Here is a 57,671-nt window from a genome sequence, read left to right on the forward strand (position 1 = left end):
TGGGCATGGAGCCCTCGATCATCAGCATTCTCGTGCTGATCATTGGTTTGATGCTGTTGTACTCGGCGATCCGCGCCTTCATGCGCGCCTCGATCATCGCCGGGATTATCTGGCTGGTGCTCGGGTTGTGGGTGTTGAGCTGGGTTGTTCACTAACACCGTGATCCCATGTGGGAGCGAGCCTGCTCCGGGCGGCGATCCGACGATGACGGCTTCAGACTCAACTAACAGGTTGCCTGAAAGACCGCTATCGCGAGCAGGCTCGCTCCCACAATTCAGCTTGCGCTGCGGCTAACGCCCCTTGATCACCATCTCCGGCACGGTTTCGCCCACGGCCTGCCAGTTCGGCCGGTACATCGACTCCACTTGCGGCGGCGGTATACGGTAGGTGCCGGGGGTTACGGCCCGCGCCAGGTACAACAAGTGCGTGGTGCCGTAGCCGTCCAGGTTCAGCGCCGCAACGTAACGATCATCGCGGAACTCCTGATGCTTGAGGCTGGCGTTGCGCATTGAGTCGCGCCACTCCTTGACCTTGCTGCTGGCGTTTTCCAGGCTCGCGGCGCTTTGCGCCAGGTTCTGGTTTTCCAACTCCAGGCCCGCCGGCAGTAAATCCACCACCAACGCATCCGGTACCCGCTGCTTGGCGCCGACCGCAATGTGCACCAGCACCAGATCGCCACTGGCCAGGTCCTTGAGATTCAACGGCTGGCCGTTCATGCCCAGGTACTCACGGCGAATGCTCAGGTTCTCACCACCAGGAACCGGCGCCTGCTGTGGATAACCGGAAATGGTCAGTTGCTGAAAGACCGGTTCGCTGCCTTCATTGCGCAGCGACAGTGGCGCGGCCAGCAACGGCCCTTGCAGCTTGAGCCCCGGCTGATTATTGCTCAGCTCGCGGGTTTCATTGCCAACGCTCAGTTGCGCCGCCCAGTTGGCTTCCGGTTTACCCAGCAGGCCTCGGCCTGCAAGGAACAGCGAATTACGCTCCTGGGTCGACAAGTATCGGCTGGCGGCCAGTTGATCGGACAGTTCGAACAACCGCTCGTCACGCTTGCCCTTGTCCAGATCGTTCTCTTCCAGCAACGCCAGTATCAGCGCCTGATCGCGCAACGGACTGCCGTAATCGGCCAGCCAGTCATTCGGTTTGCGTGAGGCGGCAAGACCCGCGAGCAAGGCTTGGTCCGCGCGTGGTTGATCGCCCATTTTCTGCAAGGCAATCGACAGCTGTACCAGCGGCAGACCGGAACGGGCATCGGTGCGGCGATCGAACAGGCTGCGCAGCGCCCCCAGTGGCGCCTGTTGGCTACGGGCCAACACCAGACCGGCGTAGGCCTGCACGGCAAAGCGGGTGTGCTCGGCGTTTTCGCTGTAGTTCACCTCGATCAGGTTGCGCTCTTGCAGGTAACGCAGCAGTCGCTCGCTGGCCTTTTTCAGCGCCTCGGGCGGTACGGCAAAACCCTGGTCGCGAGCGCGCAGCAGGAAGTCGGTGACATAGGCGGTCAGCCAGTATTCTTCTTCGCCATCGGCGCCCCACAGCCCAAAGCTGCCGTTGTAGCGCTGCATGCCCAGCAGGCGCTCGATACCGAGTTCGATCTTGCGCTTGCGGTCCGCGTCCGGCTCGCCTTCCAGGCCAAGCCGTTTCAGGCTCGCGGCGTCGGCATAGAGCGATGGATACAGACCGCTGGCGGTTTGTTCCAGACAACCATAAGGGTAAGCCTTGAGTGCACGAATCTGCTCGCCAAGGTTCAGCGGCGGCCGGCTCGACAGGCTGAGCAAGGCTTCACGCCCGGCTGGTTCGAACAGCGACAACTCACCTTCCGGCAAGCTCCACGGTTGATCCTTGAGCACCGCACGATAGTGCTTGAGCAACGCCGGATACGCTGGGCGCACGCCCAGGGTCCACTCGCGGGTGAAGGGCGGCAGGTTCTCGCCCGGCAGGTCGAGACCGTTGACCAGCACCTTGACCTTGCCCTGACCGAAACCGCCGAGGGCACGCACCGCAATCCGCAGCGTGGTGCGCTGGCCCTGGTTCAGTTGCACGCTTTGAGACGACTCGTCGACCAGGGCCAATTGCCCCTCGGCACTCAGTTGCACATCGAGTTTCTGTGCCTTGCCCGACAGGTTCGACAGGTCCAGCGCCAACGTGGTCTGGTCGCCACCGGCGAGGAAGCGTGGTGCCGACAGTTCGGCAATCAGCGGCGCGGCGATCACTGTTTTGCCTTCGGCCATGCCGTAGCGATCATCGGTCCAGGCCTGGGCCATCAAACGCAGTTCGCCGTTGAAGTCAGGGATGTTGACGCTGACTTCGCCTTCGCCCTGTTCGTTCAGGGTCACCGGTGCGCTTTGCAGGGCGACGATGGTCACGCTGGTGTCCGGGCGTTTGCCGCCCTTGGCCAGTGCCGCGTCACCACCGAAGGCCAGACTGGCCAAACGCCCCTGGCCGGCCTCGATCAGTTGCCCATAAACGTCGAGTTGGTCGGCACTGTAGGCCTTGCGGCCAAACAGGCTGGAGTACGGGTCCGGCGTCGGGTACTCGGTGATGTTGAGGATGCCGACGTCGACCGCCGCCAGCAGCACATGCACCTGTTGCGGCACGCTGCCATCGGCGTTTTTCGCTTGAACCTTCACCGTCAGTGGTTGTTTCGGGCGCATTTTTTCCGGTGCCGTCAGGCCCAGAGCGAGTTTGCGCTGAGTCCGGTCAAGCGGCAGATGCAGCACGCCGACCGCACGTTTTGGGGTGACGTTGGCTTTGCGCTCGCCGGGACGAATCACCAGTGCACTGACGTACAGATCGTGGCGCGACCACTTCGGATCGAGCTTCACCGCGAAGCTTTTGCCTTCGGCCGGCACATCGATTGCCTGCCACCACAACGGGCCATCTGCCGATTCCACCAGCAGATAACCCTTGCCGGCAGCCGGTGGCGTCACGGTGACATTGGCCGTATCGCCATCGCCGTAGGCCGGTTTATCCAGTGCCAGTTTGACCTGGTCGGGACGCACCGCACCGCCTCCGGCGTTGTCCTGAGCACGGTAGCCGGCCCAGAAGCGCAGGCTGCTGACGATGCCGGTTTGTGGGTCTTCGACTTCGACGCGGTACGGGCCCCACTCCACCGGGAAGCTGACCTTCGCCGTGTCGCCCGCCTTGATGCTGAGGGTTTCTTCGTCGAGGTTGAGGAATTTTTCGTTGAAGTGATAGCTCCAGCCATCGTTCTGCGAGTAGTTCCAGTAGTAGTCGCGGCGCTCACGGATCAGCCGCACCTTGAGGTTGTCGGCGGCCAGCTTCTGACCTTCGTTGTTGGCCATCAACAGTTCGAACTCGACCGGACCATCGCCGTTGGTTTCTTCACCCTTGAATAACGCACGCAGGCCCGGCAAACGATCTGCCGGCCACACCGGTTGCACCACGCGGCGGGTAATCGGCCGGCCACCGGACTCGTGCAGGCTGGCCTGAACGATCAGTTGCAGCGGCGACTTGGCCGCGGCCCATTTGCTCTCAAGGGAAATCACCGCCTCGCCATTGGCGTCCAGCACCGTTTCATCCAGCTCCAGGTCCTGGCTCAGCTCTACTTCAGTGACCGAGCCAAATTGATAACCCGGTAAACCTTTGACCGCCTCACGCAAGGGCCGCACGTAAACCTGACCACTCAAGCGATTGCCCGACGCCGGCGCGCCGTAGAGGTAACGACCGTTGACGCTGATTTCAGCGGTGTCAGCCGGTTTGATCGGCACATCGCTGCCCTTGAGTTCCAGGGCCAGGCGTTCAGGCAGGAAATCTTCGACCAGGAATTCGTAGAGCTGCGGCTTGCCGTCGCCCAGGTCGAACACCAATTGCCAGCGCCCGGTCGGCGCTTCGCCGGCCAGTTGCAGTTGATATTGATAGAGCCCCGAGGCATCAGCGTCCCAGACGAACTTGCGGCTGACTTGCGCATCCGGCCGGCGCACTTCGACGCTGACCGGCTGCGGTTTGACCGCGTTGCCGTCCTTGTCTCGCAGCAAGGCATTGAGCAGTACGGTTTCGCCGGGGCGGTAGAGATCGCGCGGGCCGAACACGAAGAACTGCAGCGGATGGGCTTGCGGCCCGGCAATGTTGAACTCGGCCAGGTCCAGCGCCGCACTGTTGAGACGCAGCATGCTGGTTTGTTCGCCCTGATGGGCCAGCAGCACCTCGGCCTTTTTCGGCAGCGGCAACTCAGCGTGGCCGCCCTTCTCGGTTTTGCCCTGGCCGAGCACACGGCCATCGGCGTCGAGCAGTTCAAGGTTGACGTCGTCCAGCGCTTTGCCGCCTTCGAGGGCTTGGGTGAACACGTCCAGACGGTTCTGGTAACGGTGCACCGACAAGCCGATGTCACTGAGGGTGAACAAGGTCGCCGGTTGCGAGTAGCTGTAAGTACCAGAGGCACGCATCACCGCTAGATAGACGCCCGGCTGCTGCAACGGCTTGAGGCCGGCGATCGGCAGCAGCAAGGTTTCGCGGGTGTTGCGCGCCGGGTTCAGGTCGAAGCGGCCGCCGTAGACCAGATCGGCCATCGGCAGCAGTTCACGGGATTCATAACTTTGCAGACTGCTGTTGCGCCCCCATTGGGTGAGGAACGCCGGCAGCGATTCGGGTTTGATACGGAAGAATTCGACGTCGATCTTGTCGACGTTCAGCGCGATCACCGGCAAGCCTTCCGCCAGACGAGTCGGCAGCAAGGTGCCACGACTGGCGAAACCCACGGTCGGTTGCAGGTCACGGGTTTCCAGACGGCTGACGTATTCGGCGGCCAGTTTGGCATCGTTCACCCCCAACAGTCCGGCATCGACGGTCAGCACCAGTTTGCGCTGCGGCTCAAGATGGCGCAGGCGCAGTTCCATCAGGTTGTCCGAGAGTTCCCAGGCGCCATCGACCTTGCCGGTCTTGCTGTCCACCAGGTGCAGTTTGTCGGCAAACTTCTGTTGCGGGTCCAGCGGCACCGAAAAACTCACCGACAGCGTGCTGGCGCCGTCGAGCTGGATTTCCGAGACATCCACCACGCTCAGCTCACGGCCGGCGTAACGCTGCTTCAACGCAGCGACATCCTGAACGGCCTTGGGCGTCGTGGCCGCAGCCGCTGGCGGTGCGGAACTGGCCGGAGCCTTGCTGGAGGTCGATGAATCGCAGGCGCTGAGCAGCGTCAGCGCGCAGGCCAGAAACAATCCTTTGTTAAACATGGGGCACTCGTTGGCTGGTGTATCGAAGGGTTGAACTATAGCCCAAGCGCTTGCCGGGCTGGTCGGATTGACCGACGGCGTACAAACCTGTGGCGAGGGAGCTTGCTCCCGCTTGAGGGCATAAGTATCTGTACATATTTTCGTTCTGCCCCCCTGTAGCAGCTGCCGAGCCTGAGAGGTTGCGTTCGAGGACGAAGTCCTCGCAAATCCTGTGCACGCGGTTTGCCTGAAAGAACGTATTGCCTGATTTTACGACCGCTGCGTCCGGATGCGGCCCAGACCGAACGCAGCCTCGCAGGCTCGGCAGCTGCTACGAGTCATGCGTTGCCCCGGAATCTCTTAACTGTCTGGTAAGTAGGACAAGCCCCCTAGCCACAAGAGCACTCAACGTCGGTTCTGCCGCTACAATGCCTGCTCTCGCAAGGAGCCTGAATGTCTACGCTGATTACCGACTGGCGCGATCGCTCGACCCATCGCCGTGTCTGGGCGCTTGCCGCGCCGATGATTCTTTCGAACATTTCCGTGCCGCTGGTGGCGCTGGTCGACAGCACGGTGATCGGTCACCTGCCCCACGCCCATCAGCTTGGCGCCGTCGCAGTGGGCGCCAGCCTGTACACGTTTCTGGCCTGGGCCATGGGTTTCCTGCGCATGGGCTCCACCGGGTTCGCGGCGCAGGCGGCCGGGCGCGGTGACGGCGCGGCGTTGCGGCAGATCCTGCTGCAAGGCTTGCTATTGGCGATGGGCTTGTCGCTGCTGCTCGGAATGCTTGGCGTTCCGCTGAGCGGTGTGGCGCTGCACTTCATGCAGCCATCTGCCGAACTCGATCAACTGACCCGGGAGTTTTTCCACACCCGGCTGTTTGGCCTACCGGCGGCGCTGGCCAGTTATGCGTTGGTCGGCTGGTTTCTCGGCACCCAGAACGCCCGTGCCCCGCTGGCGATTCTGTTGACCACCAATCTGGTGAACATCGCCCTCAACCTGTGGTTCGTCATTGGTCTGCAATGGGGTGTGGTCGGGGCGGCCCACGCTTCCGTGATCGCCGAATGGACCGGCGCCCTGCTCGGCCTGGCCATGACGCGTAGCGCCCTGCGCGCCTACCCAGGGCATATCGCCTGGGCGGCACTGGCGTTGTGGCAAAGCTGGCGGCCGCTGCTGACAGTCAACCGCGACATTTTCATTCGCAGCCTGGCGCTGCAATCGGTGTTTTTCATGGTCACCGTGCAAGGCGCACGGCTCGGCGATGCGACGGTGGCGGCCAATGCCCTGCTATTAAATGGTTTGCTGTTGACGGCCCACGCCCTGGATGGCCTGGCCCATGCGGTGGAGGCGTTGTGCGGTCACGCCATCGGCGCTCGCGACCGCCAGGCTTTACGCCGATCCCTGGTGGTGGCCTGCGGCTGGTCATTGATTGCCAGCCTGGGGTTTGCGCTGCTGTTCCTGTGCGCCGGTCATCTGTTCATCAAGATGCAAACCAACATCCAGAGCGTGCGCGACACCGCGTTCATCTACCTGCCGTATCTCGCCGCACTGCCGCTGATCGCTGTCTGGAGCTACTTGCTCGATGGCCTGTTCATCGGCGCCACCCGTGCCCGGGAAATGCGCAACGGCATGCTGCTGACGGTGTTGGTGTTGTTGCCATTTGCCTGGGCCTTGCAAGACTTCGGCAACCACGGACTGTGGCTGACCTTTCTGCTGTTCATGTTGCTGCGCAGCCTGACACTTGGAGCGATCGCCTGGAACCTGCGCAAGAACGATGGCTGGTTCACAGGTTTAGCTCACTGAACCGGCGCGGTCTGGAGTAGCAACTGCCGAGCCTGCGAGGCTGCGTTCGGTCTGGGCCGCATCCGGACGCAGCGGTCGTAAAATCAGGCACCGCGCTCTTTCAGGCCAACCGCGTACTCAGGATTTGCGAGGACTGCGTCCTCGAACGCAGCCTCGCAGGCTCGGCAGCTGCTACGAGTGCAGTTCTTCATCGTCATTTGCCCATACGAGCGCGGTGATGTCAGGATCGATCGTTCTGCCAACGATTGCGCAAGCTGTCGAGCCGTTCTTGCTGAGTCCGCCCCGGCAGATGTTCTTCAGGCGTGGCTGACGGGTACTGCAAGCGTAGCCGCAACCAGCCATCGAGGACTGCGCTTTCGCTGAAACCCTGTTCGAGTCCTTCCTGCACACAGGACCAGATCGCGTCAAAGTCGTGGCCCGTCGAGCGACTCCAGTGCCAGGCATGCCGCTCCAGCAGGCACGCCTGCAACTTACCCTGCTGGTGAAGGCTGAGGTTGTCTTCGATGGCCAGTTCGCTGACAGCCAATCGCGGGTTGACCAAATACTGCCAACCCAAACTGCCGATCGCCCGGTCTGCCCAGGTCCCGCCATACCAGTACACCTTATCGATCGGCCCCAGCCAGCGGCTCAGTTCGCGGGCATCACAGGCATCAAAAAAATAACTGGCGATAAAGGGGTTGTAGTAGCTCAGCAGGCCTCTGTAATGAAGCCCGAACGTGACCGTGAGCATACGTCGAAGGTGCCCAAGCAATTGCTCCGAGGGTGCGGAGCTGACCAGCAGCAACCCCGGCCAGTCCGCCGGCTCGCCGTGGCAACAGTGCGCCAGAGACGGTTGTGCCGATAGTTCGATCAACTGCGGCCCCTGGTCGCGCAACACATGCAGGTCGGTGTTTTCGAACAGCGGGTAACGCGGTGCATCGGCAAAACGCTGCTGCAGATTGCGCCCGGCATCCGGCGAGCCCGGGACATCCAGCAAGAGCCATTGCGCCGACTGGACAGCGATCATGCCGCACCACTTTGGCCAAGCCCTGCCAGCGTGCGGCAGACACAGATCGCTTGCTGGCAATACATGAAACTGCCCCCGCCGGGTATCAAGCACAGCAACACCAAGGGCTGACTGCTCTGGACCAACGTCAACAAGTCATCGCGGCCAGCCGATGGCAAATCCTCCAGAGCCGGGGTCGACTCCCCGACCGGTACTGGCTCCACTGCCTGGAGGCTGTCCTCGTTTGCCGAGGGCGGGGGTGCTTCGCAAGGCAATACGGTATCAGCCGTGAACGCTGCCCCCTGAAATACACCGATTATCAATGGCTGATCCGGGTCGCCGTCGATAAAGCTCACACAGACCTCAACCCCCGCCGTTAATGCGGCAACCGTGTCGGCAGACAGTTGGGGCGAGACCGGCAGCCAGCAGTGGCTGGGTCTTGCGCCCTCGCCCTGATACAGCCAATCAAACTGCACGGCGATGCGTTGCGCTAAGTCACTGTGTACATCGTCCACCTCGATCACCCAGCCACGTTGCACACTGTTCATCCGTGGCTTCACGCTCGGGCAAAACGCTGCGAACGGCGTCTCCCAGGGAATCGCACAAATGCGGTTCTGATAGCGCGGCATCTGCGCCTGGCTACCCGAATGCTCGACTCGGGTCAGCAACCACAAGTGATTCCAGTCAGCACAGGGATGGCCCGACAACGGCATCAGTACGCCGCTACGCACGTTCGGCAGATCCGTTTCGCCCTCTGCGACGGTTTTCAACACCCTGCCCTGACCGGCCACATCGGCGTGAGCATGAACCTTGAATCGCCTGACAGCAGGCACAGTGCCCAGCGCATCAAAGGTTGCGCTGTCGCTTAGACACAAGCTTCGTCGAGAGTCGGTAAAGATCAGACAATGGCCGCCCTTGCGGTGCAGGAAGTGGTAATGAATCTGTGCTTGCTCGCACAGGCGCTGCACAAACGCTAAATCCGATTCGCGGTATTGAGTACAAAAGTCCCGCACGGGGTAGTCGCTCTTGAGCTCGAATCGACAGGATTTTTCGTTTATGCCGTGCTCCTTCAGTACCTGAACCAGAATCTGCGGGACTGACAGCCCGGTGAATATTCGCTGGTTGAAGCGTTGCGCCAGGCAGGCCAGTCTCGGACCCAGGCACAGACGCCAGAGCGCAGGCACCGCGTCGTCGTGAAGCGGAGTGAGGTCATGAATCTGTCCATGGATACCGGTGCCCGCCCCCCCGAAACCCAGGTACGCCGAACGAAACATCAGGCTGGCGATGTCCAGCCGCAACTCATCGAGCTGCAGGTCCAGCTGGAAAGCAAAGGGTTGGCTGATGGACTCGCTACCGGTAAAGGCTACAACGGCAAAGGGTTGGGGCTGACCCGCTATCTCCAGACGAAATGACGGCTCGTTGACAGAATCGAACATCGGCGTGTCTCTACAGGAGGGGCGGCCGGGGATTCTCGCTGAGAGACATGGCCGAGTAGAGTGCCGAAATACAACTTAGGAAATGGCCTACGTGAAATAGAGACCACACATCGTTGATAGTGCAGGCGCGTGGAAAATCGCTGCGAAGATAAAGAAATGCCGTACCAGGTCTTCCGAAAACTCCACATTACGTGGAGTCTTTTCAGACAACCTAGGGTCTGTTGACGTTTGGTGGCGAGCCGCGTTGCTGTGCCAACGTGTGCGAGGCAAGGCGCGGGATGCCGCCAATGGTTGTTCCCTTGGCAAATCCCGCAACGCAGCCTCGCGCACGTTGGCGCGCAACCCGAAGGGACGGGACCCATTTGGCGCAGGGCGGCGTTGCTCGGAACTTATTGGGAACAACCAAACTGCGTTCCTCGCGCCTTGCCCTGCGCCAAATGGGTCGCCGTCGCGGTCGTCACCAAACGTCAACAGACCCTAGTCACAGCCGCTCGTTACCTCAAGAAGACAGGTAAGACGAGCGAGTCAGACCCAGGCGCAACGCATCGAGGTACTGGGTACGCTCGGTAGCGCTGATCTTGGCGCTGGCAACCTTGTCGCGGTAATGGGTCATCAGCTCTTCCGGCGACAAGTGCACGTAACGCAGCATGTCTTCGATCGTGTCGTGGGTTTCAATACCGGCGTGGTAAACGCTGCCGTCGGCATTCTGATAGATGTTCACCGAGTCAGTGTCACCAAACAGGTTGTGCATGTCGCCGAGAATTTCCTGGTAAGCGCCCACCAGGAAAATCCCCAGCAGGTAGTCTTCGCCATCATTGAGCCCGTGTACCGGCAGGCTGGTCTCGATGCTCTGTTCGTCGACGTACTGCTTGATCTTGCCGTCGGAGTCGCAGGTCAGGTCTTGCAGCACCGCACGGCGCATCGGCTCTTCATCGAGACGGTGCAGCGGCAGGATCGGCAGTACCTGGCCGATGGCCCAGGTGTCCGGCAGGCTCTGGAATACCGAGAAGTTGCAGATGTATTTGTCGGCCAATTTGTCGTTCAGTTCGTCGAGCACCTGACGGTGCGAACGCTGACGGGCTTTCAACGAGTTGTGCAGGCGGCGGCAGACGGCGAAGTAGCATTGCTCGGCCAGGGCTTTTTCGGCCAGGGTCAGTTTGCCATCGGCGTACTGGGTGGCCACGTCGCTCATGTAGTGCGTCGCGCGCCAGTAAGTTTCGGTGACCATCTCGATGTCGGTCGGACCGAGCAGGTCTACCAGCCACTGCACGGTTTCCGGCAGTTCTTGCTTGTTATCGATCTCCGGCACGTCGTCGTTGTGTTTCTCGACGTCGGTCACCTGCACCACCAGCATGGCGTGGTGAGCGGTCAGCGAACGACCGCTCTCGGAGAAGATGTTCGGATGCGGCAGGTTCTGCGCGTCGCAGAATTCCTTGAGCATGCCGACCACGACACCGGCGTAATCGTCCATGTCGTAGTTGATCGAACTGGCGTTACGCGAGTGGGTACCGTCGTAGTCGACGCCCAGGCCTCCGCCAACGTCGATGTGATCCACCGGCAGCCCCAGGTTGCGCAGTTCGCCGTAGTAACGGATCGCTTCCTTGAAGCCGTGCTGGTAGTCCGCCAGGTTGGCAATCTGCGAGCCCATGTGGAAGTGCAGCAAGCGAATGCCCTGATCCAGGCCCGCCGCGCGGAAGCGCTCGACTACCGATAGCAGTTGAGCGGCCGACAGACCGAACTTGGACTTTTCGCCGCCCGTGTCAGCCCATTTGCTCGACGCCAGGGACGACAGGCGCACCCGCAGACCGACTTGAGGCTTGACCTTCAGCGAGGCGGCTTCTTCGATCACCAGGCCGACTTCGGATTCTTTTTCGATCACGATGAACACGTTATGGCCCAGCTTCTGGCCCATCAGTGCCAGACGGATGAACTCACGGTCCTTGTAACCGTTGCAGACGATGGTGCCGCCCTTCGGCGCCAGGGCCAGCACGGCCAGCAGTTCCGGCTTGGAGCCGGCTTCCAGACCGATGGAAACGTTCTGGGTGGCGATGATGTTCTCGATCACCGCTTCTTGCTGGTTAACCTTGATCGGGTACAGCGCGGTGTACTTGCTCTGGTATTCCAGACGCTCGATGTTCGCGTCGAAGGCGCCGGTCAGCTGACGAACGCGGTCTTGCAGGATGTCCGGAAAGCGCACCAGCAGTGGCAAGGACAGGCCGCTTTTGCGCAGCTGTGCGACTTGCTCGAATAAATCGATAGGTGCGCTGCTCGGGCCGTTCGGACGAACTTCTACGCGACCGGCGTCACTGATCGCGAAATACCCGGCCCCCCAATGGCGAATCCCGTAAACACTGCGGCTGTCCGCAACTGTCCATTGGCTGCCATCGTCTTTGCGTGTGCGTCGTACGGACATCGAAGTCCCCTATAAAGAAGTCAAAGAGCGCCACCCGGGTTGAGGGCTGGCGCAGTCTAAAGAATGAAAATGACGATTAGCCTGCAACGGGCTTGTAGACCTCGTTATCAGCGCTGAGTTTAGAAACCGGTCAGAACAGGCTCTGTGAAAACCATGGAGACGACGTTAAACCTGAATCGGATCAGGACTGCATCAAGTCGGGGTGGTCTTCACAGAGGCTGCTAGCCGCCGGATTTCTTCGCTTTGAAACCGAGTTTGATCAGCTCTGCCAAGAGTAGCTCGACATGATCGCCCTGGATCTCGATGATCCCGTCCTTCAATGCGCCACCTGTACCACACCGTTTCTTCAACGTCGTGGCCAGCGTGGTGAGCGCATCGATAGGCAGCGGCACGCCGCTGATGGTGGTCACCGTCTTGCCGCCACGGCCCTTGCTTTCGCGGCGCACGCGCGCGATGCCGTCGCCGGCCGGGATAACGGTTTGTTTGCAGATGCAGGCTGCCACCGGCTGGCTACAGTCCGGGCAATGTCGACCTGCGTCGGTGGAAAATACCAGGCCACCAAGGGCGGCGAAGGATGCGGCTTTTTTGGCCACCGGCAATCCTCTTGGGAGGACAAAGACTGGTCGCAGCAACGTTGGCACGTGCTATCGACCGCGAAGCCCCACTCAGGCAGGGGCAGCGCTACTGACCGGACGCCCCTACAAAAAGGAGTGCCGGTTCAGCTTGAAAAGGTCGCGCAGTGTAACGGCAAAAAGCGCACTTGCTAAGAGCCAATCGGCGCCAATTTATAGATCTTTTGCGACGTCCTTTACAACGTCGCCCCCACACGAGCGCAGATAGCGCTTCAACGCGGCCAGAGAGTCCGGGCAGTAAGGCTTTTGCGTGATTTCCTGCATGACCTGTTCGATGGGAATAAAGCGTGCCTGGAGCACTTCCTCCGGTTGCAGGTTCAACGGACCGTCCCAGACCGCCGAGAACGCCGAACACCACAGGCGATTGCCGGTGTCCTCGAAGAAAAAATGATCGTGGGCGGTCAGTTCCACCCCACTGACGCCTAACTCTTCTTCCAGCTCACGGGCCGCCGACTCGGCGTAGGTTTCGGTCGCCAGCACCATGCCGCCCGCCGCCACATCCCAATACCCCGGATAGATGGCTTTGCTGAACGTGCGCTGATGCACGCACAGTTCACCGGCAGAGTTGAATAGCATGATGTAAGTCCCGCGCCCGATCAGCCCGCGCTCACGCAGCTCCGAGCGCACCAGTGACCCGAGCAGGTTGTCCTGCTCGTCGACCCAGGCAATCTGTTCGGCGTCAGAGGCTGCGCGATGCGCAGCCTCGTTGGTGTTGGTGACCATGACTCAACCCTGATTGAGCAGTTGACGCAAATCGATGACCGCCGCGTTGGCCCGCGAAATGTAGTTGGCCATGACCAGCGAGTGGTTGGCCAAAAGCCCGAAACCGCTGCCGTTGAGAATGATCGGGCTCCAGACGGTTGTCTGAGACGCTTCCAGCTCACGAATGATCTGACGCACGCTCACGGTGGCGTTTTTCTTCGCCAGCACGTCGGCGAAATCGACTTCTATGGCACGCAGCAAGTGCGACAGTGCCCAAGCCTGGCCCCGCGCTTCGTAGAACACGTCGGCGATCTGCAGCCGAGGCGTTTGTACCAGCTCTTCCTCAACCACCGGCACCTGACCCGGCGCCAGGGTTTCGGTTTTCAGTGCGGTGTTGAGCTTGACCCGACCGACGCTGGCCGACAGCCGTTGCGACAACGAACCCAGACGGGTTGCGACATCACCCAGCCAGTTGTTCAGGTTGTCGGCACGCGCATAGAACTGGGCGTTTTTTTGCGCTGGATCGGACAGGCGAGCCTGATAGCGGCTCAGGGAATTGATACCTTCCTGGTATTCCGACTCGCTGGACGGCAGCATCCAGCTCTTGTTGTCGAAGTTGAAGCGCGGCTCGGCCTTGGCCAGATCGGCGTCTTCGGCGGATTGCGACTGCGAGCGGGCAAAGTCTTTGCGCATGGCACGGGTCAGGTCACGCACTTGCACCAGCACGCCGTATTCCCAGCTCGGCATGTTGTCCATCCACAGGCCCGGCGGGAAACGGTCGTTGGAAATATAGCCACCCGGCTTGTGCAGCAAGGTTCCGGCAACGGTCTTGAGGGTTTCCACCGTCGTGTACCCGACGACCAGCTGCTTGCCTTCCTTCTCGGCGGCTATTTGCGCATTCTGCTGAACCGGGAACAGGGCCGGCTCCTGGCTCCAGTAGATCCCCAGGACGACGGTCACCAGCAAGTACAGGCCGATCAGTGTGGCCAGCGCTCGGCTGAACAACAAACCACCGAAATAGCTGCGGGTTGCCGACTTGGGTTCGGCGGCACGTTCAGGTGCGCTGCCTGTGCGGTTCTTCCAGTCCAGCATGGCGATATCCTTTCAATCACTTGAGTTCATCGGTTCGACCACAACCATACAACAACGCGCCTTCGGTCGGCACCCACCGTTGGGCTTATCCGGAAAATTACCGTTCGAGCCCGCGGCATCTGTTGTTATTTAACTCAAGCGTCCATGCCCGCGCTAAACGCCAATAACCTCCATTGATATCTGCTGCACCTCGGCCGGCGCAAATAGATGCGCGATGCCTTCGCCGTCGGTTCGGCGTTGGGCAGTGAGCCCGTCCACCGTCGCAATGTAACGCTGCTGAGCCAGCGGCTCGGCGGTTACGCTGCTAACGAGGCGGAAAATCCTTGGTGATCTTGAGGCCTGGATAGGTGGTTTTTTCATCAATTCAATGACCGTTTGATCAAAAGAACGTACTGGCACCGCCCAATCGCCAAAGTCGGCCTCAGCCCGGATCAACCACCACTTGCCACTCTCGAGTTGCTCCAGCACCTCACTGTCGAGATCAATCAGCAGGCCGGCACGCAACTCGCCCAGGCCTTCGATGGGTTGCCGATCGAGCAATGCCAGGCGGACGTGTTCCAGCGCTTGTTCGCTGGAATACGCATGTTGACGCTCCCATGCGGACAGATGAAGTTCCTTGACCAACCTCATGCCTGCGCCTCTGTATTCCACTCATCGGAACCCATGGTCCGGCTGATCTCATGCCGCCAATAGATTCGCCGGTAGCTGAAGTGAATCTTCTCCAACTGAGTGAGGTGAGCAGTGCCGGGGTCCAGACAATGCGGCATCAGCACTTCGGCGCCAATGATCACCGCGTCTTCCAGCTCCATTGTGTAGAAATGCTCCTGCGTGCCATGAGCCGAGGTGCGATACCACTCGACGCGGCACTTGCTGAGCAACTCGCCGGAACATAACGCGATGTTGATCAGCGGCGATGCCTTGTCAATGGCCTTGGTGATGACCAAGGGCTTGTGCATCCGACGCCCGGCGCCTGACCCTTTGGGCACAAAAATGCCGTGGCTCAGGGCCTGAATCATGATCTGGTCCTCACGGCCCAACTGATAGATGTTGCCCACCGATGCCTCGGTGAAGGCCCCGGCGCTGATCAGGCCTTGCCTTTCACCGTGGAGAGTCATAAACGCGGGGGTTGGCATGGTGGGACTCCTTTTATTTGGGTTGAGGGGCAGGAAAGTGGCGGGGTTCGTCGTACATGTCTTCGATTTCGTCGAAGGGCGTCCAGGGTTTGGCGAGTTCTAGCGTGATGAGGTAGCGCTCTTCGGTCGGATGCCTGTAATCCTTGAATCGACCCAGTGCCAGCAAGACCTGATACTTATCACCCGCTTGCCAATAGGATCGCCCGGCCAGAATTCCTTTCCGAAGCCATGCCCGCCATTCAGGGGTATCGGCTATCGTGGGATTGTTTCTCAGCCCCTTCGCCACCCAACCTTTTTCGCGCCATTGGTCTTGCAGGTCGAGAACGACTTTAAGAACGTCATCAATCAGGAGCGGCTCGATCTGTGGAGACATGCTGATGCCGTAAACGACATTGTCGTCAAAGTTGACAGTGAAATAACGCGCCGCAGGCGTCGTGAATCCAAACTGCGGGTCGACGAATCGCAATCTTGCATCGGTCATGGGAATGCCGAACCAGATGTGCCCGCGAATCTCCGGACTAAAGAGGGCTGAAGAGTTCCTGCGCAGCTCTTCATACGTGCCACCCATTTCCAGGACGATTTCGGGTTCGTCCCAGAGAGGTTGCGTCAGCTGATGGATGGCGGCCCACGTCAAGACCGCCAGAAGTAGAAGGTAGGCGCCGCAGCGCCAGCCGAACAGCCGTGCTCGCAGATTCATAGCCTGCTACCGCCCGATGCGATCTCGCTGATCGACTGCTCTAATGCGCTACGGTTGTGATCGCTGAGCATCTGATCAAAGCGTGCCGCTGCCTGAAGCACGAATGCCATTCGCTGCTTGATGTCCGACAAGTCCGCCAGCGGGTTGTTGCCAAAACCGATGGTGCGTCCATCGTCAACACGCTGGCATTGACTGGTGAGGGTCAACTCGATCGCCTGGGCGACACCGGAAGGGAAACCGGTCACGTAGGAGGCATGGTTGCCTCGCAGCAGCGCCACCAATTGACGATCCTCATAAATCGTTGGCTGGAGAATGTTTCGCTGCTCATGCCATGCCAAATACTCCACGCTACTGGCAATGTCGCCCGCCTCTATCGCCTCGAAAGCTAACAAAATTTCGGTGCGATCCTGCCCGAAACGAAGCGTTTCCTGCCCCACCGGCCACAGCACAGGAAACTTCGGCTGCCCATAAATCCCCGCACGTGTCTCCAGGCACTTCTTCAACTCCCCCAACCCACGCTTCGCATAAAACTCATGCAACGGAAAAACATCCAGAAACAGCGTGGTATTCCCCATCGCCATCATGTCGTGCACATACCGGAATTGCTGTTGCACCCACGACAAGTCCTCCCCCGCTGAACGAAAATCCACAGAAGGCACAGGATTGCGCGCGTTGGCTTCTTTATAGTCACGCAACTCTTGCGCCTGTTCGGACATCCTGCCCGGCGTCAACAGCCCGGACTCACGGCGGCTGTCCCGCAAACGCTGCCGCGCCACATGCTCATCGTGGATGAGATCGATACTGTCCGCCGCGTGGAGCAATCCGCAGCCGACCTGCTTGGAGGCAAACGCCGCCAGCCCGGCCCACTGGAACCTCGGATCGTGCAGCCACAAGCGAGCGTAGGCAGCGTTGATCACACGGTTGCGCTCTACCGGGTCGGCGATCAATACACCATCAGGCGCAACGATTTCTTCCGCCGCGCGCTGGTAGCGATGCCAAAGGCATGCGCAAGTAAGAATTGGCACGTCGGTAACGAGCGTCTTGCTGCCATAAAGCCGCACCTCTTTACACTCACAGTCAGTCACTGGCGTGCTGTTGTGGTTCAGCCGCTGCTCATCACAGGGTTGCTCTTTGAAACACTGGGTCATGATTTGCGGATGGCGTCTAAGGGAATGCCTGAACCCTACCAGCCGAAAACCCCGTCCGAATCGGGTCGACGAAAAATCAGAAATCCCTGACAGGAAACGCTCGCCGGAAGTAAGGACGTTACGTAAAAACCGAGAGGAAAAGTCCTGAAGCCCCCTATTCACGGGGCTCTTCAGATTACAGACAAGCTAATTCAGACCATCCAGTCAGGAACTGAATAACGTCGCATTGCAGATTATTGACACACGACACTCATGCAATTGAAAAGAGGTGCTAGCATAGAGCCACCAGTCGATCTCAGCATGCACCCTAACTAGTAGTCAGGATATGACCGAGCCAGAAGACCCCAGCCGTGAGCGCCTCAAGCACCACTTTGCCCAGCGGGTAATTCATCAAGCACGTCAAATTCTTGAGATATGGCAGCGCCTGCAACGCAGTGAATGGTCAGGCGCCGACCTGGCGGAGCTGAGTGAAGCGAACCTGCGCCTGCTGCGTTTCGCCGAGCGTTTCGAACAACCTGAACACTCCCACCTGGCGCACAGCATCAGCCATTCGCTGGCGGCCGTCGACGCCAACCGCGGACGTCTGAGCAGTGGGTTGATTACCGATCTCAATCGCCTGATGCAGCGTCTGTCGCGCACTGGCCTGCGGCATGGCGACCATCTCGAACAAACCTTTCTACCCCCACTGCGCAAGCCGATCTACGTACTGCTGCAAGATCACGACCGCGCCGAGCGACTGGCCAAGCAACTCGAATTTTTCGGTCTCAGCGCACAATCGCTGGACAGTGTGTCGGCGTTTCGCTCCTCGATGGTCGAGCGGCTGCCGGCAGCGATTGTCATGGACGTCGACTTCAGTGGTCCGGGCATGGGCCTGCAATTGGCGGCCGAAGCGCAAGAAGGTCTGGAGCATAAACTGCCGTTGCTGTTTTTCAGCCTGCTGGAAACCGACACCCCGACCCGCCTCGCGGCGGTACGCGCCGGCGGCCAGGAGTTTCTGACCGGTACGCTCGAAGCGTCGAGCCTGCTGGAAAAGATCGAAGTGCTGACCTGCGTCGCTCAGTACGAACCGTATAAAGTGCTGATCATCGACGACTCCCGCGCCCAGGCCCTGCACACCGAGCGCTTGCTCAATAGCGCCGGAATCGTCACCCGCACGCTGATCGAACCGATCCAGGCGATGGCCGAACTGGCAGAGTTTCAGCCTGACCTGATCATTCTCGACATGTACATGCCGACCTGTACCGGCACCGAGCTGGCCAAGGTGATCCGCCACAACGACCGTTACGTCAGCGTGCCGATCATTTACCTGTCGGCCGAAGACGACCTGGACAAGCAGCTCGACGCCATGAGTGAGGGCGGCGACGACTTCCTGACCAAGCCGATCAAGCCGCGGCACCTGATCACCACCGTGCGCAACCGTGCAGCCCGGGCGCGCAACCTCAAGGCGCGGATGGTCCGTGACAGCCTGACCGGCCTCTACAACCACACCCACATTCTGCAATTGCTCGAAGACTGCAGCTTTCGCGCCCGCCGCGAGAACAAGCCGCTGAGCTTTGCGATGCTCGACATCGACCACTTCAAACGGGTCAACGACAGCCACGGCCACCCCATGGGTGACCGGGTGATCAAGAGCCTGGCGCTGTTTCTCAAGCAACGCCTGCGCAAGACTGACTTCATCGGCCGCTATGGCGGCGAAGAGTTCGCCATCGTCATGCCGGACACCGATATCGAATCGGCCTACAAAGTGCTCGATGAAATCCGCCAGCGCTTTGCCGAGATTCACTACCCGGCCCAGCCACAGGATCTCTGGTGTACCTTCAGTGCCGGAGTGGTGGACCTGCACGAAGACTCCGACAGCCTGATGATGGCCAGTCAGGCAGACGAGGCGCTGTACCGCGCCAAGGACGCCGGACGCAATCGCGTGCAAGCCGCGCGGCAGTCGAATCAAAGTGCCACCTTTTCATCTGAAACCACTGATTCCGTCATAACCCTGTAACACAAACGCAATAACTTCAGGCACTTACCATTCTGTCGTTGGTAGAACCGCGATGCGCCTGAAGCTGCTGACCAATCTCAATACCCTACTTTTAGTCGCGGTGTGCCTCGCACTCGGCGCCACGCTCTGGTGGTCGCAAAGAGCCCTGGAGCGCCCTTATCTGTTGATGGAGCGCTACCTGGGCCTGTCGCAGCAATTTCAAAATCAAGTGGCGCGTAACGTCGAAGATTACCTGGCCAGCGGCGATGCCCTGCGCCTGAGCAGCGCCAGCCAAGCCATCGAGACGCTGCAAAAAGAACTCACCGAGCTGCCGGCAGACCTGGCTGAAAGCTTGCGTCCGAGCCTCGTCAGCCTCAATGAATTCAGCAAGACCGACTTGCTGGCCGCCGGCAAACTGGCGGGTGACCCGCAAGCGTTGCTGCTTCAGGCCGAGCGCGAACTCGGCGCCAGCCTGGAGCAACTCAGCCAATACGCCACCGGTGCCAACACGCCTGCGGCGGCGGCCTACCTTCCCCCCCTGCTGTTAGCCTCGCAGCACGTGGGCAAACTCTCGCTGGCCCGGGACAAACTGGTCAGCAGTGGCCGCAGCGAACTGGCGGCCGATGTCGAACGTGAAGTCAGCAGCATCCGCACCCAGGCCGAGCTGATCGAAGCCCTGCCACTGCTGGGTGTGGCCGCCAGCAAAGAATCGAACACTGACGATTTCTCGGCGATGATGGGCTTGGAGAACACCGAAAAAACCGTCGCAGAAGACGCCGGTATCGGTTTCAAACGTGATCTTGCCAGCTTGCTCACCCGCTACCCCGCCGAACTCAGTCGCACCCGCGAACAGATTCAGAAACGCGCCGATCTCAGCGCCGCCACCCACCTGAAAATTGCCGCCGTGCAGCAGGCCATCGCCGGGCTGGAACCGGCCGTTCGCGCTCAACATGGGCAAATCCAGGGTGAAGTGCGGCTCATGCAGGGCGTGATGATCGGCCTGATTCTGCTGATCGCGCTGCTGATCGACACCTTGCAACGACGCCTCGCCCGGGTACTGACCAACCTCGCGCCTGCACTGTCGACCTGGGCGGAAGGCGACTTCAGTCAGGACATCCAGCTGGGTGCGACCAACCGTGAGTTGCAGGACATCCAGGAGTCACTGAATCGCCTGCGTGCTTATCTGGTGGATCTGGTCGGGACCATCCGCCTGAACGCCGAACAGGTGGCCGGCAGCAGCCGTGTGTTGGCCGAGTTGAGCAGCGACTTGCACAGCGGCGCCGAGCATCAGGCCGGCGACACCGCACTGATCCGCGATTCGCTTGGCGAACTGGAGGCCACCATTCAGCAAGTGGCCGGCGATGCCAGCCAGGCTGCCGAAGCCAGCCGTCACGCCGGGCTTGCGGTCGAGCACGGGCAGAAGGTCATTGGCTTGAGCCTGACCGGACTCCACGCGCTGGTCGGCGAAGTCCAGGGCAATGCACAAATGATTGAACACCTGGCCGAAGAGTCGGCAACCATCGGCGGCGTGCTGACGGTGATTCGCTCGATTGCCGATCAGACCAACCTCCTCGCCCTGAACGCCGCGATCGAAGCCGCCCGCGCCGGCGAAATGGGCCGAGGCTTTGCGGTGGTCGCCGAGGAAGTTCGCTCCCTGGCGCAGCGCACTGCCGGTGCCACCGCTGAAATCCAGACCTTGATTGCCGGCCTGCAATCGGCTGCACGGCAATCGGTGGAAGGCATGCGCGCGCAGGTCGAACACGCCGAAGCCACTGCCAACCAGGCGCAAGCGGCTGACGGTGCGCTGGATAAAATCGTCGGGGCGATTCAGACCATTGCCGACACCGCCGTGCGCATCGCCGATGTCACCGCCCAGCAAAGCGGTGCTGTCAGCGAAATCCGTGATCACAGCGAGCGGATTCATCAGCTGGGCGGGGAGAACCTGGTGCGCATCGGCGAAGGTCGCAGCCAGGGAGAGAACCTGCTGGTACTGGGCGGCCAGTTGCACACAGCTGTTCAAGCCTTCCGCGTCTGACAGATCGCTTTCGCGAGCAGGCTCGCTCCCACACTGGATCTGCGGTGAACAAAAAATCGGTGAGCACCACGATTCAAATGTGGGAGCGAGCTTGCTCGCGATAGCGCCAGAACAGCCACCGCAGAACTTCCCGCCCTGCACACCCATCCGCTGTCCGCTATCATGCGCTCACTTCCGATACGCGAGATTGTCATGCGCCGTCTGTTCTGCCTGATGCTGTTAGTGCTGGTCCTGCCGGTGAATGCCGCTGGCCTTTTGGACAGTCGCCCCAGCTCGACCCTGGGCTCGATCAACAACAGCGCCGACTTCCTGCCCGTGCGCGAGGCCTTTCAACTGAGCCTGGTGGAGAGCACACCGCAATCGATCAAACTGCGTTTCGTCGCCACCGAGGGCTACTACCTCTACCGGCATCGCTTTCAGTTTCGCAGCGAGCCCGCCGACATTGGCCTGGGCGCCGCGCAACTGCCTTCAGGCGAACAGAAGCACGACGAGTACTTCGGCGATGTCGAGGTCTACCACGGCATTCTCGACGTCGACCTGCCACGCAACAGCGCCGATCAACGCGCGTTCACGCTGGCCGTCACCTATCAGGGTTGTGCCGATAAAGGCCTGTGTTATCCACCGGAAACCGAACGCCTGAAGATCGACGGTGCCGCCGCCAGCTCCGCAACCAGTACTGCCTGGAGCTGGCGAGAACTGGCGTTGTTTTTCCTCGCAGGCCTTGGCCTGACCTTTACGCCTTGCGTGCTGCCAATGCTGCCGATCCTCTCCGGCGTGGTGTTGCGTGGTCAGGTGGGCGGTCTGCGTGGCTTCAATCTGTCGCTGGCCTACGTCTTGCCGATGGCCGCCTGCTTCGCCGTGCTCGGCGCGTTGATGGGGATGTTCGGCGCCCAACTGAACCTTCAGGCACGCCTGCAATCTGCATGGGTATTGGTGCCGTTTGCCTTGTTCTTCGCCGTGTTTGCCTTGGCAATGTTTGGCGTATTCGAACTGAAACTGCCCCACGCCATCAGCAGCCGTCTGGATCGAATCGCTGGCCGCACCAAAGGCGGTTCACTGCTGGGCGCGGCGGTGCTGGGCGTGGTCTCGAGCCTGCTGGTCTCGCCGTGCGTGTCCGCGCCTCTGGCCGGTGCGTTGCTGTACATCAGCGCCAGCGGCGATGCACTGGGCGGCGCGTTGAAACTGTTCGTTCTGGGTTTGGGCATGGGCGCACCGCTGTTGCTGGTGGCCACCGGCGGCGCGGCCTGGCTGCCGAAAAGCGGCCCATGGCTGATCTACGTGAAAAACGCGATTGGCGTGTTGCTATTGGGGCTGGCGGTCGGTTTGCTCAGCCGCGTACTGCCAGGGCAAATCACCTTACTGCTGATCGGCTTGCTGGCGGCCGGGGTCGGCTTGTTCCTCGGCGCGCTGGAGTTCGTCTACAAACCGCCGCGCAAACGTCTGGGCCAACTGCTCGGGATGTTCCTGGTGTTTTACGCACTGGCCTGCTGGTACGGCGCCTTCAGCGGCCAGACCGACCCATTCAATCCGATTGGCCAGCCTCAGGTCGTCAACGCCCTTGGCAACCCTCAAGCGCAACAAACCAGTGGATGGCAGACCCTCAGCACTCCGGCGGAACTGGATCGCGTTCTTGCAGAAGCGAAATCCGCCCACACCCCGCTGCTGCTCGACTGGTACGCCGATTGGTGCATCAGCTGCAAAGTCATTGAACACGAGGTGCTTAACGACAGCAACGTCGTCGAACGCCTTAAAGGCTATCGGCTGATTCGCTTCGACATCACCGCCAGCAACGCCGAACAACGCGCCCTGCTCGACCGTTACAAACTGTTCGGGCCACCCGCGCTGATGTTTTTCGGCAAGGACGGCAATGAACGTAGCGATGTGCGGGTGATCGGCGAGATCAACGCCAGGGACTTCGCCGAACGTGTCGCCAAAGCGAATGACCAAATTTAATCAGTCGGTCATATATTTCGCGCAATCATCGGTCATCGTGCTGGCTATTGCAGAGAACTGGACAGTCACAAAGGCTTTGCGGCATAGTCGCCGGGTTCTGATAACTGCACTTAGATAACAAGGAACAGCAGATGGCGACTCTACTGGTGCTGCACGGACCCAACCTGAATCTGCTCGGCACCCGCGAACCGGGCGTCTACGGGGCAGTGACCCTGGCCGAGATCAATCAGGATCTGGAACAACGGGCACGCAATGCCGGCCACCATTTGCTCTACCTGCAAAGCAACGCCGAGTACGAATTGATCGATCGCATTCACGCCGCTCGCGGCGAGGGTGTGGACTTCATTTTGATCAATCCAGCAGCTTTTACGCATACAAGTGTCGCATTACGTGACGCGCTGCTGGCGGTGAGCATCCCATTCATCGAAGTGCATTTGTCTAACGTGCACAAACGCGAACCTTTCCGCCATCACTCTTACTTCTCCGATGTTGCGGTGGGAGTGATCTGCGGCCTTGGCGCCAGCGGTTATCGACTGGCCCTGGAGGCCGCACTAGAGCAGCTTGAAAGACAGGCAACGGCTTGAACAACAAGCGTTGAACGCCCCTGACCGACCCTTGGGAGTTGATGATTCATGGATATCCGTAAAGTTAAGAAACTGATCGAACTGCTGGAAGAGTCCGGCATCGACGAGCTCGAGATCAAGGAAGGCGAAGAGTCCGTACGTATCAGCCGCCACAGCAAAACCCCGGCTCAGCAGTACTACGCTCCTGCGCCAAATTACGCTCCGGCTCCGGCACCTGTCGCTGCCGCCGCGCCTGCAGCCGTTGCACCTGCCGCTCCTGCAGCACCAGTGCTGAACGGCAACGTTGCCCGCTCGCCAATGGTGGGTACCTTCTATCGCAAATCTTCGCCGTCCTCGCCGTCCTTCGTTGAAGTTGGCCAGAGCGTGAAGAAAGGCGACACCCTGTGCATCGTCGAAGCCATGAAGATGATGAACCACATCGAAGCTGAATCCAGCGGTGTGATCGAATCCATCCTCGTCGAAGACGGCCAGCCGGTTGAGTACGACCAACCGCTGTTCACCATCGTTTGAACCGCGGAGAGCCAACGATGTTGAAACCTGCGAAGTTGGAAAAAGTTCTGATCGCCAACCGCGGTGAAATCGCCCTGCGGATCCTGCGTGCCTGCAAAGAGATGGGCATCAAGACCGTCGCCGTTTACTCCAAGGCCGACAAGGAGCTGATGCACCTGGGCCTGGCAGACGAATCCGTTTGCATCGGTCCGGCATCGGCCGCGCACTCTTACCTGCACATTCCGGCGATCATCGCCGCGGCTGAAGTGACCGGCGCCACCGCCATTCACCCAGGCTACGGCTTCCTCGCGGAAAACGCCGATTTCGCCGAACAGGTGGAAAACTCCGGCTTCGCCTTCATCGGCCCGAAAGCTGAAACCATCCGCCTGATGGGCGACAAGGTTTCGGCCAAGCACGCCATGATCGCTGCCGGCGTACCGACCGTTCCAGGTTCCGACGGCCCGCTGCCGGAAGACGAAGAAACCGCTCTGCGCATTGGTCGCGAAGTCGGTTACCCGGTGATCATCAAAGCCGCTGGCGGCGGCGGTGGTCGCGGCATGCGCGTTGTGCATAAAGAAGAAGACCTGATCTCCTCGGCGAAACTGACCCGCTCCGAAGCAGGCGCGGCGTTCGGTAACCCGATGGTCTATCTGGAAAAATTCCTGACCAACCCACGCCACGTGGAAGTCCAGGTACTTTCCGATGGCCAGGGCCATGCCATCCATCTGGGTGACCGCGATTGCTCGCTGCAACGTCGCCACCAGAAGGTTCTCGAAGAAGCGCCGGCACCGGGCATCGACGAGAAGGCTCGCCAGGAAGTCTTCGCTCGCTGCGTCAAGGCGTGCATCGACATCGGTTACCGTGGCGCGGGTACGTTCGAGTTCCTGTACGAGAACGGCAACTTCTACTTCATCGAGATGAACACTCGTGTCCAGGTAGAACACCCGGTTTCGGAAATGGTCACCGGTATCGACATCGTCAAGGAGATGCTCAGCATCGCCGCTGGCAACCCACTGTCGTTCACCCAGGATGACGTGGTCATCCGCGGTCACGCACTGGAATGCCGGATCAACGCCGAAGACCCGAAAACCTTCATGCCAAGCCCAGGCACGGTCAAGCATTTCCATGCACCGGGCGGCAACGGCGTACGGGTCGACTCGCACCTGTACAGCGGCTACGCAGTTCCGCCGAACTACGATTCGTTGATCGGCAAACTGATCACTTACGGGGCAACCCGTGAAGAAGCCATGGCGCGCATGCGCAATGCGCTGGACGAAATCGTGGTCGACGGGATCAAGACCAACATCCCGCTGCACCGCGATCTGACCCGCGACGAAGGCTTCTGCAAAGGTGGAGTCAACATCCACTACCTGGAACACAAGCTGGCTGGCCAGCATTAAGATGTGATCCGAACCAACAAAGCCGCTTTCGAGCGGCTTTGTTGTTTCTGGAGATTTCATCCGATGTGGATCAACACAAATCCCATGTGGGAGCGAGCCTGCTCGCGAAGAGGCCGGCATAGCCAATATTGATGTCGCCTGACGCTCCGCCATCGCGAGCAGACGGAGCGCCGCCCGGCTGCTCCCACAGGGTATGCGTTAATGCTCGGGCCAAGCAGCTCCCACAAATGCATCGCTCTCGCGTAAACTTGCGCGCTTCTCGCAGCCCGCTAGGCTGCACATTACATTTTTCAAAGGTGCCCGCCATGCCTTGGCTGCAAGTCCGTCTCGCCATCAGCCCAGAACAAGCCGAAACCTACGAAGACGCTTTCCTTGAAGTGGGCGCCGTATCGGTGACTTTCATGGACGCCGAAGATCAGCCGATTTTCGAGCCGGAACTGAACACCACTCCGCTGTGGTCACACACGCACCTGCTGGCCCTGTTCGAAGGTGGCACCGAAGCCGCCAGCGTACTGGCTCACCTGGAGTTGCTGACCGGCAGCCCGCTGCCCGAGCATCACAGCGAAGTCATCGAAGACCAGGACTGGGAACGCAGCTGGATGGACAACTTCCAGCCAATGCGCTTCGGTCAGCGCCTGTGGATCGTCCCGAGCTGGCACGCCGCACCCGAGCCTGATGCGGTCAACCTGCTGCTCGATCCGGGCCTGGCGTTCGGCACCGGCACCCACCCGACCACCGCCTTGTGTCTGGAATGGCTCGACGGCCAGGACCTGAAAGACTGCCACGTACTGGACTTCGGCTGTGGCTCGGGGATCCTCGCGATCGCTTCCTTGCTGTTGGGCGCCAAGGAAGCGGTCGGTACTGACATCGACGTGCAGGCACTGGAAGCTTCCCGTGACAACGCCGGGCGCAACAACATCGCCGAAGCGCTGTTCCCGCTGTACCTGCCACAAGATCTGCCACAAGTGCAGGCCGACGTGCTGGTGGCCAACATCCTCGCCGGGCCGCTGGTTTCCCTGGCCCCGCAACTGTCCAGCCTGGTCAAGGCCGGCGGTCGCCTGGCACTGTCGGGCATCCTCGCCGAGCAAGGCGAAGAAGTCGCAGCGGCTTATGCCAAGGACTTTGATCTGGACCCGATTGCCAATCGCGATGGCTGGGTGCGCATCACCGGCCGTCGGCGCTAAAATGAGCGCCTGCATACTCCGGATGGCCGCATGACCGATAGCTTCGTCACCCAGTGCCCGCATTGCCAGACCAGTTTCCGCGTCAGCCACGCCCAATTGAGCGTGGCCCGTGGAGTGGTTCGCTGCGGCTCTTGCCTGCAAGTGTTCAATGCTGCACGGCAGTTGCTTGAGCAACGCATGGGCAAAGAAGCCGGCGTCCTCACGACGCCACCTCCGGTCGAGCCTCCCGCGCAACGGGCCATTAGCCAGAAACAATGGACAGCCGCCGAACTTGATCTGGACAACCTCGACCTCGACGAAGAACTCGCCAAGCTCGAACAACGGGAAATCCAGCCCACCAAAGAGTTCGGCCATGAGCGCAAGCACAAGGAAGACTCACTGAGCGCCCGTCGGGATACCGCCGAAGGCGAAGAGCCGTGGTCCGACAGCCTGTTCAGCGAGCCCGCCGCCGAGCGCGCGCTAGCCGGTGAAAACGCACCTGTCGAGAGCCAGCGGTCGACAGACATCGCCGACGAGCCGGAAAAGCCCTCGCGCACCGAGCCCTCGCTGTCGCTCGAACCGCTCGACCTGGACGATGAGCCCGAGGCACCGCATCTACGGCTGGACCAGCCATTCGAAACGCCAGAACATCCGGCGCAACACGAACGCCTGTCCGCGACTGATGACGATATCGACGACGAAGCCCATGAGGTCGAGCCCGCACGCAAAAAGCGCACGCGCAACGAGCCGGCCATGCATGACGAGGTGCTGCAGGACCTGGTCGACGACCCGCTACAGCTCGACTGGCAAAGACGCCGCTCGCCCTGGGGCCGCCGATTCTTTTGGGGTCTGATGGTTTTGCTGGGCGCCGCGGCCCTTGCCGGCCAATACATCGCCTATCATTTCGACGAACTGGCCCGCCAGGACCAATACCGTCCCTGGTTCCAGAAATTGTGCCCGCAGGTTGGCTGCACCGTGCCATCCAAGGTCGACATCGCAAAAATCAAAAGCAGCAACCTGGTGGTGCGTAGCCACCCGGACTTCGGCGGTGCACTGGTGGTCGACGCGATCATCTACAACCGCGCGCCGTTCTCTCAGCCGTTCCCGTTGCTAGAACTGCGCTTTGCCGACCTCAACGGCCACCTGATTGCCAGCCGCCGCTTCAAACCGGGCGAATACCTCAATGGCGACCTTGCGGACCTCGCGGAAATGCCGCCGCAGACGCCTATTCATATAGCCCTGGACATCCTCGATCCCGGCCCCAAAGCCGTGAATTACAGCCTGAGCTTCCACTCGCCCGAGTGAATCACTTCACTCGGCGCTCAGTCACGCGCCATTGACGGCAATTTTCCGACTCCCGGCGCCGCGAACCAAACGGTTGGCAATAACAAAATAACTGTTCAGATTTTATCCAATTCAGCCTTTATCCAGTCATCGAGAGCGGGTATCATGCCAACCCTTTTTCGAACTCTCATGATCCGACCCCACAACAGGGAAGTCCTATGTCGGCGGTACGCATCGGCCCATATACATTGCTCAACGGCTTGATTCTCGCCCCGATGGCGGGAGTCACCGACCAGCCCTTTCGTCAGCTGTGCAAGCGACTGGGTGCAGGGCTAGTAGTCTCGGAAATGGTCACCAGCGACATGAGTTTGTGGAACACCCGCAAATCGCGTCTGCGCATGGTCCACGAAGGCGATCCCGAGCCCCGCTCGGTACAGATCGCCGGTGGTGATGCACAGATGCTGGCGGAGGCGGCCCGGGCCAACGTCGAGCTGGGCGCGCAGATTATTGACATCAACATGGGATGTCCGGCAAAGAAAGTCTGCAATAAGGCCGCCGGCTCCGCGTTACTGAAAGATGAAGAGTTGGTGACCGATATCCTGCATGCCGTCGTGGCGGCGGTTGATGTGCCGGTCACCCTGAAGATCCGCACGGGCTGGGACCGGGCGAACAAGAATGGCCTGACGGTAGCGAAAATCGCCGAACAGGCAGGTATTACGGCGCTGGCGGTGCATGGCCGGACCCGTGCTGATCTGTACACCGGCGTTGCCGAGTACGACACCATTGCCGCGATCAAGCAGGCGGTGTCGATTCCGGTCTTCGCCAATGGCGATATCGACTCGCCCGAGAAGGCCCGGTACGTGCTTGACGCGACCGGTGCCGACGGCCTGCTGATTGGCCGGGCTGCCCAGGGGCGGCCATGGATTTTTCGTGAGATCGACCATTTTCTGCGTACCGGCGAAAAGCTCCCGGCACCGGAGTTGATCGAGGTGGAACGTATTCTGCTTGAGCATCTGGCCGCGCTACATGCCTTCTATGGAGATGTCATGGGCGTACGCATTGCTCGCAAGCATGTGGGCTGGTATCTCGCAACCCTGCCGGGCGCCAGGGAGTTTCGCGCCCACTTCAATCGTTTGGATGGTACGGAAACACAATGCGCCAACGTTCGGGAGTTCTTCGCCGAGCGCTACAAGAGCCTGACAGGGGACGGAGAAGGGGTGGCCGCATGACGATGATGACCGAGACTTTAGTGAGTGGAACAGCACCCGTGAGCGACAACGTAAATTTGAAACAGCACCTCAATACGCCGAGCGAAGAAGGCCAGACCCTTCGCGGGAGTGTCGAGAAGGCGCTGCACAATTATTTCGCCCACCTTGAAGGCGCTGCCGTCACGGATGTGTACAACCTGGTGCTCTCCGAAGTCGAGGCTCCCCTGCTCGAAAGCGTGATGAACTACGTCAAGGGCAATCAGACCAAGGCCAGTGAGCTGCTGGGACTGAACCGTGGCACCTTGCGCAAGAAACTCAAGCAGTACGATTTGCTGTAAGCATTCAATCAAACCAGAAAGGCGCCCGCGTAAAACCGGTCGCCTTTTTTGCTGACTTCCTTTGCTTTTGATGGAAATTGAGATGACCGACCAGACTACCCGCCTGCCGATCCGCCGCGCCTTGATCAGCGTTTCCGACAAGACCGGGATCCTCGAATTCGCCAAGGAGCTCGAAGCTCTGGGCGTTGAGATCCTCTCCACCGGCGGGACGTTCAAGCTGCTGCAGGACAATGGCGTAGCCGCTGTGGAAGTCGCGGATTACACCGGTTTCGCAGAAATGATGGACGGTCGGGTGAAAACCCTGCACCCGAAAATCCACGGCGGGATCCTCGGTCGTCGCGGCATCGACGACGCGATCATGAACGAGCACGGCATCAAGCCGATCGATCTGGTTGCAGTCAACCTCTACCCGTTCGAAGCCACCATCAACAAGCCAGGCTGCGACCTGCCGACCGCCATCGAGAACATCGATATCGGCGGCCCGACCATGGTTCGCTCGGCAGCCAAGAACCACAAAGACGTGGCCATCGTGGTGAACGCCAGCGATTACACCAGCGTGTTGGAAAGCCTCAAGGCCGGTGGCCTGACCTACGCTCAGCGCTTCGACCTGATGCTCAAGGCTTTCGAACACACCGCCGCCTACGACGGCATGATCGCCAACTACATGGGCACTGTGAACCAGGCCGCTGAAACCCTCTCGACTTCCGGTCGCAGCGAATTCCCGCGCACCTTCAACAGCCAGTTCATCAAGGCTCAGGAAATGCGCTACGGCGAGAACCCGCACCAGAAAGCGGCGTTCTACGTTGAAGCCAAGCCTGCTGAAGTTGGCATCGCCACCGCGACCCAACTGCAAGGCAAAGAGCTGTCGTACAACAACGTGGCCGACACCGACGCCGCACTGGAATGCGTGAAGAGCTTCGTCAAACCGGCCTGCGTCATCGTCAAGCACGCCAACCCGTGCGGCGTTGCCGTGAGCCCGGACGCTGAAGGCGGTATCCGCCAGGCGTACGAACTGGCTTACGCCACCGACACCGAGTCGGCCTTCGGCGGCATCATCGCGTTCAACCGCGAGCTGGACGCTGAAACCGCCAAAGCCATCGTCGAGCGTCAGTTCGTCGAAGTGATCATTGCCCCATCGGTCAGCTTTGAGGCCCGCGCCATTGTGGCTGCCAAAGCCAACGTACGCCTGCTGGCCTGCGGCGAGTGGTCGGCGGATCGTGCTGCTGCCTGGGACTACAAACGCGTCAACGGCGGTTTGCTGGTGCAGAGCCGCGACATCGGCATGATCGGCAGCGAAGACCTGAAGGTGGTGACCCAGCGCGCACCGACCGAGCAGGAAATCAACGACCTGATCTTCGCCTGGAAAGTCGCCAAGTACGTTAAATCCAACGCCATCGTCTACGCCAAGAACCGTCAGACCATCGGCGTCGGCGCTGGCCAGATGAGCCGTGTGAACTCCGCGCGCATCGCCGCCATCAAAGCTGAACACGCGGGCCTGCAAGTACAGGGCGCGGTCATGGCCTCGGACGCGTTCTTCCCGTTCCGCGACGGCATCGACAACGCAGCCAAGGTCGGCATCACTGCAGTGATTCAACCGGGCGGCTCGATGCGTGACAACGAAGTGATTGCCGCTGCTGATGAAGCTGGTATCGCGATGGTCTTCACGGGCATGCGCCATTTCCGTCACTGATTATTGCCCTCTGTGGGCGAACTCCTGTGGGAGCGAGCCTGCTCGCGATAGCGTTCTACCGGACACATTGATTCTGGATGTGCCGCCGCCGTCGCGAGCAGGCTCGCTCCCACATAAGAGCACCCCTGCGGTGCTATCAAGAATTAGCGTCATCCGAGGTTTTTGAAATGAATGTTTTGATCATTGGCAGCGGTGGCCGTGAACACGCCCTGGCCTGGAAAGTGGCTCAGGATCCGCGCGTGCAGAAAGTCTTCGTTGCTCCGGGCAACGCCGGCACTGCCATTGAAGCCAAGTGCGAAAACGTTGCAATCGACGTGCTGGCCCTTGAGCAATTGGCCGACTTTGCCGAGAAAAACGTCTCCCTGACCATCGTCGGTCCGGAAGTCCCGCTGGTGGCTGGCGTGGTCGACCTGTTCCGCAAACGTGGCCTGGACTGCTTCGGCCCAACCGCTGGCGCTGCTCAGCTGGAAGGTTCCAAGGCATTCACCAAGGATTTCCTGGCTCGCCACAAGATCCCGACGGCCGACTACCAGAATTTCACCGAAATCGAGCCAGCCCTGGCTTATCTGCGTGAAAAAGGTGCACCGATCGTGATCAAGGCCGACGGCCTGGCTGCCGGTAAAGGCGTGATCGTCGCCATGACTCTGACCGAAGCCGAAGACGCCGTACGCGACATGCTCGCTGGCAACGCATTCGGCGACGCCGGTTCGCGTGTGGTGATCGAAGAGTTCCTCGATGGCGAAGAAGCCAGCTTCATCGTCATGGTCGACGGCAAGAACGTTCTGCCGATGGCCACCAGCCAGGACCACAAACGTGTTGGCGACGCCGACACCGGCCCGAACACCGGCGGCATGGGTGCCTACTCCCCTGCCCCGGTGGTCACCAGCGAAGTGCACCAGCGCGTCATGGACCTGGTGATCTGGCCAACCGTGCGTGGCATGGCCGAAGAAGGCAACGTCTACACCGGTTTCCTTTACGCGGGTTTGATGATCGACAAGGCCGGCAACCCGAAAGTCATCGAGTTCAACTGCCGTTTCGGAGACCCTGAGACCCAACCGGTGATGCTGCGCCTGCAGTCGAGCCTGGTATTGCTGGTCGAAGCGGCGCTGGCACAGGCGCTGGACAAGGTCGAAGCCCAATGGGATCCACGTCCAAGCGTCGGTATCGTACTGGCTGCTGGCGGCTACCCCGGTGATTACGCCAAGGGCGCGGCCATCGAAGGTCTGGATGCAGCGGCGACCCTGGAAGGCAAAGTCTTCCACGCCGGCACCGCACTCAAGGACGGCAAGGTCGTGACAGCCGGTGGTCGGGTGCTCTGCGCCACCGCCATGGGTGCGAGCGTCGATGCAGCCCAGCAGCAGGCTTACAAACTGGCCGCCAAAATCAACTGGGACGGCTGTTTCTACCGCAAGGACATTGGCTACCGCGCCATTGCCCGCGAGCGTGGCGAAAATCAGGAATAAGCTATCCATTCGGCTAGGCAGGGGCCTGTGGCCCTTGCCGTACTATTCCGGCGCCGCGCATAGTTATAATCTGGCATCAACCTACGAAGGGATTTCGCCGTGCGCTGGCTCAGGATTGCCATAGGTTTCACCGTCACTCTGCTGACCCTGCTCTGCATGCTCCCGGCCCAGGCCGCGCAAGGCAGTGGCTGGGCGGTATTGCTCGACGCACAGGCAGACCTGCAACTGAGCGATATCCGCTCGGCTCGCTACACCAACCAATTCAGCCCGATTGAGCTCGACCAGATCACCGCCGCCGAGCCCAGTGGCGCGTTGTGGCTGCGTTTCAAACTCAGTCCCGGCAAACACGAACAACTGCTGCGCATCTTCGCCCCCGACTTGTTGCGCCTGAACCTCTACGTTCTGGACGGCGACAAGCTGATCGAGCAATTGACCAGCGGCAACGAACAACCCCAGATCGATCGACCGCTCCCCAGCAGCGACTTCATGCTGCCGCTGCCACAAAGCGACAAACCCCTCGACGTCTATCTACGACTGGTTTCCGAACACGAGTTGCGGCCCTATATCACCCTGCAATCAGCAGTAATGACGGCGGCCAACCAAAACCAGACGCTGATCTATGGCCTGCTGTTTGGCTGTATTGCGATGCTTGTCCTGCATAACCTCACGCGCTACGGCTATACCCGCTCGCGCAGCAGTCTCTGGCTGGCGGCGTGCGAGGGTTTGTTGCTGCTGAGCCTGGTCCTGCTGCTGAACCTCGCAGGCCCATGGCTACCCGACTGGCATGCCGTGCAAACACCCGGCGCCTACCTGTCGCTACTGCTGACAGCCCCCTGCGGCCTGATGTTCGCTTATCGCTTCTTTGCCCCGCTTGGTCCGCACCCGCTGAACAGGTTGCTGCTGGGCGACATCCTGTTCATTGTCCTGTGCAGCCTGTTGCTGCTGTTCGTCGACACCCTGCCGCTGAACATCATCACCTACGCTCTGGTGGCTCTGGCGGGCCTGAGCATGCTCTTCGTCAGCGCCTACCACTGGCAAAAAGGCTACCGGCCAGCACGCCTGTTCGTCGTGGCGATGGTGGTGTTCAACGTCGGCACGCTGATCATCCTTCCCGCGCTACTGGGGCTGACCCTGGTCGCCCCGCAAGTCCTGATCATGACCTTGCTGTCGTTCATCTGCATCAGCGGCCTGCTGATGAGCATTGCCTTGAGCGAGCGCCAGCGCAGCATCACCGAAGACCGCTTCAGCGTCAGCCGCGACCTGGCGGCGAGTAACGCCGAGATCAACGCCAAGGCCGAGTTCCTGGCAAAAATCAGCCACGAAATCCGCACCCCGATGAATGGCGTGCTGGGCATGACCGAGCTGTTGCTGGGCACCCCGCTGTCGGTCAAACAACGCGACTACGTGCAAACCATCCACAGCGCCGGTAATGAACTGCTGACGCTGATCAATGAAATCCTCGACATCTCCAAGCTCGAGTCCGGGCAAATCGAACTCGACGACGTGCAATTCGACCTCAATGCACTGATCGAAGACTGCCTGAGCATCTTCCGCGCCAAGGCCGAACAACAGAACGTCGAGCTGATCAGCTTCATCCAGCCACAAGTGCCCCGGGTCATCAGTGGTGACCCGACGCGTCTGCGCCAGACGCTGCTGAGCCTTCTGGAAAACGCCCTGAAGAAAACCGACGAAGGCGAGATCCTGATCGTCGTCGCACTTGACGAGCGCAGCAACAAACCGCGCCTGCGCATTGCCGTGCAAGACAGCGGGCAACCCATGGATGCCGAAGAACGAGAAGCCCTGCTGCACGCCGAACTGCACAGCAAGAACTTCCTTTCCGCCACACGACTGGGCGGCAACCTGGGGCTGGTGATCGCCCGCCAATTGATTCTGCTGATGCACGGCGAGTTCGGCATCAAGAGTGGCAGCAATCAGGGCAGCACACTGTGGCTGACCTTGCCGCTGGACCCTGAGCGCCTCGAACACCCGACCTGCGATCTCGACGGTCCGCTGCAAGGCGCCCGAGTGCTGGTGGTGGACGATAACGACACCTGCCGCAAAGTCCTGGTGCAGCAATGCAGCGCCTGGGGCCTGAACGTCAGCGCCGTCCCTTCCGGCAAGGAAGCCCTCGCCCTGCTGCGCACCAAGGCGCACCTGCGTGACTACTTCGACGTGGTCCTGCTCGACCAGAACATGCCCGGCATGACCGGCATGCAACTGGCGGCGAAGATCAAGGAAGACCCGAGCCTGAATCACGACATTCTGCTGATCATGCTCACCGGGATCAGCAACGCGCCGAGCAAGGTCATCGCACGCAACGCCGGGATCAAACGCATCCTGGCCAAACCCGTGGCCGGCTACACCCTCAAGACCACGCTGGCGGACGAACTGAGCCAACGCAATAAAGGCCTGGCCGTTTCACAGCAACTGCCAACCGGCGTGCCTGCGGTGGTCAAGGTGCCGAGCGACTTCCGTATTCTGGTGGCCGAAGACAACAGCATTTCGACCAAAGTGATTCGCGGCATGCTTGGCAAGCTCAACCTGCAACCGGACACCGCCTGTAACGGCGAAGAAGCCTTGAAAGCGATGAAGGCCCAGCGCTACGACCTGGTGTTGATGGACTGCGAAATGCCGATCCTCGATGGCTTCTCCGCCACCCAGCAACTGCGTGCCTGGGAAGTCGGCAATCAGCGCACCCGCACCCCGGTGGTCGCACTGACCGCGCACATCCTCGCCGAGCACAAGGAGCGCGCGCGCCAGGCCGGTATGGACGGGCACATGGCCAAGCCGGTCGAGCTGTCGCAGTTGCGCGAGCTGATCGAGCACTGGGTTGCCCAGCGTGACCAACTCAATCGGGCAACGGCACAACCTTCCTGAGCCGACAGACCGCGCAACCCCTGATAGACTCCAGGGCGACTTCCCTCGCCAGTGAGCTTGCACCATGCTTCACGTGTTGTTCAGCGTTTACCTGAAGATGCTGGTGCTCTACAGCCCGTTCTTCGTATTGTCCTGCTTCATCAGCCTGACCCGTGGTTACTCCAACAAGGAACGGCGGCGACTGGCCTGGAATGTCGCCCTCGCGACCCTGGTCTCCAGCGTCCTGTTGTACTTGTTCGGGCGAGTGATTTTCAGCGTGTTCGGCATCACCGTAGACGCGTTCCGCATTGGCGCCGGCAGCGTGCTGTTCATCTCGGCATTGGGCATGGCTCAGGGCAAGTCAGCGGTCCAGACCGACAACGTGCAGCAGGACGTGACCATAGTCCCGCTGACCATTCCGCTCACCGTCGGCCCCGGCACCATCGGGGCCTTGCTGGTGATGGGCGTCAGCCAGCCGCACTGGGACGATAAACTCACTGCTATCCTCAGTATCGCCATGGCCAGCCTGACGGTCGGCGTGGTGCTGTACCTGTCCAACCGCATCGAACGGATTCTCGGCGATCAGGGCTTGCAGATTGTCAGCCGGTTGATGGGTTTGTTTGTGTGTGCGTTGGCGGCACAGATTATTTTTACCGGGGTGAAGGGGTATCTGGTGCCCTGACCCCCGAGTCGTTGCTCAGACCTCGTTGGATAGATCGAGCATCCCGGCAAGCTCATGGTATTGCCCTTCCTCGCCAACGCCCACCAAGGCTTGTACTAACTCCTCCAGCAGGAAGTTCTGATAGTCGCCTTGCACGTGAAGTGTCAGTCCCAGTTCGAGCCTTTGCGTCGTGACCAGCCCCAGAGCATTACGGAAAATCAGGCTGTGTCCGTTGTCAGGGTCCGTTAACAGCAAATGCCCACCACTCGAAGACACCCACCAGTTGTCGAGCTTCTGCATCTGCAGCCTCAACTCGCTGGCGCTCTCGTTTTTCGAGTACTGGAGGCGCGCAACATCGACCACGATGCAATCCAGCCGATCCCAGTCCTCAACCGCCACCTGGCACGTCATACCCTCGCGCCCGCAGCCCAGCACCAGCGTATCGATGCCGTCAGGCAGCATAGGCTGTAACTCGCTGATAACCTCCGAGCCATAGATCGCCAGCACTTGCCGGTCCCGGCATGCAACGAGCCGATGGGTCCAGACCTTTTTGTCATTGCTCAACAACAAGAGATCGATAGGGTCGTACAAAAGGCAAGCTTGATCGTGCAGGACTCCTAGGTAGGTGACCCACTGGCCATCGGCCCTGCCATCTGAGGAGAACAGTCGCCGGGCAATGGTGTCATACCAGTTGAACCAACCCAGTGGATATTCCCCGGCGGTCAGGAAAGGCTTGTGAGGCTGGCCGGCAATCAACTCGGCAATCCGTTCTTCGGGCGTCTGTGTAGCCCCCCGTGCCAGCATGAAGTCCTGGTTCACACCGACGATACAGGCGGGCTGGCCATCCATCAGTTCGAGGATCACCCCCTCACGGGTTCTCCCTTGCAAGCCGCCGCCCAGTGCGGTGACCTCGATAAACGACCATGCTCGCCAGACGTGTTGCAGGGGCGCCAGCAAATCATGTCTCGGCAGTTGTGTACCGCGATCAAACAACGCCCGCATCTGCTCAATCGTCAACAGCGGCTGCCGCAAGAGTCGACCACTTTCAGAGGCGAACAGCCACACGGCTTTTTCATCGGGTGTCAGGCCCACAGTGCGCACGTTCCGGCCCTGTTCGGAGCCGACCAACAGAATCTGTTGCGCCAGGTACCGAGCGGATAAGGGCGCACCGTCAGCGCCGGATAACCCGACGATATCGAGTCCGGCCACCCGATACTGCCCGGCCACAGCCGCCAAGGCTGTCGGCCAGTCACTACGGTCCCGCAACCAATGCTCATTGAGCGCACGCAGCGTCAGCGTGTCATTGCGCACATCGAACACCAGGCCGTGCACAGTCTGCGCCACGAATCCGTCAGCCACCGCCACCACACTGTCCACATCATTGAGCAGCGAGCGCAAAACACCTGTCGTTGCGTCTGGCCGGCGCAGCCAAGTCCACAAGGTTTTTTTCTGCGCCTCGTAAAAGACCATGCTGTTGCCATCGTCGCGCGACGATGCCAGCAGGATAGGGCTTTGAATACCGAGGTCCTTGCTCGACACAAACCACTCATCTCGAACCCGCAGCCAGGCTGAATAGGTCTGTGTTCGGGAATGAACCTGAAACGAGAGAACTATCGCCGCCTCCCAGGTCTTGATGTCCCCGGCCGTCTCGACCGAAGCATCGTTATCCACCTCGAATGCATTGAAACGTTCCAGGAAAGCATTCCAGCCTTGCCAATCGACGTCGTAATTCAAAGGCAACTCTTCACTCACCGTGGTCGCAACGGCAGTCAACTCGACCTTGTCTGGGTGCAGCAGGTAGTCGAATCGATAGTCGACATCCTCATGATCGGTGACCTGCTGAACAACATGAATGGCCCCCTCCACGTCCTGACAAGAGACGATCCGCGAGTCCTTTTGCGGATTGAACAACCGGTAGCGCCGATTGACCCGGCCGGTAAGCGCATCGACACGCCATAGGGTCGGTTGGTCGTGATGATAGAAATACACATGATCGCCCACCACCGCGCCCAGGCGGACCTCGGCATTGACGGCACTCGGCAGATCGCGTGCATACAGGATGCGTTCCCGCGCCACCTCATAGAAGGCATTGGTGTGCACAGGCCACTGCGGATCCACGAACGGTACCTTGAGGTTGTGCAACGGCAGATAGGGGCTGGCCAGACGATGTTCATGAGTCAGTCGAGTCAAGCGCTCCCTGAGCGCGCCGGAGTCATTCTCGTCCGGGAGATTCTGCTCCAGAAGATTCAACCGCCGATTAGACCAGTCCACGCGGAACAACTGGCCCTGCTCCAGTTCGAGATACATCTCGCTATCAACGGCGACCTGCACCGCGACGCCATCGATCTTCAAGCCCTGTGGCTCAAAAAGCACTACAGCATCGCTCGCCCACGTCGCGCGCAGGACCCAGCGTAGAGACGCCGACTCACGTTGGCTGGAAAGATACACAGCGACTACCCCCGGACTGAGCGACAGTGAGTATTGCCCCGTCACCGCCTCAATGTCGTAAGACATTTTCCCTTGCCACTCGAGGGGAATAAGCGGTACGTAGAGGGAACGGCACTGCTCATCCAACACGATCTTGACCGAGGTCGGCTGATAGTTCGGAAACAGCTTGTAAACGATGTACTCGAAAGGCGTCCAGGGATCGAACCAGAATATGCGCTCACCCTCACGGTTGTACTCCAGCTCGCGGGCCTCATCGAAGCCCAGATCATGGCGATGGGTGGCCCCCGGCATCAGTTGATAGTCGTAACCGAAATAAGATATCGGGGTGCAGGGCAGGATGACCGCTTGAATGCCTTGAGGAAGATCAGCGTGTTCCGGCAACCCCCAACGCTCTCTCATGTTGATGGCGCGGCGAAGATCGCCCTCGACCGTCGGCAAACCCAGCCCGGGTCGGTGCGCTCGAAATAATTGATGACTACCAAGCCTCACCTGCCGGGCACGCAGATCAAGAGCGGTGATAACCGCTTCAGGCATCGGGTGCACAACACCAGACACCACCGTGTAGCCACCCTCGCTGATGGCTGATTTCAGGCGGTACACGTACTCCCCGACCTGTTGGGCCCGCTCAAGAATCAGACTGTAGTTACGTGCCAGAGCGCCCAGGCCAAAGCCTATTCCGCCGACAACCACCGCCAGCGGGCCGGCGATAGCACCAAACGTGCCGCCCACTGCGAACGCACTGCCAGCCAGCGCCACGCCAGCCAGGTCAAAACTCAACTGCACAGCGGCCGCCGTTCTGGCCGGGGCATTGTCCGCCGTCGCCAACTCATAGATATCGAATCCGACGTTGACCAGCGCGAGGACACTGCCAACACCCTCTCCCGCCACACGCCCCAGCGTGCGTCCCAGTACGCTAGAGGTAGTTTGGGCAATCAGGCGCTCGTCGAGCAAGGCCTGCCTGACCAGTTGAATCACCCCCGCGAGATCCGCGGCTACACCATGAATAAGCTGGGTGTAAATCACGTAACTGTGCATGCGCACGGCCAGGGCCATGGGCGCGCCACTCTTCTCCTTGTCGACGCCTTCGTAATGACGCAAGGTCTGCATCAGGGCCATGATCGCAAAGCCGGCATTCATGGTATTGACCGCCGCAGGCTCATGGGGCGCTGCTTCGGGCGGCAGTTTTCCCATGCTCTCGAAACGCTCGCGCAGCCAGTTCCTGATTTCAAACAGTCGCGGATCATCGACGGTGACGTTCACCGTCCTCGCCGGGTCCTTGCTGTCGATCATCGAAAGCGTCCATTTACCCTCGGCAGCCGGTGTCACCGTTTCATAGATCGGCACATATTCAGGCTTGAGAGACTGGCTCTTGATCAAGTTAAGGGAAGCCGAGCGAATGACACTCGCCCATCGGCGGCCGTCCAGTTCTGCAACACTACGCCCCAGACGGGCGTTCTCCGACAACGAACGAGCACGCAGCGCCGCATGACGCTGCCAGGGGTCGACGGTCCGTCCCCCGACAATCGGCTCGCGACTCAGTAACTCGCCGACGGTCACCTGAGAAGGCAGATGCCTGTCGGCAATGCTCGAACCGCTGAGGTCGATCAGATTGAAGGTCGCGCTAGTAACCTCCTCGATGCCATAGAGCCCGGCAAGGGTCCGATCTTGCAGCAAGCCTTCGATTCCTTGCTGCAAATCCTGGATTTTTTCAAACCCGTAAAGGCCAAAATTGGGGTCGTAAAAACGATAGGAGATCCGGTCCTGCCCCACGACTTTACTCACCAGCAACGAGTGATTTTCGGTGTTGAGCATCAGGTTGGCGGAAACGGTTTTCTGCTCTAGGAGCTGCATGACGGCCGCCAGGTTCGCCACTCCCAGTTTTGCGCCGAACTGCGCCATGGGGACGGTGCGCAAGTCATCCAGGGTCCTTAGCAAAACGAGGGTTTCAGGCTCGTCCCCGGCAAGGCTGGCCAAAGCCAGCCTGCCGATCAATGCACGCTCTGCTGCATCGCCTTTTTCAAGGGCCGCCGCCATGACCAGCGCCAAGGGATAACAACGCCGGCCCGGATCGCCAACACCACGCACCAGCAGCTCTTGCGGCAACTGCTTGGCGGAGATGGCCCCTGCCTGAAACAGGCGCTGGTGAACAGGGTTGCCTCGCTGCAGTATCGATCCACGATACTCTTCCCTGGCCGCCGTCTCGATTCGCGCAATGTGCTCCCCCCATTGCCGGACACTCAATGGTTCTGCGAAGGCCAGGGCCTTCAGCAGCCGGGAGCCCTGCGCGGCCGAAGATGACGCCTTGAGCCCGACTTCGAATGCCGTCGGAGATCGGCTGCGAAGGGTCTGCTCAATCAGTTCGTAACGCGCGGCGAGCCCCCGATCCTGAGTGTTTTCGGCCAGAACGCGGGCAGCCTCCCAAGCCTTGGCGAAGCCTTCGTTATCCAGGATCGTCGCACCGAACAGCCCCCCGAATACCACACGGTGCAGCGGACTCAACTGCTCCAAAGGCAGCTTGCCACTGGCGATCCGGGTCAATGCTTCATTCAGATTGCCGAGCGACTCGGCGCCGACCGATGACGGTAGTTCACTGGCGGGCTGCGCCAGGATTTGCTGACGCTCATCGAATCCGAGGGAGAAGGATTTGTTGAAGGTCACTTCACCACTCAACTTGTCATTCATCACCCGGATGAAAGGCTCGCCCAGATCATCGAGCAATTGTTGCAGCACCGACGTCAGCAACACCGGCCGCCCTTCGATTACCGGCCAACCTTGCTTGAATGCCAGCGTCTGATCATTGAGTAACTCACTGACATTACCTTTGTAATGCGCGTTGTATTTACCTTCACGCGCTTTCTTTTGCTCAAGCTCCAACCAGGCATGTTCGGTTTTAGCGTTGTCTTTCCAGCTGTGCTTGGTTTCTTCCTCCGTTGCGAGGCTAAACCCTTCGAACAGATCGATTTGATCACTGAGCGATTTGACGCCCCCAGGAACTGCGTTCGCTGTGACGAACTTTCTTAAACCGTCAGAAAACGCGGAAGGCCCACTCATGGCGATCGCCGACTGTGCCCCGAAGCTGATGCCATCAGCGTCATAGTTTCTGATGGCCTCTACAAAGCTGGACGCACTTCGCAGTTCATCGGTCGACATTTTGGAAAACTGGCCAAACCGCTTCTCGAACTCGCCGATTATCAGTGCCTCGAAACGCTTTTTGTCCTGTGGCGATATGTGTTGCCTGGCCGCTTCGCTAGCCACCCAATCCTTGAACTCATAGTTACTTCGGATATGGTCCATCACCGCACCGATATAGGCAGAGCCAGGATTAGCCATAAAGAATGCATTGGACAGTCCGTTGAAGGGCTCCGTCGAAGGTACGGGTCCCTGCAAGGGATTATTCTTGTTGGCGACCCGCACACCATCAGGTACGACGGTGGCATCCTTGAGGGGTGCAAAAACCTCAGTCAGTGCAGGAGCGCTTTTAACAAAAGTCTCTAATGCCGTGCGATGTTGCTCAGGAATGTACCCTCGAAAATCCGAATAGTCCTTTCCTCGGCCGGGTATGAATTGCGGATTATGATCGAGAATCAGCTGCGTCAGTCCGATTCGCTGTTGCGGGTTGAACACACTGACATCAACCCCGCCGAGAAAGCGCTGAAAGTCAGGCAGCAAGTCAGCGTCACTGTAGAGACCGCCGACTGTCTGCCCGACTTGCAAACGCGTAATATCAGACGCCGCCGCCAGGTTTCCACGGTATGCAATTTCCCGCTCATAGATATCGAACAAAGGCTTGTCGGACAACTCACTGCGTATTTCTCGCAGATTGACCCCCTCACTCTGTAACTTCTTCAGCGATTTAAAGTTGCGCTGTTTGAGGTTCTCAAGGGCCGCTTCATCCTGTCCATACGCACGCACCAGTAGATCGATTCGCGCCTGATCAGCGCTCTGTCCCGCCTGCGTGGCCTTAGTGATGGCGTCATACATCTGCTGCTTGAGCGCTCGTGCCCTTTGAACATAAAGCTGACCGAGCTCGCTGGCCGTCAATGCATCAATGTCTGCAACCGATATCGCCGCATGCGCCTTGGCTGACTCGACGATAATTCGGTTGGTCTCGTACGCCAACAATGCATCGGCGTCATACCAGAGATTGATGCCAAACCCTTCGGTCGCCATCACCTGTTTCCAGACGTTGATGTAATCCCTCTGAATATCCCCGATACCACCACCGACCCAAACGAAATGCATGATTTTGGGGACTTCGACGGCAGCATAAGTCAACATCTGAATGGTCTTTTTCGCCCTGACTACATAATCATCAAGCCGTGAAGAGATACCGGCCAGCTCTGCCGATACAGGCTGCTGTCTTTTCTTGATCAGCTCATTCAGTGTGTCTTGAAACAACAAGGTGGATGCCAGTTGATCAGACCCGCTCCGACTCGTAGAACTCCCGACATAGTATCTATTCAACGCTTCATATTCAGGAGTATCCGAAAACACTTTCATCGCTACTTGTATTTCAGCCAGGCTGAACAGTTGTGAAAATCGCTGTCCCATCGCACCCGATAACTGAAGCTCACTCATAACGTTTATATCCCTATAAATTTAATACACACACGGCGTGGCAGCGCCGAACAAACACAGAAGTTCGACGCTGATTCAGCTGTATTCGAGGTCCAAACCGAAGTCAGTCACGGCCCTTGCAAGGGTTAACCTTCGGCCAACTCAACCGACCGGGCCGGTAAAAGTTCTTTCAGTGTTGCAGTGCCCGTGACGCTCTTCTTGTCAATCAGCACGCTCACCAGTGTCGATATCGCAAACGATCGATAACCTTTAATCGCCAGAAAGACCTCGCCACGTAATGTGACATCCGCTGAATACACATCGCGAAAGATCAAGCTGTGACCGGTGTCTGGATCGATGATTATCAGATGATTCTGGACGATGCTCAGCAGCAGTTTTTCTGGCGTTTCCAGGGCCCAGATCAATTTGCCGGGGATCGATGGCGCGCCCGCCAACGAATGTCGGCAATCGACAATGACCGATTCCAGCCTGAGCCACGCGGCCTCAGACAACTGACAAGTCATTGCGCCCTGCCCCATACGCAGAATCAGGGTGCTGACACCGTCGGGAATCATCGGCATAAGATCCCCGAGTTTCATCTGACCTTCGATTGCCATGACTTCGGCCGTACGCTGTACAAAATTGAGTGGGCCGATATTTCCCGTGCGCGGATAGGCGTGTAAAAAGCCATCATTGTCATCATGCAATAGCACGCTGGTTTGCTTCTGTGTGCCCAGCAGCGTGAAGGATTCGGGGGCTTCGAGCTTCGCGACCCGTATCAAACGTTCGCTTGCAACCACATACCACTGCAAGTTCTCCGGCTCGAAGACCTGGAGAAAAGCGCTATGCCCATGGCCATGCACCAGAGCCTTGAGGCTCTCACGCAAGCCGTCAGTGTGTGCGAGCACCCAATGGCTTTCGACACCGGTGATCAGCACAGGCGCCTGGTCGTGCAATTCCATCACCACGCCTTCAGAGGTTGTCGCCCGCAACCCGGCGCCCTGCACCGCTATATCGGCAAATCGCCAAGGGGCCCAATCACGTACGGGAGCCGGCAGCGCATCAGCCTGCAATAGCTGCGTACCTCGTTCAAATACCACACTCAAGCGATCGGGATCGATAAAGGCCTGGCGATAGAGCTCGCCACTCGAAACGTCAAACAGCCAGGCAGCCTGCCTGTCCGGTGTCATGCTCAGCAACCGCACTTCTTTGCCATGCCCCAGGTCCGATAGCAACACACGGTTGTCCACGTACCAGGCACACAATCGAGCATCGCCACTGAAGTTGGTCAAACCCAGTAAGGCAAAATTATCGACCGGGTGCTGCACTGCTACCGTCGTCAATGCTGTCCACCAGTGCTCCCGGCCCTTGAACCAGAGATCCGTCAGACCACCCAGTTGTACATCGCCCTCGGCCGTTACATTGAAGAACAGGTTGCCGTCAGTCCGTGCCAGGTAACTGCCTTGAACGGCAACGATGTCAGTCAGGCCATCAACCTCGAGCCACTGGGTAGATAACTGAACGCCGGCCGTGCCGATGGACTTGCGCAACCGATGGAGACGATTGTAGTTTTTGTCATAGACAACAAAAACATCGCCCTCACTACCCTGCGGTGCGATCAGCAACAGCTCGCTCATATTTTTGATGGAGTCTGGCCAGGCTCGCCCATGATTCTTGCGAGGGACAGGGCGGATGATCAAGCGATCACTGCTGCGCACCCAGGCCATGTCCCGCCACTTAGCGTCGAGTTTCCAGCAAATCGAAACCAGGGCGGCCGGCTGCCAGTCCACAATGTCTGATGACTCGGTGCCCGTATTTTCAGGAGGCGTGTAATAGTTGCCCAACACTTTCTTCCAGTCAGCCAGCGTACCGCTGCGGGCGCTAAAAACCACGTCCAACCCGGGCTCCAGCCCTCGGGTAATCGAACAGAGAAAGACTCCACCCTCATGAATCAGATAGGTCAGTTCATCGCTCGTACCGTCGTCGCGACTCAGGCTCTGTACCACCTGCATGCCCCCGCCAGTCAAGGCTTCACAGCGGGCGATGACACTGGTTTGGGTGACTTGAACGAGCAGGCGATAAACTTTGTGAATCCAGCCGGTGTTGGCATCCACTTGCCAGATCACGTAGTTACTCGGGTGATAGAAATACGCATACCCATCGATCACTGCACCTAACTGGGCTTGGTCGGCAAACCACACATCAGGATCGCGAATGTAGAGGAATCGATCTTCACCCGCGTCGTAGTAGGCCGTGGTGTACCTGGGTTCAGTCGGCTTTTCGAACGGAATGACAAACCTGTGAACAGGCGTGTAGGGCAGAACCAGGCGATGCGCCTGTGCCAGGCTCTTCAAGTGTTCCAGCAGCGTCTGCTCACTCATGCCCGAAGGTGCATCCTGTTCGATGAGTAAAAGTTGCGACTTACCACGATCGACTCGAAAGAGCTCATTGTTGGCAAGCTTAAGCACAACCGTGTGAATACCCCGCCCCGTGAATGTCACCGTAGTGGTGCCAATCACCAGCTCCCCTGCGGCCGTCAACCGAACATCACTTGGGTTTGCCCAAGTCGCCAGCAACGACCAGTTCATGGTCTTGAGGCTCGGGGCCTCTAGCGCTACGTTCACCCCTGGGTTGAGGACCAGCGAACAAGGTGCCCCACCGCCTTCGATCTTGTAGGTGATGGTATGGTGCCAGGCCTTCGGCAGCACAGGCACCACCAAAAAGCGCTCGACAGAATCAAGCACAATGTTGATCTGCGTTGGCCTGTAGGCGGGATACAGCCGATAGCAAATGTATTCGCTGGGAAACGAGTAGAACGTAAACAGAAATTGCCAGTTGCCATTACGGTCCTTTTTCTCCAGGCGGCGGGCCGTGTCGAAACCGGTGTCATGACGAAACGTGGCAAAGGGTAAGGCCTTGTACTCATAGCCATAAAAAGTATGCGGTGTGCAGGGCAACACAATCACCTGGCTGGTCGTCGGCGCAAAACGGGCAGTCCCTGGCAGACCCAGTGCCTGACGAATGTTGGTTGCCCGGGTGTCATCCGGATCAACGTCCGGCACCCCGAAATGATCACGGAGCGGGAACAGCATCGGACTATCAAACGTCAGACGCGCAGCGCGTAAATCAACGGTCTTGAATACCATTGCCGGCTCAGGTATCCAGCTGTCGCTGGTTGCATCCAGACGATACCCTCCCCCACGATGAGCCCTCTCAAGCTCATCAAAAAACCTGCCGACTTGCTTTGCCTCTTCAGCAATGGTGGCAAACCCTTGGGCGAGCGCAGCCACACCAATCGCCAACCCACCCAGCAGGACGCCACCGCCACCCAATACCGCGGCGACGCTGCCCGCACCCAGTAAACCCGCGCCGATCCCGGCCCCAGTCACCGCCATGCTGGCAGAGTCAAACGCTAACTGAGTACCGAACCGGGCCTTTTCAACATCACTTTGCGCATTGGCCAACTGGTAGATATCAAACCCGACATTGGCTAGCCCCAATACTGCCCCCACGCCTTCGTTAGCCGCATGGCCCAGGGCTTCACCCACCACCGACGCAGAAGTACGAGCAATGACCTTTACTTCTGCCAACGCCTGTCGGGCCAATTTGATGACACCGAATAGATCAACCAGGTTGCCATGGAGCAGTTGCGCATAATTTACGTAGGCATGCAGACGCACGGCCATTGTCAGCGGCCTATCTCCACCCTCCTGCGCCCGTAGCGAGTTCAACAGGGCCTGAATGGTGAAACCGGCATTAAGGGTATGAACGCTGCCCGCTTCAGTCGGATCGAGTTCGTTGATAAGCCCTGGCGGCTTGGTGGCCAAGGTCGAAAAAGTCTCGGACAGATAGTTCTTTATACGCAGAAATCGCGGGTCGTCAGTGCTCACACGAAGCAGATTTTCAGGTTTTTTGAGATTGATCAGGCTTAGCTGATACTCACCCGTCGGGGTTATTTCCAGCGTTTCAAACAACGGCACCCACTCTGGTGCCAACTGATTTGTCTCTTGAAGCCGGTTGATCGCCTGCCCGATCTGCTGGCCCCACCAATGGCTGTCCAGCGCAAGCAGACTGCTGCCCAGTCTGGGGTTGTTCACCAGCGATTGTCCCCGGGCACTGGCAAGACGCTGCCTTCCAGGACGCAAGGGCTTCCCGGACAACGCACCAGGCTGCAGCAGATTCGCGACGTGTCCCGAGGATGAGAGGGACAACTCAGACACCCGTCCCCCATCCACCTCAATCAGATCAAAGGTCGGATGGTTCGTCTCGCCATAAGCGGCGTAATGCTCCGCCATTTTGTGGTGCAGGAAAAACCGCTCCAGCGCCTGCCTGAATACCTGTGGGTCTTCACACTCGAATACACCAAAATTCGGATCGTAAAAGTGATAGCCACTGCGCTCACCGCTAATGGTTTTAGCCACCAACATCGCGTGATTGTCGGAGTTGAGCATCAGCGTGCTGGTGGTTGTTTTTTCCTTGAGGATGGCCACGACCTGATCCAGCCCAGAGCGCGCCAATGTGCTGCCGATGGCATTGACATCCGTCCCCCGCAACTCCTCCAGCGCTTGCAGGAATGCCCTTGAGTCGCTCTCCCGGGGCTCAAGAACCCCAAGATAAAAACGCTCACGCAGCGTATCCACCGCTGCCGAATCTTGCGCAATCGAGGCTGCCATCACCAACACCAACGGATAACAGCGCCCCGCGACCATATCGCCCGGCCCCTGGAGCAACAAATCCTGCGGCGCCAGTCGAGCAGTGGCACTACCGAAACTGTCCACGACAATGTCCATTTGCTCGAAGATCCGATCACGGTACTCAAGCTTGGCAAGGTGCTCGATCCTGGCCGCCGCCTTACCCCATTGACGTAAGGTCAATGGCTGCGCCAGTGCGTCTTTCCTGAGTGTCAGGGCTGTTTCGCCATGTGCTGGCGGGGATTCGAAAGAGCTGGCCAGGCCCGCGAGGAATGACGGAGCTTGACGTCTGTACAGCTCACGTTCGATCGCCGCGTAGCGACTTGACACACCCAGTTCGCGAACGCGATTGGCCAGGTTTTCAAGGTCACTGGAGAGTGCATCGAAGCCTGGTTTGTCCAGGGTTGTTGCGCCCAGCAACGCTCCGAGCAACAGACGTTGCAGCGGACTCAATTGGGCGACGTGAAACGTCCCGTCGGCGAGCCGCCCTAATACTTCATCAAGCGACAGGTTCAGCGTCGACGGCCCGGAGAACGACTCAGGGGGCAAGGACGCAGGGGGCTGAGCGATGATCGTCTGCCGATCATCAAAGTTCAGTGGCAGAGCCTTCTCAAAGATCACAGGACCATCGAGGGACTGACCCATTGCGTTCAAGAACGGCTCACCGAGGTCATCGGCCAGACGTTGCAAAATATCGGTCGACAACACATGGCGACCCTCGATCACCGGCCAGCCTTCGTCGAAATCGATGGTCTGACCTTTGAGCAATTGCGCCATATCACCGTTGTAACGAACCTTCAACTCGCCGTCACGCCACCTCGCCTGCTCCGTCTTGAGCCATTCGTTGATGTCTAAGGCGCTCTCTTGCCAGGAGTGATCATTCTCCTCTTCAGTCAGTGCATTGAACCCTTCTGTGAGCGTCGCCAATTCACGCCAGGCTTCAGCCCCCTTGGGGGTGAAATGCGCCTTCTCATAAGTGGTCATGCCCTCACGCATCGCTGCGGGTCCGGTCATATAGATCGAAGCACCCGCCTCCGGGCGAATACCATCACTGAAGTAGTCGGCCATTGCGCCGGCAAGTGATGCTGCGCGAAAGGCTTCTTCAGCCGGTAACTCATCGAACCGCCCAATCCTCTGTTCAAGCACTTCGTTGGCAATCTCACTGACTTTCGAGCGGTCATGCAGTGCGGTTCCTTTTTTCAAGACCTCAAGAGCAACTGCATCGAAGACGTCATAGTTGAACCTGAAGCGCTGCATGATTGACTTAACCATCGCCGAACCTGGATGCGCCAACAGGAAGGCGTTAGCCAGGGTGCCTTGTACGCGAGCTGCACGCAGGCCGTCGGGGTGAACACCACGATCGGCAGGCACCACGAACACCTCCGTCAGCGAAGGCTTGCTGTTGGCAAAACGCTCCAAAGCTTCCCGGTGCTCTTCGGGGATACTTTCAAAGTAGCTCTGGTACTTCGAACGTTGCACCTGGCGGCCCGGCATCCACTGAGGGTTATGATCAAGGATCAACTGCAAAGCGCCATGACGCGCGTCCGCCCCAAGCGTGCTGGTTTCTATATCGCCCAGTTTTTTTGCGAGTGGCGGCAAAAAATCGACATCGCTGTACCCTCCGCCTTCGCTGTCCAATGCTTGAAAGCGAACGATATCGGAGGCCGCAGCAAGATTGGTGCGTAACGCAACCTCGCGCTCATAAATATCCATCAACGGCAGCGCGGCAGTCTCGCGGTTGATATCACGCAACACCAGCCGATTGTCAGCGAGACCGGTAATGCTGCGAAGATTCCTGTCTTTCAATGCTTCAAGGGCAACTTTATCCTGACCATACCCACGCACCAGAAGATCCATTCGTGCATCATCTGCGCTCTGCCCGTTTTGTTGCGCTTTCTTGATATGCGCGAACATCTGGCTCTTCAATGCCAACGCTCGCGCCTCATACAAGTCAGCGAGTTGATCACCCTGGGTCAACGCATCGCCACCGCAAATCATACCGTCGGCTTTGGCCGCCTCGACAAGAATCCGGTTGGTCTCATGGGCCAGCAACGCATCACTGTCGTACCAGAGCTTCAGCTCATAACCCTCGTTGGCCAGGATCTGCTTCCAGATATTGATGTAATCGCGCTGAATGTCCCCGAGACCGCCGCCGAGCCAGACAAAATGCTGCTTTTTCGGCACCTCGGTGGCAGAAATACCCAGCTGCTCAAGACCGTATGTAAAACGTGTCTCGAAGTTTTCGAGTCTGTCCTGGATCTGCATCAGCTCTGGAGCGTGATCCGCACCCGGACTCATCGCAGGCTCCGACTCTGCCGCACGCCGTCGGCGACCTGCGGGCACACTGAAAGTCGCGAGTGCCTGCCTCAACAATGCCAGAGGTTCTCGTAGACTTGGCGAATCAAGTAATCCGATACAGCCAAAGTAATAGCGGAACACCGCATCATACTCAGCCGTCCCCTCGTGTGCCTTTAATGCTCGCTCAAGATCAACAAGTTTTAAAAGACCAAAGAATTCAATATAACCGTCCAATCCCTGAGCTTTAGATTCGTTCACAAACAATACTTCCATTTATTGGAATTCAAGGTAAAAAACCAAAGGACAACACAACCCTCAGCGCAGGATAATTGGCACCCTGTTGGTAATGACCGTGAACTAACCGATCAGGTCAGTTTCACTGCCGGGGTAAAAGGTATCTTGTGCCTTACCGCCACGGGCACCCGGAGCGGATAATGCGCATCGACCGCCAGTGCCGCGAAATTCAATGACCTGTTCCTGGCGCAAGCTGCCTAGCAACCCGGTAATCGTCGATCTGGAGAGGTCATAGTCCTCTGTTTCGACCAATGCTCTATGAGCGTTGATCGATACATTGCCGATCACATTGGCGCTATCAAACCGCTGGCAGAGCGGATTGCCATCCACCGTGCTGTTGAGTGCAAAGGAAACACCCAGCGATCCCAGCTGAATGCCGGGCTCAATGATGCCGACCTGGAGTCGCACCCTTGCCTCCCCTTGCACCGAATGTTGTCGAAACAGACGCTGTTCGGGAGCGTCTGCCGGATAACCAGACAGCGTTTTCAGGCTGGACATCAGAGACTCCGTTGCCGGCCTCAGGCTTGACTGACCCAGCAAAGGTGCAAGCAATTCGCCCAAGGTGAATGTGGAAAGCATGGGTGCAGGAAAGCTGATGCTCGGCTCACTGAGCAGCACCCCCCCCAGTGTTCGGATCGCCATCCGGTTGGCGTGCGACCACTGGGCATCGTCGGCAAAATCCGGATGCTTGTTCGACGCCACGACCTGGGCATACAGAAAAGCATCCAGACCATCCTGTCTCTCGGACGCCGACAGTTTATTGCACACCAATGTCACGCAGCCCGCGACGAGGTAAGTCGCGTAGGTTGAATCCGTCATGATGGTTTCCTTGCCTTGAAAGAAACCAGAGGCTTAATGCCTCTGGTCACCAGGTTCATCACGCGGCAGCGGGGCCGAACTCTATAGTCAGTGCTTTCTGGCGCATCTCGCTCAGGGTTTTCACCACCAGGTCTTCAATCAGCAGATAGTCCTCTTCGTCCATGGTCATGACCGATGCACCTTTCCAGATACTCACTTCAGAAGTGGCCCATTCCCAGAACAGCACCTTGGTCGGGTGTGCAGCACAGGAATACTGGATGGCGGCGGCAGCCATGGTGATGTCACCGTCGTCATCCTGTTTGCAGGTGGTCATTGCAAAGTTGCCACCCGAGGCTTTCTTTGCATTGTCCTCGAACAGTTTCAACGCCTCGGGCTCGGTCTTGAGTGCCTTGAGGGCAGCATCCGCGGCCTTGCCAAGCAACGCTTTGCCGGCAACGCCACCCACTGCACCCGCCACCACGGTGTGAATCAGATCCAGGGCAACGTTATCCATGGTCAGGGTTTTCGAAGAGGAGGTGTAGCGGCTGAAAGGACTCGAGAAAAAAGTCCACCCCATCGCCCTCATCGAGGTCGAGAACGAGTTATAACGCTGTTCTTTCTGGTTCTCACCCGGGAAGGCCAGCAACGCTTTGAGGTCGGCGTACATGTAGGTGTTTTTGACGATGCGTTTGCTTCTTTTGGTCATGCTTGGATCGAAGCCAACAATACCGGTGCCCATGATTGCGGCGTTCAATTCGTCTTTATCAATGGGTAACTCGGCATTGGCCAGGATTGACGCCGAACGGGCACGAGGCATTGTGCCCAACATTAGTTTGCTACTTTCTTCAATAAAGGCGATGCGCTCGGCAGCCGACATCTTTTGCTGGATATGTTCAGACATCTTCTAAATTCCTTTTAAATTAATCAACGATCCTCTTTGGACCGGAAATCAAACTAACGACTTCAGCCCAGCACTTCAACCGCAAAGGAATTCAATTAATTTCAAAGTAACTTTTAACTTCAAACAAGCACAACTTGCCACCACAATATAAACAACTAGTACCGTCAATAACGGGCTGCGGCCCCTGATGGGGCCGCTATCGCTCAAGACACCGATTTTTCGCCATACCAACGCGGTGTATACACCCACTCACCACCTTCCGCGCGCGGGAACACGCAGGTGGTGGATGAACCAATCAGCACCATGGTGCGCATGTCCACCTGTTCAGGCGTTAATGCACCGAGGGTCGTGACGCGAAGCGTCTGACCCGGACGACCGATATCCCGCCCCAGCACCACTGGCGTTTCTGCAGTGCGATGCTGGCCGACGATTTCCAAGGCTCGACCCAACTGCCATGGCCGCGAGCGCGAAATCGGATTGTATAACGCCAACGCCAGGTCGGCTTGTGCCGCCAGGTCCAGACGTTTCTCGATGATCGTCCACGGCTTCAAATTATCGGACAAAGACATCACGCAGAAGTCATGCCCCAGCGGCGCACCCGCCTGAGCAGCGGTGGCCAGGGAGGCGGAGACCCCCGGCAGGATTTCAAGATCGACACTGTGCCAGCTCGAATCGCTGGATTCGTGCAACGCTTCGAGCACCGCAGCGGCCATAGCGAACACACCCGGATCGCCGGACGATACGACCACCACCGAACGCCCTTGGGCCGCCAGTTCGAACGCGTGACGAGCACGCTGCATCTCTTCGCGATTGTCGGTGCAGTGCAACACCTGATCGGCCCGGAATGGGCCGGCCATGCGGATGTAGGTTTCGTAGCCGAGCACATCATTGGCGCGTGCCAGCTCAACCTTGACCGCCGGAACCATCAGCTCAGCAGCGCCAGGGCCCAGGCCGATCACTGCCAAGCGGCCGCGAGGGCGACCGATCAGCAACGGGTCCAGCGGCTGATCCGCGACAGCGATCGCAATCCCGTTATCTGCCCGGATGGAAACCGGCTGTCCGAACGCATTGCGTACCAGTTCGCCGACACTGTCGGCATCCGCCGCAAAACGCAGTGGCACGCCGAGTTCGAGCGCCGCTTCGCGCAACACCGGACTGGCCATTTGCTGATCGCTGGCCAACAGGCACGCCACCGATTGCACGGCGATTTTCGCTTGGTGCAAGGCATCGCGAATGGTGATCGGCAAATCTGCAACGTCGGCGCTCACCGCCACCAGCACATTTTGCGGGTAGATCAGCAATTCATTGGCCGCAGGCTCGCGTTCGGCGCTGCCAATGTGAATGGCCAAATGCGCCTGCGGATCCTGCGGCAACTGCGCTTGATCCAACCACGGGGCGGCGCCTTCGATACGCACGCGCTCACCGGCCAGCAAATCCGAAACAAAGCGCTTGCCCAGCTCCAGATCGCCCAGTGCGTAGCCACTTGGCGGGTTGAGCAGGCACGTGCCGAAGCGCAATTCACCGCTGGTGGTGATGGCTGCGGCCACGCCCAAGCCATCCGCAATCTCGCGGGCCAGCACGTTAACTCCGCCCAGACCACCGAGCAACGGCACGACCGCGCTGCCATCTTCGGCAACGGCCAGCACCGGCGGCTCTGCGCCTTTTTCCAAGAGCAATGGCGCCAGAGTCCGAATGACGATGCCTGCCGCGCACAGGGCAATGATCGGCGTGTCGTGTTGATAGAGCTGGCGCAGGGTCGCGCCAAACTCGTGGTAAACGCGATCCGCGCCATCGACCCGTTCGGCCAGCCCGTGGATCAAGGCGCCCGGGTACAGCTGTTGGATCTTGCGCGCGGTCGCAAGGCTGCCATTACCAAGAATGACAATCGCCGGAACTGGACGGGTCATCAGCCTTGCCACCTTTCGCCGGGAACGATGATCAACGAGAAGTACGGCGAGGACATCGGCTCGACCTGATCCAGCGGCACGATCTTCTGATTGGCCATGGTTGCGCGTTCGACGTACAGCGCACGTTCCGCCAGACCGAGTTCTTCCAGCACCTGACGAACCTTGGGAAAGTTACGCCCCAGCTTCATCACCACCGCCGCATCGGCATCGGCCAAACGACGTTTGAGTTCTTCGCGGGGTAACACGCCCGACAGCACCGACAGGCTCTGATTGCGATACACCAGCGGCGCACCCAGCACCGAGGCGCCGCCCAGCATCGAGCAGACACCCGGCACCACTTCGGCCTCGTAACGTTCGGCCAGACGATCATGCAAGTACATATAAGAGCCGTAGAAGAACGGATCACCTTCGCAGATCACCGCCACATCTCGGCCCGCATCCAGATGCGCAGCAAGTTCTTCGCCGGCAGCGTCATAGAAGTCGCTGATCACTTGTTCGTAGGACAGCGGCGGCGCCAGGGCTTCGGTGGTCACCGGGTAGACCAGCGGCAGCAGCGTCTGCGCGTCCTGCAAATGCGCTTCGATAATGCCGAACGCATTGCCTTTTTTGCCTTTGGCAACGAAGTACGCCACCACCGGAGACTCGCGCAGCAGGCGCAAGGCTTTGACGGTAATCAGTTCCGGATCACCGGGGCCAACGCCAAGGCCAATCAAACGTCCAGGTTGCTGCATCATTCAATCTCCGTGGCGAGGGCATTGACCGCTGCGGCAGCCATGGCGCTGCCGCCCAACCGACCTTGCATGATCACAAACGGCACGCCACGGCTGTCGGCCGCAAGCATAGCCTTGGACTCGGCGGCACCGACGAAACCCACCGGGAAGCCGAGAATCAACGCCGGTTTTGGCGCACCCGCATCAAGCATTTCCAGCAAGTAGAACAGCGCGGTCGGGGCGTTGCCGATCACCACCACGCTGCCTTCCAGATGCGGGCGCCAAAGCTCCAGCGCAGCCGCCGAACGGGTGTTGCCCAGTTCTCGGGCCAGGTCCGGCACGCTCTCATCACGCAGGGTGCAGATCACCGGGTTGTTGGCAGGCAAGCGCGCGCGGGTCACGCCTTCGGAGACCATTCGCGCATCACACAGAATCGGCGCACCGGCGGCCAGCGCATCGCGCCCGGCCTGGCCCGCGCCTTCGGAGAACTGCAGGCCATCGATGGCCTCGACCATGCCGCAGGCGTGGATCACCCGCACCGCGAGTTTTTCCAGATCGGCCGGGATCCGGTCGAGGTTGGCCTCGGCGCGAATGATCGCGAAGGAGTTGCGATAGATCTCCTGACCGTCGCGGATGTAATCAAGCATCAAGGGGGCTCCGTGGGCGGGCATCGAGCAATGCGCCGGCCGCTTCAATAGTGAGGTTGCGTGCTTGCAGGGCGCCGAAACCCGGCTGCCCTGCATCGCGAAAATAGAGGTCGTAATGACCGGGGCTGACCGCCAGCAAGGTAACCGGCGCACTGTGCGCGGCCGCGCAGGATCGCGAGCAGCCGGACAGATGAACCTGCGATCGATCAGCCAGGCCGGGCAACAATGCGGCCAGTTGCAGGGCATCACCCTTGGTATCCGCCAGGCCTTTTGCGCACCCGGCAGAACCGGTGCAGGCAATCAGATGGGTCAAGGCAAGATCCGTGCTCAGTAGAAAACCCAGGGCTTGCAATCGCTCACTGAGCGCCGGGGCATCCTGATGGCGAATATTTGGCAGCAGCAAACTTTGCCAAGGGGTCAAACGCAAGCTGCCATCACCGAACTCCTCGGCCAGACGCGCCGCACCTTTGAGCATCGAAGAGTCCAGCCGCCCCAGGGGCGGGACTGCACCGACATAGACCAGGCCTTGCTGGCGCTGTGGATAAGTCCCGATGTGCAACCCTGGATACGCCCCGGGACGTTGCCAGTCACTGATGGGGATCAGCGGCACACGCTCAGCCAAGGCCTGTAACACCGACTCCAGCGAACGCTCGGCCAGCATCTGCCGCATGCGGGTCTGATCCGGTCGCGCCAGGTCGAGAAACAGCTCCAGCACCGCGACAACCAAGGCGTGACCGTCACTGCGCAACACCGCCCCTGCCGGCGTGTCCGTGGGGCAACCCGCCAGACCGAAGGCCAGCAATGGCTCACCGTTGCGTTCAGCGGCACTCAACCAGAGGTCGTGAGGATGTTCGAGCATCGCCAACGCCTCGCCACCATCCAGTTGCACGGCGAACTTGGCCGACAGCTGGTGAAAACGTTGGTGACTTTGCAGGGTGGCGAGGATCTGCTCGGCCAGCGGGCGAGTATCGAACTGCATGTGCTGATCGATGCCAGCACCCGGGCTGAGCATCAGGTTACGCACATCATCGCCAGCCGCAGTCTTTGGGCCCAACCCGGCCGCCAGCAGGCTGTCGATCAATGGCTGGTGCTCGCTGCCAATCCCGCGAATCTGCAGATTGGCGCGGTTGGTCGCCTCGATCACCCCGCCGGCATAACGCCCGGCGGCGTCGGCCACGGCCACGGCCTGGGCAGCGCTGATTGATCCGCCATTCAACTTGATCCGGCAGATGCCGCCGTCCGATGCCTGGACGATACGCAACAACCCCGGGCAGGCCGAGGGGCGTAAGGCAATGGGGGACGGGGATTGTGTCACTGGGCGACCGGCGGCTAGGGAGAGGCGCGGTATTATGCCTGCTTTGTTCGAAGTCATGAAAATGACTGCCTTGGGAGTCGACGAATGAACGCCTCCCAGCTACCTGTGGCGATAAATCTACTGGAGGTTGAGTTCGAATTCCGAGATAGCTATTTCCTTGATCCGTCTTTCCAGGAACGCCCTGTTTTGTTCGAACACCGAGCGATCCAGAAGAAAGCGGCCATAATGCTGCAGCAACTTCGTCGTCTGTTCTGTCCATTTAAAGAAAAGAAATTCCTCAGGCATTGAGCGCGAACGCAACCTGAAATTGTTTACAGTCATTTTCAAACGTCGCTGGCTATCGCGCTCTACCGGCAGTATTTGAAAGTCACCCGCCTGAGAACTTGTCGAGTAAAACACCTTGCTGGCCGATTTGTCTGCACTCAATGCGTCGAAGGCCGCACGTGTGACATTGGCCTGCGCCGCGTTGCCCCCGGCGATAAGAGAAGTCAAATACACCTGAGCAACAGTGCCATAAAAATTCGGATGATGAATTTCGGTAATGGCATCGCCAGAAGGCACCCACCCCAGAAATTTCAAGGTGGCGGCGAAATACAAAAACCAGTCATCGAGCTCGGTAGCGTAGTCATATTTTCTGTCAGCGGCCCAGTGTGCCAGTCGGAGGCTATATCTGACATCGCGCTTTTCCTCCCGGGACAACCCTGCGACGTATGTTATCAAACCGTTGCCAACGATCGCCGCACCGGGTTCTTGATTGTCCAGCTCTTCCATTTAAATTCATCCTTGAGTTATTAAAT

General features: G+C 59.3%; 35 protein-coding genes and 1 pseudogene (1 of these 36 cut by a window edge). 16 read left to right on the plus strand and 20 right to left on the minus strand.

What is annotated here, in order from left to right:
- Positions 1–155, plus strand: the 3' portion of a protein-coding gene (locus NTD87_RS18595; RefSeq protein WP_262115563.1) for a hypothetical protein. The gene continues 139 nt to the left of window position 1, outside the view; only the last 155 of its 294 coding nucleotides appear in the window; its start codon lies off the left edge, out of view; it ends in the stop codon at positions 153–155.
- 135 nt (positions 156–290) lie between these two features.
- Here NTD87_RS18595 and NTD87_RS18600 read toward each other — a convergent pair whose 3' ends face one another.
- Positions 291–5,189: an alpha-2-macroglobulin family protein gene (locus NTD87_RS18600; RefSeq protein ID WP_262115565.1), complete on the minus strand. Its 4,899-nt coding sequence runs from the start codon at positions 5,187–5,189 to the stop codon at positions 291–293.
- A 432-nt stretch (positions 5,190–5,621) separates the two neighbouring features.
- Between NTD87_RS18600 and NTD87_RS18605 the strand changes: the two genes are divergently transcribed.
- Positions 5,622–6,971 carry an MATE family efflux transporter gene (locus NTD87_RS18605; RefSeq protein WP_262115567.1) on the plus strand — a complete coding sequence of 450 codons (1,350 nt, stop codon included), beginning with the start codon at positions 5,622–5,624 and terminating at the stop codon, positions 6,969–6,971.
- Positions 6,972–7,191: 220 nt separating this feature from the next.
- Here the strand turns inward: NTD87_RS18605 and NTD87_RS18610 are convergent, their stop codons facing one another.
- From NTD87_RS18610 to NTD87_RS18655, 10 genes are all read right to left on the minus strand, one after another.
- Positions 7,192–7,977, minus strand: coding sequence for a DUF4123 domain-containing protein (locus tag NTD87_RS18610; RefSeq protein ID WP_262115569.1), 786 nt, complete (start codon positions 7,975–7,977; stop codon positions 7,192–7,194).
- Complete coding sequence (locus NTD87_RS18615; protein WP_262115571.1) at positions 7,974–9,392, minus strand: contractile injection system protein, VgrG/Pvc8 family; 1,419 nt, start codon at positions 9,390–9,392, stop codon at positions 7,974–7,976. Before NTD87_RS18615 ends, NTD87_RS18610 begins: the two co-directional genes overlap by 4 nt.
- Before the next feature lie 499 nt (positions 9,393–9,891).
- Positions 9,892–11,805: an arginine decarboxylase gene (gene speA, locus NTD87_RS18620; protein ID WP_262115572.1), complete on the minus strand. Its 1,914-nt coding sequence runs from the start codon at positions 11,803–11,805 to the stop codon at positions 9,892–9,894.
- A gap of 221 nt (positions 11,806–12,026) precedes the next feature.
- Complete coding sequence (locus NTD87_RS18625) at positions 12,027–12,398, minus strand: translation initiation factor Sui1 (protein ID WP_262115574.1); 372 nt, start codon at positions 12,396–12,398, stop codon at positions 12,027–12,029.
- A gap of 192 nt (positions 12,399–12,590) precedes the next feature.
- Positions 12,591–13,160 carry an NUDIX hydrolase gene (locus NTD87_RS18630; protein ID WP_262115575.1) on the minus strand — a complete coding sequence of 190 codons (570 nt, stop codon included), beginning with the start codon at positions 13,158–13,160 and terminating at the stop codon, positions 12,591–12,593.
- Positions 13,161–13,163: 3 nt separating this feature from the next.
- Positions 13,164–14,231, minus strand: a complete 1,068-nt coding sequence (locus tag NTD87_RS18635) for a DUF2333 family protein (RefSeq protein WP_262115576.1) — start codon at positions 14,229–14,231, stop codon at positions 13,164–13,166.
- A 153-nt stretch (positions 14,232–14,384) separates the two neighbouring features.
- A complete protein-coding gene (locus NTD87_RS18640; RefSeq protein ID WP_262115577.1) occupies positions 14,385–14,861 on the minus strand; it encodes a hypothetical protein in 477 nt (158 codons plus the stop codon).
- A complete protein-coding gene (locus NTD87_RS18645) occupies positions 14,858–15,364 on the minus strand; it encodes an Hcp family type VI secretion system effector (protein WP_262115578.1) in 507 nt (168 codons plus the stop codon). Before NTD87_RS18645 ends, NTD87_RS18640 begins: the two co-directional genes overlap by 4 nt.
- A gap of 13 nt (positions 15,365–15,377) precedes the next feature.
- Positions 15,378–16,061 (minus strand): hypothetical protein, encoded by a 684-nt coding sequence (locus tag NTD87_RS18650; protein WP_262115579.1) that lies wholly within the window; start codon positions 16,059–16,061, stop codon positions 15,378–15,380.
- Positions 16,058–17,209, minus strand: a complete 1,152-nt coding sequence (locus NTD87_RS18655) for a DUF2515 family protein (protein WP_262115642.1) — start codon at positions 17,207–17,209, stop codon at positions 16,058–16,060. The genes NTD87_RS18650 and NTD87_RS18655 overlap by 4 nt, the downstream gene beginning before the upstream one ends.
- Positions 17,210–17,534: 325 nt before the next feature.
- Between NTD87_RS18655 and NTD87_RS18660 the strand changes: the two genes are divergently transcribed.
- From NTD87_RS18660 to NTD87_RS18725, 14 genes and pseudogenes are all read left to right on the plus strand, one after another.
- Positions 17,535–19,205 (plus strand): PleD family two-component system response regulator, encoded by a 1,671-nt coding sequence (locus NTD87_RS18660; RefSeq protein WP_262115580.1) that lies wholly within the window; start codon positions 17,535–17,537, stop codon positions 19,203–19,205.
- A gap of 1,507 nt (positions 19,206–20,712) precedes the next feature.
- A pseudogene (locus tag NTD87_RS28120) lies at positions 20,713–21,219 on the plus strand (methyl-accepting chemotaxis protein); the annotation flags it as partial.
- 192 nt (positions 21,220–21,411) lie between these two features.
- Positions 21,412–23,172: a protein-disulfide reductase DsbD gene (locus NTD87_RS18670; protein WP_262115584.1), complete on the plus strand. Its 1,761-nt coding sequence runs from the start codon at positions 21,412–21,414 to the stop codon at positions 23,170–23,172.
- A gap of 131 nt (positions 23,173–23,303) precedes the next feature.
- The gene (aroQ, locus tag NTD87_RS18675; protein WP_019693755.1) at positions 23,304–23,756 is read left to right on the plus strand and encodes a type II 3-dehydroquinate dehydratase; all 453 of its coding nucleotides are present in this window, start codon (positions 23,304–23,306) and stop codon (positions 23,754–23,756) included.
- Positions 23,757–23,804: 48 nt separating this feature from the next.
- Entirely contained in the window at positions 23,805–24,266 is a 462-nt protein-coding gene (gene accB, locus NTD87_RS18680; protein ID WP_262115586.1) for an acetyl-CoA carboxylase biotin carboxyl carrier protein, read from the plus strand.
- 17 nt (positions 24,267–24,283) lie between these two features.
- Positions 24,284–25,645, plus strand: a complete 1,362-nt coding sequence (gene accC / locus NTD87_RS18685; protein ID WP_262115587.1) for an acetyl-CoA carboxylase biotin carboxylase subunit — start codon at positions 24,284–24,286, stop codon at positions 25,643–25,645.
- 305 nt (positions 25,646–25,950) lie between these two features.
- The gene (prmA, locus tag NTD87_RS18690; RefSeq protein ID WP_262115589.1) at positions 25,951–26,829 is read left to right on the plus strand and encodes a 50S ribosomal protein L11 methyltransferase; all 879 of its coding nucleotides are present in this window, start codon (positions 25,951–25,953) and stop codon (positions 26,827–26,829) included.
- A gap of 30 nt (positions 26,830–26,859) precedes the next feature.
- A complete protein-coding gene (locus NTD87_RS18695) occupies positions 26,860–28,113 on the plus strand; it encodes a DUF3426 domain-containing protein (RefSeq protein WP_262115591.1) in 1,254 nt (417 codons plus the stop codon).
- 197 nt (positions 28,114–28,310) lie between these two features.
- On the plus strand, positions 28,311–29,321 hold the full coding sequence (dusB, locus tag NTD87_RS18700; protein ID WP_262115592.1) for a tRNA dihydrouridine synthase DusB: 1,011 nt from the start codon (positions 28,311–28,313) through the stop codon (positions 29,319–29,321).
- Entirely contained in the window at positions 29,318–29,638 is a 321-nt protein-coding gene (fis, locus tag NTD87_RS18705) for a DNA-binding transcriptional regulator Fis (RefSeq protein WP_007921650.1), read from the plus strand. Before dusB ends, fis begins: the two co-directional genes overlap by 4 nt.
- Positions 29,639–29,720: 82 nt before the next feature.
- Positions 29,721–31,328: a bifunctional phosphoribosylaminoimidazolecarboxamide formyltransferase/IMP cyclohydrolase gene (gene purH, locus NTD87_RS18710; RefSeq protein WP_262115594.1), complete on the plus strand. Its 1,608-nt coding sequence runs from the start codon at positions 29,721–29,723 to the stop codon at positions 31,326–31,328.
- Between the two features lie 167 nt (positions 31,329–31,495).
- Positions 31,496–32,791 carry a phosphoribosylamine--glycine ligase gene (gene purD, locus NTD87_RS18715; RefSeq protein ID WP_262115596.1) on the plus strand — a complete coding sequence of 432 codons (1,296 nt, stop codon included), beginning with the start codon at positions 31,496–31,498 and terminating at the stop codon, positions 32,789–32,791.
- A gap of 99 nt (positions 32,792–32,890) precedes the next feature.
- Positions 32,891–35,668, plus strand: coding sequence for a hybrid sensor histidine kinase/response regulator (locus tag NTD87_RS18720; RefSeq protein WP_262115598.1), 2,778 nt, complete (start codon positions 32,891–32,893; stop codon positions 35,666–35,668).
- 64 nt (positions 35,669–35,732) lie between these two features.
- Positions 35,733–36,329, plus strand: a complete 597-nt coding sequence (locus NTD87_RS18725) for a MarC family protein (RefSeq protein WP_262115600.1) — start codon at positions 35,733–35,735, stop codon at positions 36,327–36,329.
- A gap of 15 nt (positions 36,330–36,344) precedes the next feature.
- Here the strand turns inward: NTD87_RS18725 and NTD87_RS18730 are convergent, their stop codons facing one another.
- The 9 genes from NTD87_RS18730 to NTD87_RS18770 all read right to left on the minus strand — a co-directional run bounded on the left by NTD87_RS18730 (position 36,345) and on the right by NTD87_RS18770 (position 57,645).
- Positions 36,345–43,334, minus strand: coding sequence for a TcdA/TcdB pore-forming domain-containing protein (locus NTD87_RS18730; RefSeq protein ID WP_262115601.1), 6,990 nt, complete (start codon positions 43,332–43,334; stop codon positions 36,345–36,347).
- A gap of 125 nt (positions 43,335–43,459) precedes the next feature.
- The gene (locus NTD87_RS18735) at positions 43,460–50,575 is read right to left on the minus strand and encodes a TcdA/TcdB pore-forming domain-containing protein (RefSeq protein ID WP_262115603.1); all 7,116 of its coding nucleotides are present in this window, start codon (positions 50,573–50,575) and stop codon (positions 43,460–43,462) included.
- Positions 50,576–50,659: 84 nt separating this feature from the next.
- Positions 50,660–51,415: a hypothetical protein gene (locus tag NTD87_RS18740; RefSeq protein ID WP_262115620.1), complete on the minus strand. Its 756-nt coding sequence runs from the start codon at positions 51,413–51,415 to the stop codon at positions 50,660–50,662.
- 58 nt (positions 51,416–51,473) lie between these two features.
- Positions 51,474–52,295, minus strand: a complete 822-nt coding sequence (locus NTD87_RS18745) for a hypothetical protein (protein ID WP_262115622.1) — start codon at positions 52,293–52,295, stop codon at positions 51,474–51,476.
- A gap of 203 nt (positions 52,296–52,498) precedes the next feature.
- Positions 52,499–54,202, minus strand: coding sequence for a precorrin-3B C(17)-methyltransferase (cobJ, locus tag NTD87_RS18750; protein WP_262115624.1), 1,704 nt, complete (start codon positions 54,200–54,202; stop codon positions 52,499–52,501).
- Entirely contained in the window at positions 54,202–54,933 is a 732-nt protein-coding gene (locus NTD87_RS18755; protein ID WP_262115643.1) for a precorrin-2 C(20)-methyltransferase, read from the minus strand. The genes cobJ and NTD87_RS18755 overlap by 1 nt, the downstream gene beginning before the upstream one ends.
- Entirely contained in the window at positions 54,933–55,559 is a 627-nt protein-coding gene (locus tag NTD87_RS18760) for a precorrin-8X methylmutase (protein WP_262115625.1), read from the minus strand. Before NTD87_RS18760 ends, NTD87_RS18755 begins: the two co-directional genes overlap by 1 nt.
- Entirely contained in the window at positions 55,552–56,931 is a 1,380-nt protein-coding gene (gene cobG / locus NTD87_RS18765; protein WP_262115627.1) for a precorrin-3B synthase, read from the minus strand. The genes NTD87_RS18760 and cobG overlap by 8 nt, the downstream gene beginning before the upstream one ends.
- Before the next feature lie 60 nt (positions 56,932–56,991).
- Positions 56,992–57,645, minus strand: a complete 654-nt coding sequence (locus NTD87_RS18770) for a hypothetical protein (RefSeq protein WP_262115629.1) — start codon at positions 57,643–57,645, stop codon at positions 56,992–56,994.
- Positions 57,646–57,671: the final 26 nt, after the last annotated feature.

Origin of the sequence: Pseudomonas sp. 6D_7.1_Bac1, from assembly GCF_025465945.1 — a bacterium.
Classification (GTDB): domain Bacteria; phylum Pseudomonadota; class Gammaproteobacteria; order Pseudomonadales; family Pseudomonadaceae; genus Aquipseudomonas.

Coding starts and splice junctions, on each gene's coding strand:
- NTD87_RS18755 (WP_262115643.1), bottom strand. CDS start 54,933: ATGCAGCAACCTGGACGTTTGATTGGCCTTGGCGTTGGCCCCGGTGAT.
- dusB (WP_262115592.1), top strand. CDS start 28,311: ATGTCGGCGGTACGCATCGGCCCATATACATTGCTCAACGGCTTGATT.
- accC (WP_262115587.1), top strand. CDS start 24,284: ATGTTGAAACCTGCGAAGTTGGAAAAAGTTCTGATCGCCAACCGCGGT.
- NTD87_RS18640 (WP_262115577.1), bottom strand. CDS start 14,861: ATGAGGTTGGTCAAGGAACTTCATCTGTCCGCATGGGAGCGTCAACAT.
- NTD87_RS18695 (WP_262115591.1), top strand. CDS start 26,860: ATGACCGATAGCTTCGTCACCCAGTGCCCGCATTGCCAGACCAGTTTC.
- NTD87_RS18615 (WP_262115571.1), bottom strand. CDS start 9,392: ATGTTCGATTCTGTCAACGAGCCGTCATTTCGTCTGGAGATAGCGGGT.
- purD (WP_262115596.1), top strand. CDS start 31,496: ATGAATGTTTTGATCATTGGCAGCGGTGGCCGTGAACACGCCCTGGCC.
- NTD87_RS18645 (WP_262115578.1), bottom strand. CDS start 15,364: ATGCCAACCCCCGCGTTTATGACTCTCCACGGTGAAAGGCAAGGCCTG.
- NTD87_RS18655 (WP_262115642.1), bottom strand. CDS start 17,209: ATGACCCAGTGTTTCAAAGAGCAACCCTGTGATGAGCAGCGGCTGAAC.
- fis (WP_007921650.1), top strand. CDS start 29,318: ATGACGATGATGACCGAGACTTTAGTGAGTGGAACAGCACCCGTGAGC.
- NTD87_RS18760 (WP_262115625.1), bottom strand. CDS start 55,559: ATGCTTGATTACATCCGCGACGGTCAGGAGATCTATCGCAACTCCTTC.
- NTD87_RS18725 (WP_262115600.1), top strand. CDS start 35,733: ATGCTTCACGTGTTGTTCAGCGTTTACCTGAAGATGCTGGTGCTCTAC.
- NTD87_RS18740 (WP_262115620.1), bottom strand. CDS start 51,415: ATGACGGATTCAACCTACGCGACTTACCTCGTCGCGGGCTGCGTGACA.
- cobJ (WP_262115624.1), bottom strand. CDS start 54,202: ATGACCCGTCCAGTTCCGGCGATTGTCATTCTTGGTAATGGCAGCCTT.
- speA (WP_262115572.1), bottom strand. CDS start 11,805: ATGTCCGTACGACGCACACGCAAAGACGATGGCAGCCAATGGACAGTT.
- NTD87_RS18770 (WP_262115629.1), bottom strand. CDS start 57,645: ATGGAAGAGCTGGACAATCAAGAACCCGGTGCGGCGATCGTTGGCAAC.
- NTD87_RS18650 (WP_262115579.1), bottom strand. CDS start 16,061: ATGAATCTGCGAGCACGGCTGTTCGGCTGGCGCTGCGGCGCCTACCTT.
- purH (WP_262115594.1), top strand. CDS start 29,721: ATGACCGACCAGACTACCCGCCTGCCGATCCGCCGCGCCTTGATCAGC.
- accB (WP_262115586.1), top strand. CDS start 23,805: ATGGATATCCGTAAAGTTAAGAAACTGATCGAACTGCTGGAAGAGTCC.
- NTD87_RS18745 (WP_262115622.1), bottom strand. CDS start 52,295: ATGTCTGAACATATCCAGCAAAAGATGTCGGCTGCCGAGCGCATCGCC.
- NTD87_RS18670 (WP_262115584.1), top strand. CDS start 21,412: ATGCGCCGTCTGTTCTGCCTGATGCTGTTAGTGCTGGTCCTGCCGGTG.
- NTD87_RS18635 (WP_262115576.1), bottom strand. CDS start 14,231: ATGCTGGACTGGAAGAACCGCACAGGCAGCGCACCTGAACGTGCCGCC.
- NTD87_RS18730 (WP_262115601.1), bottom strand. CDS start 43,334: ATGAGTGAGCTTCAGTTATCGGGTGCGATGGGACAGCGATTTTCACAA.
- NTD87_RS18630 (WP_262115575.1), bottom strand. CDS start 13,160: ATGGTCACCAACACCAACGAGGCTGCGCATCGCGCAGCCTCTGACGCC.
- NTD87_RS18600 (WP_262115565.1), bottom strand. CDS start 5,189: ATGTTTAACAAAGGATTGTTTCTGGCCTGCGCGCTGACGCTGCTCAGC.
- NTD87_RS18605 (WP_262115567.1), top strand. CDS start 5,622: ATGTCTACGCTGATTACCGACTGGCGCGATCGCTCGACCCATCGCCGT.
- NTD87_RS18610 (WP_262115569.1), bottom strand. CDS start 7,977: ATGATCGCTGTCCAGTCGGCGCAATGGCTCTTGCTGGATGTCCCGGGC.
- prmA (WP_262115589.1), top strand. CDS start 25,951: ATGCCTTGGCTGCAAGTCCGTCTCGCCATCAGCCCAGAACAAGCCGAA.
- NTD87_RS18735 (WP_262115603.1), bottom strand. CDS start 50,575: ATGGAAGTATTGTTTGTGAACGAATCTAAAGCTCAGGGATTGGACGGT.
- cobG (WP_262115627.1), bottom strand. CDS start 56,931: ATGACTTCGAACAAAGCAGGCATAATACCGCGCCTCTCCCTAGCCGCC.
- aroQ (WP_019693755.1), top strand. CDS start 23,304: ATGGCGACTCTACTGGTGCTGCACGGACCCAACCTGAATCTGCTCGGC.
- NTD87_RS18660 (WP_262115580.1), top strand. CDS start 17,535: ATGACCGAGCCAGAAGACCCCAGCCGTGAGCGCCTCAAGCACCACTTT.